This window comes from Burkholderia sp. PvR073 (assembly GCF_054055695.1).
The window spans coordinates 57036-113723 of sequence record NZ_JBSRXO010000002.1; the positions used below are offsets into that span (position 1 = coordinate 57036).

Consider the following 56688-nt stretch of genomic DNA (forward strand, 5'->3'; position numbering starts at 1 on the left):
CTTGACGAGCATGTTCGCGAGATCGGTCGCGCCGGTGAAATCGTCGGCGATGCAGCCGAGCAGGGGACGGGAAGCGGAAGCGGTCATGGCAGGAGCGTCGTTCGAATCAGCGGGCGGGCGGCAGCGTGATGCCGGGGAAAGTCTTGATCACGGCGGAATCGTCCTCGCCGCCGTGGCCGGCACTCGACGCGCTCATGAACATCTGGTGCGCGGTGGCCGACAGCGGCAGCGGGAACTTGCTGCGGCGCGCGGTATCGAGCACGAGGCCGAGATCCTTCACGAAGATGTCGACGGCCGACAGCGGCGTGTAGTCGCCGTTCAGGATGTGCGGCACGCGGTTCTCGAACATCCACGAATTGCCGGCGCTGTGCGTGATCACGTCGTACAGCGCATCGGCGTCGACGCCTTCGCGCAGGCCGAGCGCCATCGCCTCGGCGGCCGCCGCGATATGCACGCCGGCCAGCAGCTGGTTGATGATCTTCACCTTCGAGCCGATGCCGTGCGCGTCGCCGAGGCGATACACCTTGCCGGCCATCGCGGCGAGCACGTCGTCGCAGCCCGCATACGCCGCGGCGGGGCCCGACGTCATCATCGTCATCTCGCCCGACGCCGCGCGCGCGGCGCCGCCGGACACCGGGGCGTCGAGCATCTGCAGGCCCGCGGCCTCGATGCGCGCGCCGAGCGCCACCGCGAAGTCGGGCGCGACGGTCGCGCTCGCGATCACGACGCCGCCCGGCTTCATCGCCGCGACCGCGCCGTGCTCGCCGAACAGCACCGTTTCAGTCTGCGCGGCATTGACGACGAGCGTGACGACCACGTCGCACTGCGCGCCGAGTTGGGCTGGGCTCGCGCAGGCCACGCCGCCTTCGGCTGCGAACGCCTGCAACACGGTGTCGCGCACGTCGCAGGCGTGCACGCGGAACCCCGCGCGCAGCAGCGAGCGGGCGACGCCGAGGCCCATCGCGCCGAGGCCGATGACTCCAATATTTCGTGACATGGTCAACCTTGATCGATTCGGGAAGAGGTTCGGGACGGTGGCGGCGCCCGGTCGGGCACCGCCGCCGGCTTCAGCAGATGCCGGCTTCCGCGAGACGGCGGGCGGCGTTGTACATGTGCGTGCGCGCCGCATTGCGCGCCGCCATCGGGTCGCGCGCGCGGATCGCGTCGGCGATCGCCGCGTGTTCCTCGCGCACCTGCCGCGAGAAATCCTCGCGCGTCGCTTCGTTGCGCCGCGTGACCTTCACGCCAGCCTCGAGGTACTGGTTCAGGAACTGCAGCGTCTTCAGGAAATACGGGTTGCCGGTGACGGCCGCGATCGTGCGGTGGAACGCGACGTCTTCCGCGACGCCGTCGCGCCCTTCGGCCGCCGCATCGTCGATCTTGCGCAGCGCGTCGTCGATGTCGGCCATGTCGTCGGCGGTGTGGTGCAGCGCGGCTTCGGCCGCGACTTCAGCCTCGATCGCGCGGCGCACCGCGAGCAGGTGCGGCAGCGAGCTGGCCTCGACGGCTTCCGCGTAGTCGATCCGCAGCGGCCGGATCGCGCCGTGCTGGTTCACGTACACGCCGCTGCCCTGGCGCGGCTCGACCACGCCTTCGTTCTTCAGCCGCGAAATCGCCTCGCGGATCACAGTGCGGCTCACGCCGAATTCCTGCGCAAGCACGGCTTCCGTCGGCAACTTGCCGGTGGCCGAGAAACTGCCGGCTTCGATCTGCTTGAGCAGCTGCTGCGCGACGTGGTCGCTCATCGCACGGGCGGGAATTTTCTCGAACATGGCGCTCTAGCTTGTAAGGTGATGTGGTCATCATACAAATTTGGAAGAGCGTCAGCATCCGGAATAACCCCAATCAACGCGGCAGAACGTCGGTCAAGTTGATTGGAACCGGTTCCAATTTGGCGGGAACGTGCGGCGATCGTGCGTGGTTCGACGCGCGGTCGGAGGAGGAAAGGGAGCGCGCCGGGGACGGCACGCGATCGTCAGTCGGCGATGTCTTCGACAGGATCGGCCGCGGCCGGCACGGCGACTTCCGCGACCTCTCCGCCGCGCTCGCGATAGGTTGCCGGCGGCACGCCGAACTGCTTGCGGAACTCACGCCCGAGGTGCGACGCGTCGGCGAACCCGCAGCTCGACGCGATATCGGCGACGGTGCGGTCGGAGCTGGTCAGCAGCCACGCGGCCGTGCGCAGCCGCACCTGCTTCGCGAACGCCTGCGGGCTCCTGCCCGTCTCGGCCTTGAACAGCCGCTCGAGCTGGCGCGTCGACATGTCGAGCTTGCACGCGAGTTCCTCGAGCGGCAGCGAGCGCCCGACATGCTGTTCCATCAGAAGAATCGCGCGCTTGACCTTCGGGTGCGTGGCCGGCTCGAGGCCCGGCGGATGCGGCTGCGGCGCATTGCCTTTCTGCATCTCGCCGACGAGCAGGATGCGCAGCGCCTTCTGCACGGTCGCGTGATCGAAATGGCGCAGGAGGATCGCGGCGGCGACGTCGATCGACGCGCGGCCGCCCGAGCAGGTGATGCGGCGCTGGTCGATCACGAACAGGCGGTCGGCGATCAGCAGGTCGGGATCGGCGCTCGGGAAGCGCTCGATGAAATCCCAGTAGTGGAACCAGCTCACGCAGGTGCGATAGCCGTCGAGCACCTTCGCGCGCATCAGCGTAAATACGCCCGTGCAGATCCCGACGACCGTCGCGCCGCCCGCTGCCGAGCGGCGGATGAACTCGAGCGTTTCGGGGCCGGCTTGCGGCCCCGAGTGCAGCAGCCCGCCGACCACGACCACGTAGTCGAATGGTTCGGCCCCATCGAAGGTTTCCCACGGCGTGATCTGGATCCCGCAACTCGCGCGCACCGGCGCCAGCGTTTCGCCGATCACGCTCCACGCGCAGCGCACGGGCTTGCTGTAGTCGCCGTCGTCGGCCGACAGCCGCAGCATGTCGACGAAACCCGAGAAGGCCGTGAGCGTGAAGTTCGGCAGCAGCACGATGCCGAAGCGGATGCGCTGCGGCGCCGGTTCGGCGAAGGGGGAAGCGGGTACGTCGGGTGTCATCGCGGTCAATCTCGTCACGCCGGAAAGGCAGGTCTCACTCGTTTCACTCGGTTTGCGGGGTACGTCTGCCGGGCGGGGCAGGCGCCGGCCGACTTGTGCTTTTGCGTCGCGAACCATCGCCAAAACGCACTTTCCGGCCGTCCTGCGCGGGGCTTGGCGGCGCTATCCCACGCCGATGCCGTTTTTGTTCTATCGGCCAATTTTACGCTTTGATGTACTGATGCCAACGACATTTCACGTACGCCCACCCAGAGGAAGCCAGATGAACGTCAGCGCGTTCGACCTGTTCAAGATCGGCATCGGCCCGTCCAGTTCGCATACGGTCGGCCCGATGATCGCCGCGTGCCGCTTCGCATCGCACATCGAGGACGCGAACCTGCTCGGCTTCGTGCGCCGCGTGCGGGTCGAACTATACGGCTCGCTCGGTGCAACGGGCAAGGGCCACGGCACCGACAAGGCGGTGCTGCTCGGTCTCGAGGGCCATCTGCCTGACACGATCGATCCGGACCTGATCGAGCCGCGGCTCGCCGGGATCCGCGCGGAGAAGTCGCTGACGCTGCTCGGCAAGCAGACGATCCGCTTCGACGAGAAGGAGAACATCGGCTTCTATCGCAAGCTGATGAGCGGCACGAGCATCGTGCACCCGAACGGGATGCGCTTCCAGGCGTTCGACGAGCACGGCCAGTTGCTCGTCGAGAAAGAGTATTACTCGGTCGGCGGCGGCTTCGTCGTCAATCGCGACGGCGATCGCGTGAACGGCGTGCGCGCGGCGGTCGAAGTGCCGTATCCGTTCCGTACCGGCGACGACCTGATGCGCCAGTGCCGCGAACACGGGCTGTCGATCGCCGAGGTGATGCTGCGCAACGAATGCGCGCTGCGCCCCGAGGACGAAGTGCGCGCCGGGCTGCTCGCGATCTGGCGCACGATGGCTGCATGCGTCGAGCGTGGCTGCAAGGTCGAGGGCGAACTGCCGGGCCCGATGCGCGTGAAGCGCCGTGCGGCCGAACTGAACGGGAACCTGCGGGCGCGTTCGGAGGAGTCGCTGCGCGACCCGCTGTCGATGCTCGACTGGGTCAACCTGTATGCGATGGCCGTCAACGAGGAGAACGCGGCGGGCGGCCGAGTCGTCACCGCGCCCACCAACGGCGCGGCCGGTGTGATTCCCGCGGTGCTGCACTACTACGTGAAATTCGTGCCGGGCTCGAACGAAGCCGGCATCGTCGAATTCCTGCTGACGGCCGCGGCGATCGGGATCATCTACAAGGAAACGGCGTCGATTTCCGGCGCGGAAGTCGGTTGCCAGGGCGAAGTGGGCGTCGCGTGCTCGATGGCCGCGGCCGCGCTTGCCGCGGTGATGGGCGGCACGCCCGACCAGGTCGAGAACGCGGCCGAGATCGGCATGGAACACAACCTCGGCATGACCTGCGACCCGGTCGGCGGGCTCGTGCAGATCCCGTGCATCGAACGCAACGCGATGGGCGCGATCAAGGCGCTGAACGCATCGCGGATGGCGCTCAAGGGTAACGGCCAGCACTACGTCTCGCTTGATTCGGTGATCAAGACGATGCGCGAGACGGGTGCCGACATGAAGACGAAATACAAGGAAACGTCGCGCGGCGGTCTTGCCGTGAACGTCATCGAATGCTAACGAAGGATCACTAACATGAGCCGCTACTCGATATTCAGCCTGTTCCGCAACGGCCTCTCGTATCACGAGAACTGGGAAAAGCAGTGGAAGAGCCCGGAACCGAAGAAGGAATACGACGTCGTGATCGTCGGCGGCGGCGGCCACGGCCTCGCGACCGCCTACTACCTCGCGAAGGAGCACGGCATCACGAACGTCGCGATCCTCGAGAAGGGCTGGATCGGCGGCGGCAACACCGCGCGCAACACGACGATCGTGCGCTCGAACTACCTGTGGGACGAATCGGCCGCGCTGTACGAGAAGGCGATGAAGCTGTGGGAAGGGCTGTCGCAGGACCTGAACTACAACGTGATGTTCAGCCAGCGCGGCGTGATGAACCTCGCGCACACGCTGCAGGACGTACGTGACACCGAGCGCCGCGTGAATGCGAACCGGCTGAACGGCGTCGACGCCGAATTCCTGACGCCCGCGCAGATCAAGGAAATCGAGCCGACGATCAACCTGAACAGCCGCTACCCGGTGCTCGGCGCATCGATCCAGCGCCGTGCGGGCGTCGCGCGCCACGACGCGGTGGCCTGGGGCTTCGCGCGCGGCGCGGACCGCGCCGGTGTCGACATCATCCAGAACTGCCAGGTGACGGGCATTCGCCGCGAAGGCGGCGCGGTGGTCGGCGTCGATACGGTGAAGGGCTTCATCAAGGCGAAGAAAGTCGCGGTGGTGGCGGCCGGCAACACGACGACGCTCGCCGACATGGCCGGCGTGCGCCTGCCGATCGAAAGCCACCCGCTGCAGGCGCTGGTGTCCGAACCGATCAAGCCGGTGGTCAACTCGGTGATCATGTCGAACGCGGTGCACGCGTACATCAGCCAGTCCGACAAGGGCGACCTCGTGATCGGCGCGGGTATCGACCAGTACACGGGCTTCGGCCAGCGCGGCAGCTTCCACATCATCGAAAGCACGCTGCAGGCGATCGTCGAGATGTTCCCGGTGTTCTCGCGCGTGCGGATGAACCGCCAGTGGGGCGGCATCGTCGACGTGTCGCCGGACGCGTGCCCGATCATCACCAAGACCGACGTGAAGGGCCTGTATTTCAACTGCGGCTGGGGTACCGGCGGCTTCAAGGCGACGCCGGGCTCGGGCTGGGTGTTCGCGCACACGATCGCCCGCGACGAACCGCATCCGCTGAATGCACCGTTTGCACTCGACCGCTTCTACACGGGTCACCTGATCGACGAGCACGGCGCTGCCGCCGTCGCGCACTAATCCCCGCACTGAAGGAGAAAGAAACATGTTGCTGATCGAATGTCCGTGGTGCGGGCCGCGCGCCGAATCCGAGTTCACGTGCGGCGGTGAAGCCGACATCGTGCGCCCGGTTGCGAACGAGAACATGACCGACCGCGAATGGGGCGAATACGTGTTCATGCGCGAGAACAAGCGCGGGCTGCACCGCGAGCAGTGGCTGCACACGCAGGGCTGCCGCCGCTGGTTCAAGGTCACGCGCGACACGGTGACCTACGATATCAAGGGCTACGAAAAGTTCGGCGGGGCTGCCATCAGTGGCGCGGCTGCCGGCAACGCACACGAAGAGGGCACGAGCAAATGAGCCAGAAAGACCGCCTCGGCACCGGGGGCCGCATCAATCGCGCGATTCCGCTGACGTTCACGTTCAACGGCCGCACGTATCAGGGCTTCCAGGGCGACACGCTCGCGTCCGCGCTGCTCGCGAACGGCGTGCACTTCGTCGCGCGCAGCTTCAAGTACCACCGTCCGCGCGGGATCGTGACGGCGGACGTCGCGGAACCGAATGCCGTCGTGCAGCTCGAGTCCGGCCCGTACACGGTGCCGAACGCGCGCGCGACCGAAATCGAGCTGTACCAGGGCCTCGTCGCGACGAGCGTGAACGCCGAGCCGTCGCTCGAGAACGACAAGTACGCGATCAACCAGAAGTTCTCGCGCTTCATGCCGGCCGGGTTCTACTACAAGACCTTCATGTGGCCGCGCAACATGTGGCCGAAGTACGAAGAGAAGATCCGCGAGGCCGCCGGCCTCGGCAAGGCGCCCGAGGTGCTCGACGCCGATCGCTACGACAAATGCTACGCGCACTGCGACGTGCTCGTGGTCGGCGGTGGCCCGTCGGGCCTCGCCGCCGCGCATGCGGCCGCGACGGCCGGCGCGCGCGTGATCCTCGTCGACGACCAGCGCGAGCTCGGCGGCAGCCTGCTGTCGTGCCGCGCGGAAATCGACGCGAAGCCGGCGCAGCAGTGGGTCGAGAAGATCGAGGCCGAACTGCGCAAGCTGCCCGACGTGACGATCCTGTCGCGCAGCACCGCGTTCGGTTACCAGGACCACAACCTCGTCACGATCACGCAGCGCCTGACCGATCACCAGCCGGTGTCGATGCGCAAGGGCACCCGCGAGTTGCTGTGGAAGGTCCGCGCGAAGCGCGTGATCCTCGCGACCGGCGCGCACGAGCGTCCGATCGTGTTCGGCAACAACGATCTGCCGGGCGTGATGCTCGCCGGCGCGGTGTCCACCTACGTGCATCGCTACGGCGTGATGCCGGGCCGCAACGTGGTCGTGTTCACGAACAACGACCGTGCGTACCAGGCCGCGCTCGACCTGAAGGCGTGCGGTGCGAAGGTGACGGTCGTCGATTCGCGTGCGTCGTCGAACGGCGCGCTGCCTGCCGCCGCGAAGCGGCAGGGCGTGACGGTAATGAGCGGTGCCGTGGTGACGGCCGCTTCGGGCAAGTGGCGCGTATCGTCGGTCGACGTCGCGTCCTACACGAACGGCCAGACCGGCAGCAAGCTGCAGTCGCTGCCGTGCGACCTCGTCGCGATGTCGGGCGGCTTCAGCCCGGTGCTGCACCTGTTCGCGCAGTCCGGCGGCAAGGCGTGCTGGAACGACGAGAAGGCGTGCTTCCTGCCGGGCAAGCCCGTGCAGGCCGAGACGAGCGTCGGTGCGGCCGCGGGCGAGTTCGGTCTCGCACGTGCGCTGCGGCTCGCACTCGACGCGGGCGTCGAAGCGGCGAAGGCCGCGGGCTTCGCGGCCCCGCAGCGCGTGGTCGCGCCGCAGGTCGCCGAAACCGTCGAAGGCGCGCTGCAGCCGTTGTGGCTCGTCGGCAGCCGCGAGGACGCCGCACGCGGGCCGAAGCAGTTCGTCGACTTCCAGAACGACGTGGCGGCCGCCGACATCCTGCTGGCCGCACGCGAAGGCTTCGAGTCGGTCGAGCACGTGAAGCGCTACACCGCGATGGGCTTCGGCACCGACCAGGGCAAGCTCGGCAACATCAACGGGATGGCGATCCTTGCGCAGGCGCTCGGCAAGACGATTCCCGAAACGGGCACGACGACGTTCCGCCCGAACTACACGCCCGTGTCGTTCGGTACGTTCGCGGGCCGCGAGACCGGCGATTTCCTCGACCCGATCCGCAAGACGGCCGTGCATGAATGGCACGTCGAGCACGGCGCGCTGTTCGAGGACGTCGGCAACTGGAAGCGGCCGTGGTATTTCCCGAAGAACGGCGAGGATTTGCATGCGGCCGTGAAGCGCGAATGCCTCGCGGTGCGCAACAGTGTCGGCATCCTCGACGCTTCGACGCTCGGCAAGATCGACATCCAGGGTCCGGACGCGGTGAAGCTGCTGAACTGGATGTACACGAACCCGTGGAACAAGCTCGAAATCGGCAAGTGCCGCTACGGGCTGATGCTCGACGAAAACGGGATGGTGTTCGACGACGGCGTGACGGTGCGCCTCGCCGACCAGCATTTCATGATGACGACGACCACCGGCGGCGCGGCGCGCGTGCTCACGTGGCTCGAGCGCTGGCTGCAGACCGAATGGCCCGACATGAAGGTGCGGCTCGCGTCCGTCACCGATCACTGGGCGACGTTCGCGGTGGTCGGCCCGAAGAGCCGCAAGGTCGTGCAGAAGGTGTGCCAGGACATCGACTTCGGCAACGAGGCGTTCCCGTTCATGAGCTACCGGAACGGCACCGTCGCGGGCGCGAAGGCGCGCGTGATGCGGATCAGCTTCTCCGGCGAACTCGCGTATGAAGTGAACGTGCCGGCCAATGCAGGCCGCGCGGTGTGGGAAGCGCTGATGGCGGCCGGTGCCGAGTTCGACATCACGCCGTACGGCACCGAGACGATGCACGTGCTGCGCGCGGAGAAGGGCTACATCATCGTCGGCCAGGATACCGACGGCTCGGTCACGCCGTACGACCTCGGGATGGGCGGGCTCGTCGCGAAGTCGAAGGACTTCCTCGGCAAGCGTTCGCTGACGCGCTCGGATACGTCGAAGGAAGGCCGCAAGCAGTTCGTCGGCCTGCTGACCGAGGACGAACAGTTCGTGCTGCCGGAAGGCGCGCAGATCATCGCGAAGGACACGCAGGTGTCGGCGGTCGATCCGACGCCGATGATCGGCCACGTGACGTCCAGTTATTACAGCCCGATCCTGAAGCGCTCGATTGCGCTGGCGGTGGTGAAGGGCGGCCTGAACAAGATGGGCGAGAGCGTCGTGATTCCGCTGGCCAACGGCAAGCGCGTCACCGCGAAGATCTCGAGCCCGGTTTTCTACGATACCGAAGGGGTGCGCCAGCATGTGGAATGAAACGAGAAACCAGACGCCGGTGGCAGGCGCGGGCGTGACGCTTGAATCGCCGCTCGTCGGCTCGGCCGATGTGCTGAAGCCGCACCAGGCGCGCGCATCGAAGAAGTTCACGCTGCGCGAGCGGCCGTTCCTCGATCTCGTGAACGTGCGCGGCGAGCTGAGCGACCCGGCATTCGTCAGCGCGTTCGAGCGCGTGGTCGGCTGCCGGCCGCCGTCGGCGCCGAACACGGTGGCGCGCGCCGCGGAGTACGACGTGCTGTGGCTCGGTCCCGACGAGTGGCTCGTGCGCTCGAACGGGCCCGTCCAGGCGGGCGTGCTGGAGGCGCAGCTCGCGGAGGCCGTGCAGGGTTCGCATGCGGCGGCCGTCGACGTCGGCAGCGGCTACACGGTCGTCGAGGTCAGCGGCGAACGCGTGCGCGACGTGATCGCGCGCGGCTGCCCGCTCGATCTGCATCCGCGCGTGCTCAAGCCGGGCCAGTGCGCGCAGTCGCACTACTTCAAGTCGCCGATCACGCTGATCCCGACCGGCGACGATACGTTCGAGATCGTCCTGCGTCGCAGCTTCGCCGACTATTTCGTGCGCATCATGCTCGACGCCGCGGCGCCGCTCGCATCATGAAGCCGTTCGACGAACCGTTCGTGGCGATCGATGCGCCGCGCCTGCGCGGGCGTGGCTGGAGCGTGTTCGTCGACGAACTGAAGGTGCCCGCGCGAATCGGCATCCACGCGCACGAGCACGAGGCGCCGCAACCGATCGTGATCGACGCGCGGCTCGGGTATCGCTGCGAGCCGAGCGAGCAGGGCGAGTGGATCGACTACGACGGCTACTGCGCGCGTGTTGCGTCGTTCCTGTCGCACAAGCCGCATACGCGGCTGCTCGAAACACTCGTCGCCGATCTCGCTGTGCTGTCGTTTCGCGAATGGCCCGCGCTGGAGTCGCTGACGCTGTCGATGTACAAGCCGAAGATCCGGCCGGGCACGAAGCGCGTCGGCGTGTCGCTCGACTGGACGCGTGGGGATTACCTGCGGTGGACGGGGGCGGCGGGGCAGTTGTGAGTGGGTGGTGCCGGGTTGCGGGCGATCCGGTCGACTCGGGCGGCGGCGCGCAAGCGTCGCCGCGCTTGTTTTAATTCCTGAAATATCGGAACAAAGGGCGATGAGCCGCTGCCTTCACCATTGTTCCTGAAATATCGGAATAATTGGTCTGCCGTCTGGGACGATCAGGTGCGCCTGTCGATCGCCGGTCATCAGGACAAGGTCAACGTGGAACTGCTCTGATCTCGCGCGGTTCGCCTGCAATCGCCGCGACACCGATCCTGCGTGTCGCGGCGGTCGCGCAAAAACGACTTCGTTACGCCGCGGCCGCGCCGCTCAACGCCGGATAGTCGACATACCCGCGCGCATCGCCGCCGAAGTACGTCTCGCGCTGCGCGTCGTTCAGCGGCGCGCCGGTCTTCACCCGCGTCACGAAATCCGGATTGGCGAGCACCATCTGGCCGTACGCCTCGAGATCGGCGAGCCCCGATGCCACATCGACACCGATCGCGTCGCGCGTGCGGCCCGGGCGGTTCAGGATCAGCGTGCCGCGCCAGCGCGCACGCAGCTCCGCGAGCAGCGATTCGTCGCCTTGATGCATGACGTGCAGGTACGCGAGGCCGAGCGCGTCGAGCTGCGTCGCGAGGTAGCGATACAGGTCGACACCTTCAGGGCCTTCGTCGATTCCCCACAGCGTGGTGCCGGGCGACAGGCGGATCGCCGTGCGATCCGCGCCGATCTCGTCGGCGATTGCCGCAGCGACTTCGATCGCGAAACGTGCGCGATTCTCGATCGACCCGCCGTATTCGTCGGTGCGCGTATTGGCGTTCGGCGCAAAGAACTGCTGGACCAGATACCCGTTCGCACCGTGGATCTCGACGCCGTCGGCGCCGGCCTCGATCGCGCGTCGTGCGGCGAAGCGGAAGTCGTTCACGGTGTCGCGCACCTCGGCCGTCGTCAGCGCGCGCGGCGCCGGAATCTCCTGCATGCCCGTCGCGGTGAACATCGGCACGCCCGGCGCGATCGCCGACGGCGCGACGCCCTGCCGGTGATGCGGCGTGTTGTCGGGGTGCGACATGCGGCCCACATGCATCAACTGGATGAACAGCCGGCCGCCGCGCGCGTGCACGTCGTCGCTGATCGTTTTCCAGCCGGCGACGTGCGCGTCGGTATAGATGCCCGGCGTCGTCAGGTAGCCTTGGCCGTCGTCCGACGGCTGCGTGCCCTCGGTGACGATCAGCCCGACGCCCGCGCGTTGCGCGTAGTACTCGGCGGCCCATGCGCCGGGCGTGCCGTCGAACGCGGCGCGGCTGCGCGTCATCGGTGCCATCACGAGGCGGTTGGCGAGCGTGTACCGGCCAACGCGGACCGGGGCGAACAGTTGCGGCGTGTCTTCGTCGACACCGGCCGGAACGAACAGTTGTTTCATCGGGTTTTCCTCATCGAAGTTCGGGATGCGCCATCGGGCGATGCCGCATCGGGCAGCAGCCGCGCGCGTCGCGCCGGCCTCGCCTCCACCCCTGCATCATCCATTGCTTCTTTTTCGAGATAAACCGGGTATTCTGGAGAACATTGATCCATTGATGGAGCAGTCGGCATGGAACTGCTGAACGACATGGCGCTGTTCGTGGAGGTCGTGAAGGCGCGCGGCTTTCGCAGTGCCGCCCAGACGCTGGGCATGCCGAATTCGACGCTGTCGCGGCGCATCGGTGCGCTGGAAAAGGCGATCGGCCTGCGGTTGCTGCATCGCACGACGCGCCGGATCGAGCTCACGGAGGCCGGGCAGCTGTACTTCGAGCGCTGCAAGCGCATCGTCGATGAGGCGCGGCTCGCGCACGAGCAACTCGGCGGGCTGCTGGCCGAGCCGGTGGGCGTGCTGCGCGCGTCGTTTCCGGTCGATTTCGCGGTGACGCATCTCGCGCCGCTGATCGTCGAATTCGCGAACCGCTACCCGAAGCTGACCTTCGATTTCGAACTGACATCCCGGCGCGTCGATCTGGTGAGTGAACCGTTCGACGTGGCGATCCGTATCGGGCCGTCCGAGGATTCGCAACTGGTCGCGCGGCGGCTCGCCACGCTCCGGAACTACCTGTATGCGTCGCCCGGCTATCTGGCGCGCGCCGGCGAGCCGCGCGAACCGGAAGATCTCGCGCGGCACGCGTGCCTCGGCCTCCAGAAGAGCGGGTCATGGACATTGCATGACGGCACGCGCTCCGTTGCGGTGGCGGTGAGCAGCCGTTTTGCGGTGAACAGCGTCGGCATGCTGCGGCGCCTGGCCACGCTCGACGCGGGAATCATCGTGCTGTCGGAAGAGATTCTCGCGGACGACGTGGCCGCCGGGCGGTTGCGTCGCGTGATGCCCGAATGGGAAGGTGAGCCGATTCCCGTCTATGCGATGACGGAAACACGCCTGCTGCCCGCGAAGACGCAGCATTTCATCGAGTTTCTGCGCGCGCATTTAGCGCAGGCATGACGGGCGGCATGCACGGGCGTCCGACCGTCGATCACTTCTGCGCCGGTTGCGGCGGGTTCTCCAGCGCTTCCCATTTCTTCAGGATGCGCACGCGTGCCTGGCTGAAGTCGACCCAGCAGTTCATCCACGCGTCGTTCGGGATCATCTGCTGCGGATTGGCGGCTTTCACATAGTTGCAGGTGTCGCCGGCGAAGCGGGTCCAGCTGGCCTGTGACTTCGCGAGTTCGCCGGCGGCGTCGGGGTTGCGCTGTTTGAGCATGTGCTCGAGCGACCGGTACGCGCTGTCGACTTCCTGCTGGTTGCGGTCGACCACGCAGGCCCGCACGTTGTCCATTGTCGGGCCTTGATGCTCGCAATCGACAGCGGCGAAGGCGCAGGCGGGGCCGATCGCCAGCGCGGCGATGGCAAGGAAGCGGATGGCGTGGCGCATGGCAGGCCCGTCGGGCGAAGGGGCGCGGTGCGCTTATTGGCGGTTGCGGGCCGACGCCGGGTTCGACGTCTCGCTGACCGGCACCATGCGGCCCTTCGTATCGTTCGGGGCTGTCGGGTTTTTGTCGGCTTTCGCATCGTCTTCAGGTTCGAGCACGAAGCGGAACGCGTCGACCCGCTGCATCACCTTCGCCGCATACGCATTCGATCCGCCGTAGCTCTTGAGCCCGGCCTGCACATTGCCGCCGGCTGCCCGCACATAGCCCGACAGGATCTTGGAGCCGGCCTCGACGTTCGCATTCGGCTCGGTCAGGTCCTTCACGTTGCGCAGCATGCCGCGGTGGGCGGCCGGCACGACCTGCATCAGCCCGGTCGCGCCATGCTGGCCGCGCGCCTTTTCCTGGAAGCGCGATTCGATCGAGATAATCGCGTAAACGAGTGCGGGAGGCAGCGAATATTTCGTCGCAGTTACGCTCACGATATCGGCGAGCCTCGCGGCGCGCTCCTTCGCGAGACCGAACTTCTTCGTCAGGTACGACGTGATACGGCGGTTTGCTTCGTTCGGCTGATCGTTCGCGAGCGGGCCGGAGGCCTCGGTGGGCGCGGATGCGGCCGCTTCGGGCGCGGAGGCAGGCAGCGCGGGCGCTTGCTGCGCCGAAGCCTGTTGCGCAATGCCGAGCGAAAGCACGATCAGCCAGAAAAACCGTCGTCGCATGGTCGAGTGCGGGGAAATGGGAGGCGCATAGTATATCGGCCAATCGTCTTGTGCGTTCGAGCATGGGCTCGAATGAAAGCACGATGTAGGCTTGTATCGACGCGCGCCGTGCGCAACCGGGATCGTTGCACGAACACGCATCGGAGTCCGGATCAAGCACGGCCCGATTTTTTGTCGCGCCGTCTTTCTCGCAGGTAAAGCCGCGACGCCAGGTGCGTGTTACGGCCGCCGCGCACTCGCCACCCGTGCCAGCGCGCCTATCGCATCGCTGACCAGCACGGCGAGCAGCCCGACGATCACGCCGCCCTGCAGCACGAACGCCGTGTTCGAGGTCTGCAGGCCCGCGATGATGACATCGCCGAGCCCGCGCGCGGCAACCGTCGACCCGATCGTCGCGGTACCGAGATTGATCACGACCGCGAGTCGGATGCCGTTCACGATCACCGGAAACGCGAGCGGCAGCTCGACCGACACCAGTTGTTGCCAGCCGCTCATTCCCATCCCGCGCGCGGCGTCGACGACGTCGCGCGGCACGTCCTCGAGCCCCGCGATCGTGCTCTCGAAAATCGGCAGGAGCCCGTACAGAACGAGCGCGATCAGCACGGGTTTCAACCCGAAGCCGACGGCCGGCACCGCGAGCGCGAGCACGGCGACCGGCGGAAAGGTCTGGCCGATGTCGACGACGCTGCGCGCGACCGGCAGGAAATCCGCGCCGGCGGGCCGCGTGACCGCGATGCCGGCCGCGATCGCGACCAGCATGCCGATCAGGCTCGACAGCGCGACGGTGCCGAGGTGCGCGAGCGTCAGGTCGAGCAGGCTCGCACGATCGTAGATGACCGGCGCGCCGTTGTCCGCGAACGGCGCGAACACGCCCTGCAGCCACGCGGGGCGCAACAGCAGCACGAGCAACAGCACGAGCGCGGCCGCGCGCGCGACGTACGCGGGCAGCCGCCGCGGCACGGGTGAACGCGCGGGCCGCGTCGTCATGCGGGCTTCCTCGCGTGCGCGCGGATCGCGCCGAGCGTGATGCGACGCGCATCGTGCCCGTTGCCGTCGTCGACCGGCAATGCGTCGACGCCGCGCCACAGCAGCTCGGACACCGCGTCGCGCAGCGTGCGCGTCGCGGCGATCGGTTCGCCGTCGGCGTGACCGGATTCGGCCACCGCATCGATCGGCGTCAGCGCGAGCAGGCGCAGCGGCCGGTCGACGCCTGCGACGAGCCGTTCGACCACGCCTGCCGCCGGCTTGCCGAGAATCTCGGCCGGCGACGCGACCTGCAGCAGCCGGCCACCGTCCATCACCGCGATCGTGTCGCCGAGCTTCAGCGCTTCCTCGATATCGTGCGTGACGATCACGACCGTGATGCCGAGGCGGCGCTGCAGCGCGTACAGGTCGTCCTGCGCCTTGTTGCGGATGATCGGATCGAGCGCGCCGAACGGCTCGTCCATCAGCAGCATCGCCGGCTCGGCCGCGAGCGCGCGCGCGACGCCGACACGCTGCTGCTGGCCGCCCGACAGTTCGTGCGGCAGCTTGTCCGCGAATTCGGACGGCGCGAGGTGAAACAGTTCGAGCAGTTCGCGCACGCGTGCGTCGATGCGCGCGGCCGGCCAGCCGAGCAGGCGCGGCACGGTCGCGATATTGCGCGCGACGCTCCAGTGCGGGAACAGGCCGTGCCCCTGGATCACGTAGCCGATGCGCCGCCGCAGTTGCTCGGGCGGAACGCCCGCGGTGTCGACGCCGTCGATGCGGATCGTGCCGCTGGTCGGCGCGATCAGCCGGTTGATCATCCGCAGCAGCGTCGACTTGCCGCTGCCCGATGCGCCGACGAGCGCGGTGATCGTGCCTTGCTTCATCGTCAGCGACACGTCGTCGACGGCGGCGACGTCGCCGAAGCGTTTGCCGATGCGTTCGATCTCGATCATGCAGTACGTCCCTTCGCGAGCGTGGTCGCGGCTTCGAACACGACGGCGGCTGCCAGCGCGAGTGCAATCGTCGGGATCGCGCCGAGCAGCACGAGATCGGCGGCCGATTGCCCGATCCCCTGGAAGATGAAGGTGCCGAATCCGCCGCCGCCGATCAGCGCGGCGACCGCGGTCAGGCCGATGTTCTGCACGAGCACGATGCGCACGCCGCTCAGGATCACGGGCAGCGCGAGCACGAGGTCGACGCCCAGCAGCCGCTGCGCGCGCGTCATGCCCATCGCGCGTGCCGCTTCGGTCACATGCGGCGGCACCTGCTCGAGTCCGACCACGACGCTCGACGCGATCGGCAGCAGCGAGTAGAGAAACAGCGCGAGCACCGCCGGCGCGACGCCGATCCCGCGGATGCCGAGCGCGGCCGCGAGCGGCACGTGCGCGGCGAGCAGGCCGAGCGGCGCCATCATCAGCCCGTACATCGCGATGCTCGGGACCGTCTGCACGATATTGAGCACCGGCATCACGACGGTGCGTACCGGCGCGATCCGCGCGCACGCGATGCCGAGCGGCAGGCCGGCGACGAGCGCGGCCGCGACCGAGCCGCCCGCGAGCGAGACGTGCCGGATGGCCTCGCGCCAGAAGTCGTCGTTGCGCACCGCGTATTCGCGCATCACGGAAAGGCCGTCCCACCAGCCGCTCGCGAGCGGCACCGATATCGCCGCGATCGCGACGGCGAGCGCGACGAGGCGCCGCCACGGGCCGAAAGCGAGCCGCGCGAGCGCGTCCGCGACGAGCACGGCCCACGCGAACAGCAGCAGCCAGACACCTGCCGCGGGCGACACGCGCGCGAGCATGTCGTCGGGCGCGACGACGTGCGCCGCGGCCGCGCCGACCGCATAAGCGAGCGTCGCGAGCCACGTGCAGCCGGCCGCGAGCCGCCAGGCGGGACGGCTCGCCGTCATCGCCCACAGCGCGCCGACGATCCACAGCGCGGCGAGCGCGGCACCTTGCGCGGCCGGCAGTGCGGCGAATACCGACAGCCCCGTGCCGGCCGCGATGCGGTTCGGCCGCAGTACCATGAACGGCATGCCGACCACCGCGACGATCGTCAGGATACCGATCAGGATGCCGACCTTGTCGAGCGTGATGCGCCGCGCGGACGCCACGGCGCGACCCGTCACTTGACGAAGCCCTTCGACTTCAAGTAGCTCTTGGCCACGCCGGCCGCCGGTTCGCCATTGATCTGGATGCGCGCGTTCAGCGTCTGCAGCGTCTTCAGGTCGAGGCTCGCGAACACGGGCTTCAGGTAGTCGGCGATCTGCGGATGCGCCTTCAGCACGGCTTCGCGAATCACCGGCGTCGGCGCATAGACGGGCTGCACGTGCTTGTCGTCGTCGAGCACGGCGAGGCCGCTCGATGCGATGCCGCCGTCGGTGCCGTACACCATTGCAGCGTTCACGCCGTCGGTCTGGTTCGCGGCTGCCTTGATCGTCGCGGCAGTATCGCCGCCGGACAGCACGACGAGCTGGTCGGGTTTCAGCTTGAAGCCGTATGCTTTCTCGAACGACGGCAGCGCGGATGCGCTGTTCACGAATTCGGCCGATGCAGCAAGCTTCACCTTGCCGCCGCCCGCGATCCATTTGCCGAAATCGGAGAAGGTCTTCAGGTGCTGCGATTGCGCGACGGGCGCGAGCACGGCGACGCCCCACGTATTGTTCGCGGGCGCCGGTGTGAGCCAGACGAGATGGTTGGCCGCGTAGTCGAGCTTCTTCGCGGTGTCGTAACCCTGGCTTGCGTTCTTCCACGCGGGATCGTCGGCCTTGTTGAAGAAGAACGCGGCGTTGCCCGTGTATTCGGGGTAGATGTCGATCTCGCCGCTCGTCAGCGCCTTGCGCACGATCGGCGTCGTGCCGAGTGCGATCTTTTCGGTGACGGGAATGCCGTGGGCCTTCAGCACCTGCGCGATGACGTTGCCGAGCAGGTTGCCTTCGGTATCGATCTTCGACGACACCACGACGGGCGTGTCGGCATGTGCAGCGGGCGCGACGACGGCGGCGGCGAGCGTGAGGCCCAGGATCCGGGCGGGCAGGGCGAGTTTCATCGAGGCCAATCTCCAGGACGGGGGCGTACGCCGAAAGTTACTTGACTGAGCCGGCTTTGGCAAACCGCGTGCGGCGGCGTGCCCACAGCCCGTGTGGGGATTACCCGCATCCGTCATGCGGGCTTGTTACACTGAAATCCGTTCCCGCCTGCGGACACTTGCTGACATGAAGCCAGAACTGCTGGTCCTCATCGCATTGCGCGGCGATGCGCATCGCGAGATCGCCGCGTCGTTCGACGTGCGCTATGCCCCGACCGCCGAAGAACGCGAACGCGCGATCGCCGAATACGGCGGCACGATTCGCGCGGTGCTGACCAACGGCAGCACGGGTCTCGCCGCTGCCGAGATCGACCGGCTTCCGCAGCTCACGTTCGTCAGCGCGCTCGGTGCGGGTTACGAGCATATCGACGTCGCGCATGCGAAGGCGCGCGGCATCACGGTCGTCACGGGCGCCGGCACCAACGACGATTGCGTCGCCGACCACGCGTTCGCGCTGTTGCTCGCGGCGGTGCGCGATGTCGTGAGGCTCGATGCGAAAACGCGCGCGGGCGTGTGGCGTGACGGGCTGCCGATGCCGCCGAACGTATCGGGCAAGAAGCTTGGCATCGTCGGGCTCGGCAAGATCGGCGAGAAGTGCGCGCGCCGTGCGGCCGGCTTCGACATCGAGGTCGGCTATCACAGCCGTTCGCCGAAGGACGCTGCGCCATACCGCTATTTCGACCGGCTCGACGCGCTCGCGCAGTGGGCCGATTTCCTGATCGTCGCGACGCCGGGCGGCGCGGGCACCCGGCACCTGGTCGATCGCGCGGTGCTCGACGCGCTCGGCCCGGGCGGCTTTCTCGTCAACGTGTCGCGTGGCAGCGTTGTCGATACCGCTGCTCTGGCGGACGCGCTGCGCGAAAAACGCATCGCGGGCGCGGGGCTCGACGTGTACGAAGGTGAGCCGGAGCCGCCGCGCGCGTTGACCGATCTCGACAACATCGTGCTGACGCCGCATATGGGCGGCTGGTCGCCCGAGGCGCTCGACCGGTCGGTCCAGCAGTTTCTCGACAATGCCGCGCGACATTTTGCCGGGCAGGCGGTGCTGACACCGTTGTGAGCGTGCCGTGCTCCGGTCAGGCCGCAGTCGATCGGAGCTGTGCAGAACGGCGGCAAGCGGCCATGTGAATCTGCTGTCGACGCGCATCGGCGTCGCGTATTCGGACATGCACTACCGGCTCGGGCGCGAGTTTGCGGATCTCGACCACCACGGCAGCATGTTCGTCGCGCAGCCGCTCGTGCGCGGCCGGCATCTCGACCTCACCGCGCGGGTTCAGTACGAAAACAGGAATCATGTTCGCCGGTCTGGAACGGCACGCCGTCGCGGCGGCGGAGCAACAACGCGTTGCTCGGCTGAACCAATGAACCGCGCACCGCCGGGCAACGCGCAAGCGAAGCACGGGGTGCGCGGCCACATTCCAGCGTCAGGACGACACCAGCGGCACCGTGACCGACGTACCTGCCGGATCGAGCGCCAGACCCGTGCCCGGGGTCGGCCGCAGCGTCGCCTCGTTGTCGCTCGACAGCACGACGAGGCCGAGCTTGTGACCCGCTTCGAGCTTGTAGTCGCGCGGCATGAACGTCAGCTTCAGGTCATACGGCATCCCCGGCAGCACGGGCTCCGAGAACCAGTCCGACAAGCGATTGCGCGGATCGGTCCATGCCCGCGTGACGATCGTCGCCGTGCCGTCCGGCGCGCGGTCGACCAGCAACGCCGTCACGTTCGCGACGCCGGTGAAGGTCAGCCGCACGCGGGCGGTCGCGGTGCCGGACACGCGCGTCGCGGCCGTGAACGGCGCCGTCTCGAAGCGGCCGCGATGCTCGCCGGTCGTGGCGTTCGCCAGCGTGAGCGCGGGGATCGACGCATCGTCGGTGAAGCGCGTGAGCGGGCCGCCGCTCGGCATCCGCAGCAGCGTGCCGGTGCCGGTGCCGTCGCCGCCCGCGAAATACGCGACCGGCGTGGCGTGCCGCGCGGCCCAGTCCGCTTCTTTCAGCAGCGTGCCGTCGGCCTGCTCGACCACCGCGCGCGGATCGCGGTCGACACCGTTGTCGACGCCGATCAGGTAGCGCGTGAACCAGCGGTTCACCTCCGCGGTCCACGCTTCGGCCATCGCCGGCACGCGGGTCGGGTCGGTATGCTTCAGCCGATGCAGCCAGAGCTGCGTCGGCACGCCCTGACGCCGCATCGCGAGATACCACGACGTCGACTGGTCGGTACGCACGTTGTCGTCGGTCAGCCCTTGCGCGACGAGTGCCGGTGCGACCGCGTGCGCGGTCGGGATGTCGCGCGCGGCCCAGAACGGCGAGTAGTTGCCGGTCTTGCGGTCTTCCTGCTGCAGCGCCTCGTCGATCAGGTGCGTGCAGCGCTCCGGATGCGCATTCGTCAGCAGCGCCTTGATATAGACGTCGACGTCCTCGCCCTGATAGCCCTCCGGCGCGCGCACGAGGCCGCCCGAGCGGTAGTAGCCGTACATGTTCGACAGCCCGGCGACCGGCACGATCGCATCGAGCCCGCGCGTGCGCAGGCTCGCGACCATCTTCGGCAGCGTGCCGTCGTACGACACGCCGTACATGCCGACGTGGCCTGTCGACCAGTTCGCAACGACCGGCTTGCCGTTCACATCCTTCGCGGTCGCATCGCGGCCGAGCCAGCGGATCACCGACGCCATCGCGACGGATTCGTCGCGCGTGAGGATGGTGGGGCAGCCGTCGGAACCGGCGGTGCCGAGCGAATCCGCATAGACGATCGTGAAGCCGCGCTGCACGAAATAGCCTTCGATCCATGAACGGCCGGCCGCGGCCGCTTCGAGCTGCTGCAGCATCCGGACTTGCGGCGCGGCGGCCATGATCCGCGCGGACGCGCCGCCGGGGGCGGCTGCCGCCGCGGCGGGATGCGGCGTGCCGTCGAGTTCGACGTCGACGTCGTGGTTGGGGCTGTCGGCGAGCCCGGCGTAGTACGGGCTCGCGAGCACGATCACCGGCGTGCGCGCGCCGTTGGCGGTTTCGGACGGACGCACGATGCGCACGTGAATGCGGTCGCGCGTACCGTCGCCGTCGGAATCGACCGGCGTGTCGACCCACGCGTTCTCCTCGATCGTGCCGCCGGACAGCGACGGCTGTACCTGCCCGTTGCTGATCACCGGCCGGTAGCGTCCGCCGCTGGCCGGATTCGCATACGGGACGCCGGAAGGCGACACGCGCCCGGATGCGTTGTCCGCCGATGCGGCGCTGTCGCCCTGTTGATCCTGACCTTGACCCTGCGCGAGTGCGGACACGCCCGCCACGCTGCCGCCGTCGTCACCGCCGCACGCGGCGAGCGTCGCCGCTGCGACGAGCGCGGGGAGCCATGCGCGACGCGATCCTCTGAAATGAAATTGCATTGCCGACCTCGTTCTTGTGATTGTGTGTGGACGACCAGTCCGCGATACACCCCCTGCGGGCCGGGCCGATTACTGCCTGCAACGAAGAGGAAACTGCACCATCGGAAGAGCGGCAGCGCCACGCATGCGCATAACGCAGGACTACGAATCAAATGCACGGTACATGCCGCGCGTCCTTCCAGCTGAAACGGAACGACATCATTCGATGAAACGGGGATGTTGCGAGCTGCGGTGCTGCGCTGCGGAAACACGACGCGACGCGCGTGCGGCGACGGAATGAAACGGATCGGCGGTTTCGGCCGCGCCGCGCATCGTGATGGCTTGCCGGTTCGCGTTTGCTTTCCGGAAGCTTGCGCAAAACTTATCTCAGTGAAATCGTCGTGTCAAACTTTTTTAACCGTGGGTAAATAAAGTTTCGACGCGTTGCCGACGCGGGGCGTGTGGTGCGATGGCGAGGCGCATGTTCGGCGACGTGCGTGCGGTTGTTCCGTGTCGCATCGCTCGATGCAAAACGGGCGATGACGAATCGTATTCGCCATCGCCCGCTCGTTACGTGCTGTCAGCCTTCCTTCCAGTCACGCAGTCATGCCGTCATGAACGCATGCGCGCCGTCACCTGTCGTCGGCTTTCGCCTGCAGATCCTTCAATCCCTGAATCACGACCAACAACGCGCGCCCGTGCTCGTCGGAGCCGTCCCAGGCGTCGACGATCGCGTCGCGCAGCAGATCGTTGTAACGGCGGCGCGCCGGGCCGGTATCGACGCCGTAGAAACTGCATAGCTTGTTGAATGGCGCACTGCGCCGCAGCCGATGTCCGTTCGACAGCCGCAGGCGCGAGACGGTCGGCTGGCTGACCCCGGAAAGTCGCGCGATTTCGCTGGACGAGCGCGTGTCCGCCATCAGACGGCGTAACAGGTCTTGTACAGGAAAATCGTGGTCCGGGGCTTCCATGCGATGCATTATACCTATACAGTTACGGTTGTTGAATGGGCTTGCTGTCACCAGCGAGGCTGTATCCCGAGAAAGTCGATGACACTGAAACATCTCCCTCCCACGTTCTGCTGGACGAAGATCGGTACCGAGTCCGGCGAGGAACTGCCGACCGTCGTGCTCCGCAAGGAATGGGAGCGCCGGCTCGGGGGCGGGCGTTTTCTGTGGGGCATCAACCAGCCGCTCGGCAGCAGCGCGCAAGTCGCCGCGCATCGCACGGGCTCGCTGCTCGCGCTGTTTTCGCCGGTCGCGTCGCGCCCGCGTTCGGGCGAGCGCAGGCGCGAGGACGCGCTGCTGTGGAATGCATGGGTCGACGCGAGCGGCCAGGTGCGGCCGCTGCCGCCGCACACGTTCATCGCGAGCCGCTCGACGCTGCCGTCGGGTCGCCGCCGCGAACAGCACTACGCGCTCGTCTGCGTATCGTCCACCGCGCTGACGGTCGGCACGCAATTGCGCGTGTTCCCCGACCACCTGCGCAGCGTGAGCACCGGCAAGCCGCTCGGCGTCGCGCAGGGCGCGGCCGTGGTCGACTGCATCGGGCGTGCGAAGGAGCAAACCGGCAAGAGCTATCCGCTCGCGCTGTCGGTCGAACTCGAAGCACCGTATTTCGTGCGGCTCGCGCAGCCGTGCGTGCTGAAGGCGCGCGATCTCGCCGACGTGAACAAGGCGACGCGAGCCGGCGATTTCGATCGCTTCGTCGAACTGGTCGCGCGCTTGCGCGGCCGGTCGCCGACGGATGCCGTGCGCGGCGTCACGCGCGACCTGTTCGACGTGCCGCCGATCGAAACGGCGGCCGCCTATGTCGCGCCCACGCATGCCACGCGGCTGCGCAGCCGGCCGGCGGTCGAGCATCCGCGCGAGCTCACTGGTGATCTGTTCGATCTGTCGTCCGGTGAAGCGGCCGCGTTCGGCGGTCTCGCGCATCCGCGCATCGGGCGCGCGTGACGTTCGCGCCGCTCATGGGCGGCGCGTGATGCGGGCAGGAAAACTGATGCACGCGCAACGACACGTGCCGGTGTGGCCGCCATCTCGGCGCGCGCAAGAATTTGTTGCAATCTCGCCGTAGCGGATCGGCGAGCGTCGCGCGACAATCGCCAGGGAAGCACGCCGCACGGCGGGTGTGCGTCGCAGGCTGCCTGCCGTCGTTCACGCCGCCGACATGCGCAACTCGCACACTGAGCGTCGGCTTGCTTCACACAGCAACCCTGAGGGAGAAGTGTCGATGTCGACCCACATCTGTTCGCGGGAAGCACGGGCTGCACAACGCTTCGTCGAAGCGACGCGCAACGTCGATCAGGCGTTTCGCGCCGTGCGCGGCGAAAGCGACGACGACATCTCGTCCGGCGAATATGCACGCGCGATGTCGCGTCTCGATCGTGCGCTGGACGAGCTGGCGCGTGCGCAGGAATTCTTCGATCGCGTGGTGAACGCCGACGCGGCGCACGGCAACTGAAGCCGCGGCTTCTGCTTTCGCCTTTCGCTTCCGCCGCCGTCGTTTTCCGTTTTTCGTTTTCGTTTTTTTTGCCGCGTCGCGCTACGCCCGGCGTGCCGACGCGTCACCGCGTCGGCAGACGAACCTCACACCTTTCGCCCTTCGACCGGATAGCCGGGATCCGTATAACCGTGCGTCGACGCATGTCCCGGCGGCACCAGCGAATCGACGAAGCGTTCGTCGTCGGGGCCGAGCTCGAGCGTCAGCGCATCGATGTAGCTGTCCCAGTGCGCCTCGGTGCGCGGCCCGGCGATCGTCGAGCTGACGATCCGGTTCTTCATTACCCACGCGAGCGCGAACGCGACGGACGTCGTGCCGCGCGCCGCCGCATGCGCGGCCACCTGCTGCGCGATGTGCAGCGACTCGGGCCGCCATTCCGTCTGCTGGATGCGCCGGTCGCCGCGGCCCGCACGCGAATCGGCGGGCGGTTGCGTGTCCGGCGCGTATTTGCCGGTCAGCACGCCGCGCGCGAGCGGGCTGTACGGAACGACGCCGATGCCGTAATGCGCGGCCGCCGGCAACTGTTCGACTTCGGCCGTGCGATCGACCAGGTTGTACAGCGGTTCGCTCGCCACCGGACGATCGATGCCGAGCTGGTCGGCGACGCGCACGATTTCGGCGATGCGCCAGCCCTTGAAGTTCGACAGCCCGACGTAGCGCACCTTGCCTTGCCGGATCAGGTCGGCCACCGCGCGCATCCCTTCCTCGAGCGGCGCATCGGTCAGCGTGCGATGGAAATACAGGATGTCGATGTAATCGGTGCCGAGCCGCTTCAGGCTCGCGTCGACCGATTCGTAGATCCATTTGCGCGACTGGCCCTGACGGTTCGGCCCGGCATCCGGTCCGGCCGGATAGCCGAACTTCGTCGCGACGACCCAGCTGTCGCGATGCCGTGCGATCGCACGGCCGACGATTTCTTCCGAGCGTCCGGCGTGATAGACGTCGGCCGTGTCGATGAAGTTGACGCCCTGGTCGAACGCCTTGTCGATGATGCGCGCCGACGTCGCTTCATCGGTTTCGCCGCCGAACATCATCGCGCCGAGACACAGCGGCGACACCTTCAGCGCGCTGCGCCCGAGATAGCGGTAATCCATGCAAGAGGCTCCATGCGGGCGAGCGCCCGCGTTGGTTCAGGTTGGTTGAATCAGTGCGCGCGTCACGCCGGCACGCCCGCTTCGTCGAACACGCGCTTCGCGATCGGCAACGCCGAGCTGGCGGTCGGCCAGCCCGAATAGAACGCGAGGTGCGTGATCGCTTCGATCAGCTCGTCGCGCGTGATGCCGTTGTCGAGCGCTTTCTTCAGATGGAACGGCAGCTCGTTCACGCGATATAGCGCGACGAGGCTCGCGACCGTGATCAGGCTGCGATCGCGGGGCGACAGGCCGGGGCGTTGCCACACGTCGCCGAACAGCACGTTGTCGGTGTAGTCGGCGAGCGCCGGTGCGATTGCGCCGAAGGCCTGGCGCGCGGGGGAAGTCGGTTCGGACATCGATGGCTCCGGGGGGACGTTGAAGACATCGACGATGGTAGCCACCAACATGCTTATCGATAATCCCCAGGAATGCGCATGTACTTATCGAACCGGTTCATGAATGGCCGGGATGGCGCAGCGCGTCGACGATCAGCGCGAATGCGCGAGACGATTGCCGCCGGCTCGCGTAGTACAGGTGATGGCCTGGAAACGTCGGACACCAGTCGTCGAGCACACTGACGAGCCGGCCGGCCGCGACGTGCGGCGCGGCGAGTTCGGCCGGCACGTAGGCGAGGCCGTAACCGGCGAGCGCCGCGTCGAGCATTTCATAGGTGCCGTTGAACGTGACCTGGCCGTCGACGCGCACCTGCAGCGTGTCGTCGCCGCGCGCGAGTTCCCACGCGTACAGCGCGCCGTGCGTCGGCAGGCGCAGGTTGATGCAGTCGTGCGCGACGAGATCCTGCGGCGTCGCGGGCGGCTCGCGTTCCGCGAAATACGCGGGCGCGCCGACGATCGCCATTTTGAGGTCGGGCGAGATGCGTACCGCGATCATGTCCTTTGCGACCTGGTCGCCGAGCCGCACGCCGATGTCGAAGCGTTGCGCGACGATGTCGGACAGCCCGTAGTCGGTCACGAACTCGACCTTCAGCTCGCGGTAGTCGCGCAGGATCGGCGACAGCCTCGGCCACAGCAGCGTGCGGATCACGTAGTCGGTCGCGTTGATGCGCACGGTGCCGGCCGGCTTGTCGCGCAGCTCGGCGAGCGCCGACAGTTCGGCCTCGATTTCGTCGAAGCGCGGCGCGAGATTCTGCAGCAGGCGCTCGCCGGCTTCGGTCGGCGCCACGCTGCGTGTCGTGCGCGTGAGCAGCCGCACGCCGAGACGCGTCTCGAGCGAGCGGATCGTATGGCTGAGTGCGGATTGCGACACGCCGAGCCCGGCGGCCGCGCGCGTGAAGCTGCGCTCGCGCGCGACGGCGATGAAGGCCAGCAGGTCCGCAAAGTTGTCGCGCGGCATGGAGGAAGTCGGGTGGTCGATGCTTGCGCATCCTACCATCGGGCTTGCCGAGCGATGCGCCGGCGCGCGTCAGCCGGCCTGCATCATGCGCGCCGGATGGCCCGCGAAGCGGGTGTGCGGATCGTACGCATAGCCGCCGTGCTGGAACGACGTCGCGAAGAACCGCATCTGGTAGCCGATCGCGTGCGCCCAGTAGTCCCACGTATGGCCGCCCGGACGCTCCGCATAATCGTGCGGCACGCCGAGCGCGACGAGCCGTTCGTGCAGCGTGCGGTTCGAGCTGACGAACGCGTCGTCGCGGCCGCAGTCGATCGTCAGGTCCAGATGCGCGCGGACGAACGCGCGCGCGCTTTCGACGATCGCGTTGCGGTTCCAGAACGACGCGTGGCGGCCGGGGTCGCCGAATACGTGGTCGATGCCGGGTTCGTCCTCGCAGCAGCGCGGATCGACCGCGCCGCTGATGCTGCCGACCGCGCCGAACGTGTCGGGCCGGTCGAGCGCGATGCGCAGCGCGCCGAAGCCGCCCATGCTGAGCCCGGTGATCGCGCGCGCGCCCTTGGTCGCGATCGTTCGGAAGTGCATGTCGACATAGGACACGACTTCGTCGCCGACGAAGGTTTCGTAGCGGCTGCCCGAGTCGAACGGGCTGTCGATGTACCAGCTTTCGTGGCCGCCGTCGGGCATCACGAGGATCACGCGATAGCGATCGGCCAGCGCGGCGATGCGGGTGTTCGCGGTCCAGTCGGTGTGGTCGCCGCCGGAGCCGTGGAGCAGGTAGACGACCGGAAAGCGTTCGACGCCGCGTTCCGGGCCGTGGCGCAGGCGTGCGTAGTCGTCGGGCAGCACGACGGTCGCCTTCAGCGTTTCGTTCATCGCGGCACTCGGAATCGCGACGACCCGCGCCTGGAAGGCGGTGGCCGGGCCCGCGACGCCGAGCAGCAGCACTAGCCACAACGCGCGTATCAGGTTCATCGTGCCTCGCATCGGGAAAACCCTGTACGGCGACTCTAGCAACCGCGCCTTTCAACCATATTTCGGCGAAACCTACGGGTTGTCAGGTGGGTGGGGGGGCCGGGCGGCGGGGGGCCGGCCCGTCGCGTCAGCGGAAACAGCGCGCGAGCGTCTCCTGCAATGCGGCGGGCCGCTCGGCCGGTATCAGGTGCCCGCAGTTGGCGCACCCGCACCCCTACCGCACCGGCGCCCGGCCCGGCTCACGCGTCGTGCTTGCGGTCCATCTCCGCGCGCAGCCGCGCTTCCTGTTCCTGAAGCTCCGGCGTGAATGCTTCGCCGAAATCCTCGGGCGAGAAAATCTGGCGGATCTCGATGTCCGACTCGGTCGGCATCGGATTCGGGCAGCGCTTGACCCATTCGACGGCTTCTTCCATCGAATTCACCTGCCACAGCCAGTAGCCGGCGATCAGTTCCTTGGTCTCGGCAAACGGGCCGTCGACGACGGTCCGGTCCTTGCCGGAGAAGTGCACGCGCTTGCCGCGCGAACTCGGATGGAGGCCTTCGCCGGCAAGCATCACGCCGGCTTTCACGAGTTCCTCGTTGTACCGGCCCATCGCGGCCAGCAGTTCGGTATTGGGCATCGCGCCCGATTCGGAAGAGGCCGTTGCCTTGACGATCACCATGACGCGCATTGTTGTTGCTCCTTGAACGGGAAAGGGGGGAATCCGTTATCGGCCGGCCGTGGGGCCGGCAAATCGATCGGTTACGACACTACGACGCTCGACGATCGCGCGAATCGACATCGCGCACAAAAAAATTCCGATGACCGGTGAAGCGCTGCGGCGTATTCGACGTCGTCCGTGCGGCAGGGGTGGTGCCGGAAAGATTCGCGGGCTGGACGACCGGCTCCGTGGCCGGCACAGGCGCACGCATGCCCGCACGTCGGCCGCTCACGCCGCCTTTGTGTGCGCGTCGAGCATGTCGCGGATCCGGGTCGCGAGTTCGTCGCGGCGGTACGGCTTGCTGAGCAGCATGACACCGGGGTCGAGCCGCCCGGAGTGGAAGATCTCGTCGCGCGTGTAGCCGGACGTGAACAGCACGGGCAACGGCGGCGTGCGCTGCGCGGCGCGGCGCGCGAGTTCGCCGCCCTTGATGTGGCCCGGCATGATCACGTCGGTAAACAGCAAGTCGATCGCCGTGTCGCAGTCGAGTATCTGCAGCGCGGCTTCGCCGTCGGATGCGGTGAGCACCTTGTAGCCGAGCTGCGTGAGCATGTCGACCACGGTCAGCCGGACCTCCGGGTCATCCTCGACGACCAGGATGGTTTCGCGGCCGCGCGCGGCGTCGTGCTGCGGCGCGCGGGCAGGCTCTTCGGTGCAGTCATCGTGACAGCGCGGAAACGTGAGCCGCACGGTGGTGCCCTGGCCCGGCGTGCTTTCGATCGACGTATGGCCGCCGCTTTGCTTGACGAAACCGAACACCATGCTGAGCCCGAGCCCGGTGCCTTCACCGTCCGGCTTGGTCGTGAAGAACGGTTCGAACACGCGCTCGAGCACGTCAGCCGTCATGCCGGTCCCCGTATCGCTGATCTCGAACGTCACGTATTCGCCGGCCGGCAATGGCGAGCGCCGTGCGCCGCCGGCCGGCGCGGGGTGCGCGTCGTTGTACGCGGCAATCGTCAGCGTGCCGTCGCCGCCCATCGCATCGCGCGCATTGATCGCAAGATTGAGCAGCGCGTTTTCGAGCTGGTGCCGGTCGGCGAGCACGTTGCCGACGTCGGGCGCCAGCGCGGGGACGATCCGCACGGTTTCGCCGAGCGCGCGGCGCAGCATCTCGCTCATCCCGTCGATCAGCTGGTGCGGATTGAGCACCGTCGCCGACAACGGCTGGCGGCGCGCGAAGGCCAGCAGGTGCGACGCCAGTTGCGCGCCGCGCCGCACCGCGTTGTTCGCGCTTTCGATTCGCGGCTGCGCACTCGCGCGCTCGCCGAGTTCGACGGCCAGAATCTGCAGGTTGCCGCTGATCACCTGCAGCACGTTGTTGAAGTCGTGGGCGATGCCGCCGGTCAGGCTGCCGATCGCTTCCATCTTCTGCGAGTGGCGCAACTGCTCCTCGACCGCCGCGCGTTCGGCGATCGCATCGGCCACGCGTTGCTCGAGCGTTTCGGTCAGGCGGCGCAGCGCATCGTTGGATGACTGCAGCGCCGCTTCCGCCTGTTCGCGATGACGCGTGGCGAGCACGCGTTCGGTCGTCTCGATCACGACGGCGAGCACGCCGCCCGGTGCGCCATCGTCGTCGGGCAGCGGGCTGTAATGCAGATCCATCCACACGTCTTCGGGGCGTCCGCTGCGCAGCAGCACGAGCTCCTTGTCGCGATACGACAGCGTGCCGCCCGCGAGGCAGGTGTTCATCACGTTGCGGTTGAACTCGGCGACCTCGGGCCAGCCGAGCTCGACCGGCTGGCCGAGCAGATAGGGGTGGCGTCCGCCGGCGAACCCGGCATACGCGTCGTTGTAGATCATGTAGCCGGGCCGGCCCCACAGCATCACCAGCGGCAGCGGCGACGCGAGCACGGTGCGCACGGCCGCGACGAGGCTCGCCGACCACCTGTCGAGCGGGCCGAGGCCGGTCGACGACCAGTCGAAGGCGGCGACGCGCCGCGCCATTTCACCTTCCCAGCCCGGGCAATCATGATGCTGCGCGAACAATTCGGCATGCATGGAAGTGCTCCGTTAATGACATGGCGGCCGCGGCCTGGCGCGGCGAGTCGCGTAAGCCGATTCATTCTAGTGCAGATCGATCGCGCGGCGGGGCTCCGGAATCGCCTGTCAAAACTGGTATGCTGACCAGCATTACGTTCACGTGGAGGGCGCCATGGCAACGAAGGAAGTCTCGAAGAAAAAGTACCTCAAGATCCTGAACAAACGCCTGCGGGCCGAGCCCGATGCGCCGGCCGGCGCGTCGTTCGTGTTCTTTCCGCTCGGCGCGAAGGCCCGGCATGCGACGGGCGTCGTGTCCGGCGAGCCGCACAGCAAACGTGAACTCGCGGTGATGGCCGCGATCCAGAGCAAGGCGGCCGCCGAATTCGTCGTGACCGGCGTCTGACCGGCCACGGCCGGCCGCACGCCGCAGCGCGTGCGCGCTACGACGCCGCAGCTGCCTCGCAGTGGGCGATGACACCGGCGATCACGCGCGGAATGTCGTGCGTGATCGCCGGGCCGTGCATCGGCAGGATGATGTCGAGATCGAGCGCCTGGATGCGGCGCAGCGCGCTCGCCAGGTGTGCGAGCGACGGCAGGTAGTCGGAGCGCGTGATCGCATCGAGGATCGCGGGCAAGGGATCGTCGGTGTCCTCCCGGCCGAAACGCATCAGGATGTCCGACGACAGCAGCGCCTTGTACGCCGGCAGATACACGACGAGCGCGTCCCACTGATGCACGTGCTTCGTGAAGACCGGCACGACGCCGGTGCCCGACAGTGTCACCGGCTCGCCATCCTTCAGCGGAATCGCGCGTACGCCGAACACGTCGGCGAGCCCCCATGTACACATCGGATGTCCGTACGCGACGAGCGCCGGGTTGGCCGCGAGGAAATCGGGCAGCGCGCCCATTTCGTCGGCCTCGAAGTGTGGGACGATCACGCTGCTGACCAGCGACGGCGCGATGCCGACGGTGTCGAGCGCCGCGCTCAGCTGCGTGAAATTGGACCGGGTGCCCGTTTCGACGCACAGCACGTCGCCGTGTGACGATCGTACGAAGAACTGGCTGAAGCACAGGTTCAGCGTGTCGACGTAGGTCGTGGCGCGAAACAGGCCGTCGCGGACGGCGTCGATTCGGCAGGCGCTCATCGGGGATCCTCGCGCAGGGAATGGGGCGGGCGCTGCGCCGCCCGTGCCCCGCAGGTTGCGGTGCGGCAGGCGGCAGCAGTCGATCTTCCGATTCAGTCTAGCAGCGTCGCTCCGGATGCGCGAACCAGGCGATCGCAGCGGCCGTGCCGGGTACACGGCGCACGCTGCGTCAGTTCTTCAGCTTGTAGCCGGTGCGGAACATCCACGCGACGATCGCGAGCAGGATCGCGAGGAACAGCGTGGTCGCCGCGAGGCTGATCCACACGTGCACGTCGGCCAGCCCGTAGAACGACCAGCGGAAGCCGCTGATCAGGTAGACGATCGGGTTGAACAGCGTGACGATGCGCCACGCGGGCGGCAGCATGTCGACCGAATAGAAGCTGCCGCCGAGGAACGTGAGCGGCGTGATGATCAGGAGCGGCACGAGCTGCAGCTTCTCGAAGCTGTCGGCCCAGATGCCGATCACGAAGCCGAACAGGCTGAAGGTGATCGACGTCAGCACGAGGAACAGCACCATCCAGAACGGATGCAGGATGTGCAGCGGCACGAACAGCCCGGCCGTCGCGAGGATGATCAGCCCGAGCAGCAGCGACTTCGACGCGGCCGCGCCCACATACGCGATCACGATCTCCCAGTACGACACGGGCGCGGACAATATCTCGTAGATCGTGCCCGTGAAGCGCGGGAAGTAGATGCCGAACGACGCGTTCGAGATGCTCTGCGACAGCAGCGACAGCATCACGAGGCCCGGCACGATGAACGACCCGTAGCCGATCCCGTTCACGTCGCTGATGCGCGAGCCGATCGCCGAACCGAACACGACGAAGTACAGAGACGTCGAGATCACCGGCGCGATGATGCTCTGCATCAGCGTGCGGCGCGTGCGGGCCATTTCGGCGCGATAGATCGCGCGGATGCCGTGGAAATTCCAGTTCGCCATGTGCGTTACGCCCCTTGTGCGCCGTTGCGGCGGTTGTCGATCAGGCTGACGAAAATATCCTCGAGCGAGCTCTGCGTCGTATGCAAGTCGCGAAAGCTGATGCCGGCCGAGCCGAGCGCGTTGATCAGCTTCGCGATGCTCGCGTCGTCGCGCTGCGAGTCGTACGTATAGACGAGCGCGGCGCCGTCGTCCGCGCGTTCGAGCCCGAACGTGGCGAGTTCGGCCGGCACGGCCGCGAGCGGGTGTTCGAGCTGTACGGTCAGTTGCTTCTTCCCGAGCTTGCGCATCAGCTCGCGTTTCTCTTCGACGAGCACGAGTTCGCCGCCGAGGATGATGCCGATCCGGTCGGCCATTTCCTCGGCTTCCTCGATGTAGTGCGTGGTCAGCAGGATCGTCACGCCGCTTTCGCGCAGCGAATCGACGAGCTTCCACATGTCGCGGCGCAGCTCGACGTCGACGCCGGCCGTCGGCTCGTCGAGGAACAGGATGCGCGGCTCGTGCGCGAGCGCCTTCGCGATCATCACGCGGCGCTTCATGCCGCCCGACAGCGTCATCAGCTTGTTGTCGCGCTTGTCCCACAGCGACAGCGCCTTCAGCGTCTTCTCGATGTGCGCGGGATCGGGTGCCTTGCCGAACAGGCCGCGGCTGAATGACACGGTCGCCCACACGGATTCGAACGCGTCGGTGGTCAGCTCCTGTGGCACGAGGCCGATCATTTCGCGCGCCGCGCGATACGCGTCGCGGATGTCGTGGCCGCCGACCGTCACGCGGCCCTGGGTGGGCGTGACGATGCCGCAGATCGAGCCGATCAGCGTGGTCTTGCCCGCGCCGTTCGGCCCGAGCAGCGCGAAGATCTCGCCCGGGCGGATGTCGAGGGTCACGTGCTTCAACGCCTGGAAGCCGGACGCGTAGGTCTTGGAAAGATCGGAGACGGAAAGGATCGGTTGCATGCTCACGGATGGCACGGCCGGTCGGTCCGACGCCGCGCGCCGCGCGTGCCCGGCGCCGCCGCCGCGAAGCGGGCGGTGGCGGGGGCGGCATGGCGAACGGGCGTCATGTCGAACGGCGTTGTGGTGCGGGATCGCAGGACCGCCATATTAGCAATCGGAAGATGGAAATGCATTTCCACGGAAACGACATGCGATGCCGGTGCGGGATTTGCGGGAAATGCACGTGGGTCATTCAATAAAACGATGCTTTATTTGAATCGAGCGAACAATGCGCGTCGTTTTCGCTCGACCGGTGCGGGTCGACCACCGTCGTTCCCATGCGCGTTGCACCGGGCGGGTATTTGTCTGAGCAAATAAATTGAAGGCTGTTTGAAAAACTGTCAAGCACCCCGCACACACTGGGATTGCGCGGTTCGGGCACGTTTGGAACTCTGCATCCATTTACTTGTGCGGATCGTCCCCTCATAGTCTCGACCAACGACGCATCACGATAACGAATCAAGCGTACGTACGGAGACCAATACATGAGACGCCTATCCGAGGGCCCGGCCGGACTGTCATGTCCGCGCTTTTCGCTGGATGCGGGCACGACGCGAGTCGCGTGCCCGCGTCATCGCATCGCGTTGTCGCTGTAGCGACGCACCCCATTCCGTATCGATTGTCCCGCTGGCGCCGTGCCGCATGACGGCGCCGCCGGATAGCGCTTGCCTGCCGCGGCGGTCCCGATCGCATCTGCCGATCCGGCCGCGCGGCGCGCATTGCGCGCATCGTCATGCGCCGCGCACGCTCGCGGCGCAATACCAACCGGCGGGCCACGCAGCCCGTCCGCACGAGACCTGTCGTATCTGAAAAGGAGGGGTTGATGCTTTGCATTCCTGAATGGCGGAAGGCGATCCTGTCATGCGCCGTGCTGGCGCTGCCGTTCGTCGCCGGTTGCGGCGGCGGCGACGATCCGGGCCCGATCAACGTGCCGCAGTGCTCGGGCAGCGCATGCGGGCCGAGCGGCGCCGAAACGACGCCGCCCGTCGTGACGAAGCTGTGTCCGGATTCGCTCGACTACACGACGACCTACACGGGCGGCGCCGGCAGCGGCGAATACGTGAAGGTGAAGTTCGACACGACCAAGCTCACCTATCAGATGCAGTTCCTCGAATCGTCGGTGCCGACGTCGGCGGGGCAGGTCAACGACACGCGCGCGGGCCTGACGATCAACGGCGCCTTCCATCATCCGACCAACCTGCCGACGGCCGAGCAGAACCGCTGCGCGTTCGTGCTCGACAGCGGCGCGACGAGCGATGGCGCGTATTCGGTGACGATCAAGCGCACCGATCCGCCGATGCTGTTCGTCGGGAACGGGGTGGTCGGCGGCGGGATTCCGGGCGCGACGATTCAATTCGACGGCATTCCGCTCGCGCCGGGTCTCTATATCGGCACCGTGCCGTCGCGCACGTTCGATTTCTATCCGTTCATCGGCTTTACCGACACCGAGACGGATTTCACCAAGGTGGCCGGCGTATACAACGAAGTCGGCATTCATCTGTCGCCGACCGGCAGCAGCTATCAGACCGCCACCCCGCAGGGCTGGCAGCCGGATGTCGTGAACTGGAGCCAGACACTCGGCGCGGACGGCACGTGCACGATCACGCCGGGCAGCGACTACTCGTGCCAGACGACCGGTACGCCGTGGACGCTGCGCAAGAACGCGGACGGCAGTGCCGACAACGTGTTCGTCAGCAGCGCGAAACCGGGCTTGCCGTATCCGTCGGCCGGCCAGGAGCAGCCGCTCGTGCTGCTGTCGCCGACCGAGGCGCATGGTGTGATGATCGTCGGCAAGCTGAACGGCGCGCTGATACCGATCGTGATTCGCGTCGGCTACTCGCACGCCGATGCGAGCAACCTGCTGGCGTCGGTCGCCGACGCGGAAGTCGGCATCTCGATGCTGTCTCCCGCGCGGTCCGTCGCGGCCAATGTGCTGAAGGGCGGCTTCATCGGTGCGACGAGCGCGTCCGCGTGCGGCGTCGTGACGTCCAACGGCGTGTATGGCGCACCGGGGATTTCGGGGCCGAGCTTCGACAGCCTCGTGCCGCATCCGGACCTGCCCGGCACGTTCAACGGCACGTTCTTCATGCCCGAGGCCGGAAACTGCACGGACGGCAGCGCCGTGTCGACGATCGCCGCCAACTACACGTCCACGCTGTTCCAGGGCAATACCGCGGCATTCATCGACCCGCAGACGTCGTCCGTGAGTTCGCAGTTCGCGCTCGACTACACGCAGGCCACGCCCGGCAAGATCAAGGTCACGGCCTCGCAGGACTTCAACGCGAAGGGTGCGAACGGCAACGTGGCGATCTTCAGCAAGGGCGACACGGGTTGGCTGGTGACGGCCGGGAACGTCTACGCGATGGTCGTCAACAACAACAAGATCAACCCGTTCTTCACGGTCGGCGCGTTCGTCCAGTAACGGCGGACTGAACACGGCACACCGGCGGCGCATGCGTCGCCGCCGGCGAATCGAAATTCAAGAGGATTCCTATGAATGTGAAGAATTGGATGGCCGCGGCGTCGCTCGCGCCCGTGCTGGCCGCCTGCGGCGGCGACGGCGACCCGCCGCCCGCGCCGGTGGTGCGGTTGTGCCCGCAGTCCATCGACTACAACACGGTGTTCATCGGCGGGTCCGGTTCGGGCGAACTCGTGAAGGTGCAGCTCGACACCACGAAGATGACGTACCGGATGACCTACCTCGCGTCGCCCGTGCCGACCACCACCGGCACCGTGCAGCCGACGCGCGACACGGCGCCGGCCAACGTCGTCGACGGCACGCTGGCCGACGAGACCGGCCTGCCGACCGTGAAGCTGAACCAGTGCACGTTCCGGATGCAGAACGCGAGCCTCGACCCGAGCCGGCCGGCCCGCCTGTTCCTCGGCGAGGGCGTGCTGGGCGGCGCGATTCCCGGCGCGACGATCCAGTTCGACGGCGTGATCGGCGTCGGCAAGATTCCGAAAACGACGTTCCCGTACTACCCGTTCATCAGCTTCTCGTCGCTCGAAACCGATCTGTCGAAGATCGCCGGTACGTACAACCAGCTCGGCTATCACCAGGTGCCGTCGCAGAACTTCCAGCCGGTGGCGCTCGACCAGCAGGTGACGATCAACGCGGACGGCAGCTACGTCGAAACCGACAACTTCGGCAAGAAGAACGGCGGCCAGCCGCTCGCGTCGAGCGCGACCGTGAACCAGCCGTTCACGCGGCGCCCCGATGCGCCGGCATTCCAGTCGCTGAACTACCAGCCGCAGGTTCCGGCGACGCTCGCCGCGCTCGATCCGGCGAAGGCCGGCAAGGGGATCCTGATCGTCGGCAAGCTGCGCAACCAGCTCGTGCCGGTCTTCATCCGTACCGGCGCCGCGAACGCGGACCTCACGCAGGGCCCGCCGAGCGCGGACGACGAATCGGGCATCTCGTTCCTGAGCCCGCAGGCGGCGGTCGCGCCGGGCTCGCAGAACGGCGAGTACACGGGTGTCGACAGTGCGTTCAACTACCGCGCGACCGCGCTCGTCGGCGCGCAGGCGACGCTGCTCGATCCGTTCAACGCGTCGCAGGCGGCGCTCACGCGCGCGCTGAACCTCGACTACACGCAGAAGGTGCCGGGCGTCGTGACGACGGTGCATGCGGACGCGGCGTCGGGGCCGGCGACCGGCAAGTTCGTGTTCACCGGCGGCGTGTTCGGGTTCCTCGACATGGCCGATACGAACAACCCGTACTTCACGGTCGGCGCGTTCGTCCAGTGACCAAGCGCGGATGGAGACACGGCGGCGTCGCGCGCGGATGCGCGGCGCCCGGACAGAACGAGGGGAGAGGTTTCATGAAGAAGCTGATTGTCGCGGGTGTCGTCGCAGGCGTGTCGACGCTCGCATCGGCCCAGCAGGCGGGCGACAACGTCGCGACGCTGGGCTGGCTGCACATCATGCCGCAGGATTCGACCAACGGGCTGACGACGAATCTCGCGAACATGCCGATCAACGGGCCGCTGCGGCTGCCCGGTTCGTTCACGTCGCCGGGCACGAGCCTGACGGTCAACAACGCCGATACGGTCGGCCTCACGCTCACGCACTTCTTCACCGATCACATCGCGGTGACGTCGGTGCTCGGCGTGCCGCCCGAGTTCACGCTGACCGGGCACGGCGTGATCCGGCCGCCGGGCCCGGCCGGCTCGCTCGGCACCGTCGACATGGACAAGGCCGCGAACCAGCCGGCCGTGAAGAATGCGCGGCAGTGGAGCCCGACGATCATTCTGCAGTACTACTTCAATGCACCGACCGCGAAGTTCCGTCCGTTCGTCGGGATCGGCGTGGCCTACAGCTGGTTCAGCAACATCGAACTGAACGGCAACTTCGCGAAGGACATCAACGAGAACCTCGGCAGCGTGCTCGCGGCCGGCGCCGGCAAGCCGGGGCCGACGTCGGTGGAGGGCAAGGCGTCGTCGTCGTTCACGCCGGTCTACAACGTCGGCGCGAGCTATGCGATCGACAAGCACTGGGGGCTCACGGCCACGCTGACCTACATGCCGCTAAAGACCTACTCGTCGCTCGTGATCAAGGCGGCCGACGGATCGACGCTCGCGACCACGCGCACGCGGCTGAAGGCCGATCCGCTGATCACCTTCGTCGGCATTTCCTACAAGTTCTGAGCCGTGCGGCACGCGTCACGCGTGCCGGCGGCTTCCTGCGACCGAGCGGCCGGAGCGATCCGGCCGGGACGTCGCGTTCCTGGCGGCATGCCGCCATTTGTGAAGAGAGAGGGGGCAGTTCAAATGAGCATTCGCAAAATCGTATCGCTTGTTGCTGCAGTGGCATTCACCGCGGTTTCGGCCGCGCCTGCTTTCGCCGTGACCGTTTCGCGCGCCGACGGGCAGGCGATGAACCCCAATGGAGAGCCGTTCTCCGCGACGGGCCTCACGGCCCTGGCCAAGGGGGCGATCAACGCGACTTGCAACGCGACGTTCAACGGCACGATCTCGTCGACGGGCATCGTCAACATCACGTCGACGACGTTCACGGGCGGCGCGACGTGCGGCCTGATCAGCGGCAGCGCGACCAGCGCGTCGCCGTGGACCGGGCAGGCCGACAGTACGACGCAGCTGTCGATCAACAACGTGAAGGTGAACGTCACGCTGCTCGGCACGTGCGGGCCGAGCAAGGTCGTGACGACGTGGAACGATCCGAACTCGTCACTCACGTTCAATAATGCCGTGCTGACACCGGACTGTACGGTCGGCGGCACGGTCGTCACGTCGCCGAAGTTCCACGTGCAGTAAGCGTCGCGTGATCGAGGCCGGGCGCCCGCCATCGACGAGGGCCGTGCAAGGATGCGCGGCGGGCGCTCCGGTTTCGAGCTGCGTTCGCGTCCTCGCGCGTATCGGCGCGGCGACCGGCTGGCCGCCTGCCTCGCGATCCGAGGTGGGTGGCCATACCAGGGGCCGGTGCGACGCACCGTGCCGCCTGCTTCGACCGAACCCGAAACGAGACAACCATTCCGATTCGCCACATGCTCACCGACCCAGCGAAGTATGGCGCTGCCCGCGGTGCGACGCCTGACCGGCTGCGCACGGCCGCGTGGCTGCAGTACCTGATCGAACATCTGTACGACGCGGCTTGCGTGGCGGCGGCCGACGACGGCGACGACGCAACGGACGTTCCGCCATCGTCGCGCGCGGCACGCGTGCGAGCGGGCTTGAACCTGTCGCACGAAGCGATCGCCGTCCTGCATGAACTCGCGCCGTGGATTGCAACGGACGGCGGCGGTTGCGCATGCGAGGCGAGCGATCCGCCCGGCGCATGCACGCACGTGCCCGACGCGCGGCAGCTTGCGCACGCGGAGCGATGCTGCCCGGGATCGCGCGCGGTATTCGAAGCCGCGCATGGCTTCGTCGATGCGTGGACCTTCGACGATCCCGACGACGGCTGGGCCGCGCTCGAGCGGATTGCCCGTGGCGTCGAGCGAGGCAGCGACGATGCCGACGAGCATGACGCACCGCTCGCGAAGAACCTGAGAGAACGACGCGCGGCCATCGCGGCGGCGTGCGTGGAGCCGTCGGCACGGCCGGGGGACGTCATCGATGCGATCGTGCTGCGCGTCTGCGGGCCGCGCGACGATGCCGCCCGCATCGACGAGATGGCTGCGCTCGCGATGTTCTGCGCGGAGCTGGCCGCCGGCAAAGGGATTTCCTTTGCCGCGTACGGCGGTCAGCATAATCTCGTCGCGCGCGCGATTCGCGAACGCCGCACCGATCTTGCGTCGGTGGACGGTCTGCTCGCGGCGGTGTCCGCGTGCCGGCTCGACCGGCTCGTCGGCGCGGGCAGCTTCTGGGCGTATTACCTGTTGGCGGGCATCGTGATCGCGGCGCCGGACACGGTGCGCGAATTCGCGCGCCGCTTCCACGGCGACGCGTGGCAGGCGTGGCTCGATGAAACGCTGGCGTGGCCGGCGCTCGGCCGCTTCGGGCGGAAGGAGGAGGTCGCGTTCGAGCATCTGCGCGGCGCGATGAGCCTGACGTCGCGCGCGAATCCGATCGTGCGCGCGAAACGCGTGCGGCCGAGGCGGGCGGCCATCACGCGGTTCAGTACGGGCGCCGGGCGCGCCCAATGAAAAACGGCTCGCGGCGAAAACGCCGCGAGCCGTGCATGTTGCCGCCGCCACCGCTGTGCGCGGGGCGGGGGTGCGATTACACCGTCTCCGGCTGCCGCACCGCCTTCGCGACATTGCGCGCCATCGCCCCGTTCGCGACGAAGTAAGGCACGTCGACACGCGCGAGCGGCTGGCGGCCGCGGATCTTGTCGGCGATCTTCTCCGCGATCATGATCGTCGGCGCGTTCAGGTTGCCGGTTGTGATGATCGGCATGATCGACGCATCGACGACGCGCAGCCCTTCCAGCCCGTGCACGCGACCTTCTTCGTCGACCACGGCCATGTCGTCGTAGCCCATCTTGCACGAGCACGACGGATGGAACGCGGTTTCCGCGCGGGACCGCACGAACGTGTCGAGCTCCTTGTCGGACTTGCAGTCGGCGCCCGGGTTCAGCTCGCGGCCGCGATAGCGGTCGAGCGCGGGCTGCCGCATGATCTCGCGCGTCGCGCGGATCGCATCGCGGAACTCGCGCCAGTCGAGCGCTTCGGCCATGTAGTTGAACAGGATGCTCGGGTGCGCGTTCGGATCGCGCGAGCGCAGCTTCACGCGGCCGCGGCTCGGCGAACGCATCGATCCGACGTGCGCCTGGAAGCCGTGCATCTCGATCGCGTTCGAGCCGTTGTAGTTGATCGCAACGGGCAGGAAGTGATACTGGATGTTCGGCCACGGATCGTCGTCGCGCGTGCGGATGAAGCCGCCCGCCTCGAAGTGGTTGCTCGCGCCGAGGCCCGTGCCGTTGAGCATCCATTCGAGGCCGATCTTCGGCTGGTTCCACCACTTGAGCGCCGGATACAGCGACACCGGCTCCTTGCACTCGTACTGGATGTACATCTCCAGGTGATCCTGCAGGTTCTGGCCGACGCCGGGCAGGTCGAGCACGATCGGGATGTCGAGTTCCTTCAGCCACGCGCCGGGGCCGACGCCCGAGCGCTGCAGCAGCTGCGGCGAGGCGATCGCGCCGCTGCACACGAGTACCTCGCGGCGCGCGTGCGCACTCGCGCGCTCGCTGCCGCGCAGGTACGTGACGCCCGACGCGCGCTTGCCGTCGAACAGGATGCGGTCGGCGAGCGCGTGCGTGACGATCTCGAGGTTCGGCCGCCCCTTGGCCTGGTCGAGGTAGCCGCGCGCGGTGCTGGCGCGGCGGCCCTTCGGCGTGACGGTGCGGTCCATCGGACCGAAGCCTTCCTGCTGATAGCCGTTCAGGTCGTCGGTGCGCGGATAGCCGGCCTGCACGCCCGCATCGACCATCGCCTCGAACAGCGGGTTCACGCCCGGCTTGCTGGTCGTGACCGACACGGGGCCGTCGCCGCCGTGATAGTCGTTCGGGCCGACGTCGCGCGTCTCGGCCTTCTTGAAGTACGGCAGGCAGTCGAGATACGTCCAGTTCTCGAGCCCCTTGTGCGTCGACCAGTTGTCGTAGTCGAGCGCGTTGCCGCGGATGTAGCACATCCCGTTGATCAGCGACGAGCCGCCGAGCCCCTTGCCACGGCCGCATTCCATCCGGCGGTTGTCCATGTGCGGCTCGGGGTCGGTCTCGTAGGCCCAGTTGTAGCGACGGCCCTGCAGCGGATAGGCGAGCGCCGCCGGCATCTGCGTGCGGAAGTCGAAGCGGTAGTCGGGGCCGCCCGCTTCGAGCAGCAGCACCGTGACGTTCGGATCTTCCGTCAGGCGCGTCGCGAGCACGTTGCCCGCGGAACCGGCGCCGCAGATGATGTAGTCGTATTCGCGTGTCGTCATGACGGGGTATCTCCTATCGTTCTCAAAACACCGGGTTGTAGCGGCCGAGCTCGACCTGTACGGACTTGATTCGAGTGTAGTGTTCGAGCGTCGTGATGCCGTTCTCGCGTCCGACACCGGATTGCTTGTATCCGCCAACCGGCATCTCGGCCGGCGATTCGCCCCACGTGTTGATCCAGCAGATGCCGGCTTCGAGGCGATGGATCGTGCGGTGCGCGCGCGACAGGTTCTCGGTCACGACGCCGGCCGCGAGGCCGTAGTGCGTGTCGTTCGCGCGGGCGATCACTTCGTCCTCCGATTCGAAATCCAGGATGCTCATCACCGGCCCGAAAATCTCTTCGCGCACGATCTTCATGTCGTCGCGGCAGTCGCCGAACACGGTCGGCGCGACGTACTGGCCGCTGCCGAAGTGGCCGTCAGTCAGGCGCGTGCCGCCCGCGAGCAGCTTCGCGCCTTCGGCCTTGCCGCTGTCGATGAAGCCGAGCACCTTGTCGAGCTGGGCGGCCGACACGAGCGGGCCGAAGTTGGTATCTGCATCGGTCGGCTTGCCGACGCGAATCCGCTTCACGCGTTCGAGCACGCGCTGCGTGAACGCGTCCTTGACCGAGCGGTGCACGAACACGCGCGTGCCGTTGGTGCAGACCTGGCCCGAGCTGAAGAAGTTGGCGGTCACCGCGATGTCGGCCGCGCGGTCGAGATCGGCATCCTCGAACACGATCAGCGGCGACTTGCCGCCGAGCTCCATCGTCACTTCCTTCAGCGACGACGCGCCGGCCAGCGACATCACCTTCTTGCCGGTCTCGACGCCGCCGGTGAACGACACCTTCGCGATGTCCGGGTGACCGGTGAGCAGCGCGCCGACCGAGCCGTCGCCCTGCACGACGTTGAACACGCCGGCCGGCACGCCGGCTTCCGTATAGATTTCCGCGAGCTTCAGCGCGGTGAGCGGCGTGACCTCGCTCGGCTTGAACACCATCGCGTTGCCGGCCGCGAGCGCGGGCGCCGTCTTCCAGCATGCGATCTGGATCGGGTAGTTCCATGCGCCGATGCCCGCGCACACGCCGAGCGGCTCGCGGCGCGTATAGACGAACGACTCGGCGCGCAGCGGCACCTGCAGCCCTTCGATCGCGGTCGCGAGGCCCGCGTAGTACTCGATCACGTCCGCGCCGGTGACGATGTCGACCGCGAGCGTCTCGCCGATCGGCTTGCCGGTGTCGCGCGTCTCGATGGCTGCGAGCTCGTCATTGCGTTCGCGCAGCAGATCGACCGCGCGGCGCAGGATCCGCGAGCGCTGCATCGCGGTCATCGCGGCCCATTCGCGCTGGCCTTCCCGGGCCGACGCGACCGCGCGGTCGACGTCGGCGGCGCTCGCCTGCTGCACCTGCGCGAGCAGTTCGCCGGTGGCGGGATCGAAGGTATCGAAAGTCTTGCCGCTGGTGGCGTCGACGTAACCGCCGCCGATGTAGAGGCGCTGCAAACCGTATACGGACATGAGGATCTCCTTGAGGGCGACTGCCTGCGCGTCAGTCGGACGCGAGCAGCAGGTCGATGTAATCGTGGGCGAGCTTCAATGCAGCCCGGGTGTCGATCGGGCCGCCGGCGAGGGCGCCGCGCAGCCACAGGCCGTCGATCAGCGCGGCGAGGCCGCTGGCGGCTTCCCGTGCTTTCGCGCGCGGCAGCGCCTTCGCGAATTCCGCGCACAGGTTCGAATGGAGGCGCCGCGTGTTGACGTGCTGCAGGCGCTTGAGCATCGCGTCGTGCATGCTCTGCGACCAGAACGCGAGCCAGGTCTTCATCACGGGCGCGCTGACCTGCGTGTCGTCGAAGTTCGCGGCGACGATCGCGCGCAGCCGCGAACGCGGGTCCTTGCGTGCGGCGACGCGACGTTGCGTGGTGGCCGCCCACAGATCGCGCAGCACATGCCGCATCGTGGCTTCGAGCAGGCCGTCCTTGTCGCCGAAGTAGTGGCTGACGATGCCCGTCGAGATGTTCGCGCGCTGCGCGACCGATGCGAGCGTCGTGCCGGGCAGGCCGGCTTCGTCGATCGAGCGCAGCGTGGCGTCGATCAACTGTGCGCGGCGAATCTCCCGCATTCCGACTTTCGGCATCGCGCACTCCTTTCGCCCGGACGGGCCCGTTCCTGGAAGTCGAGAGCTTAGCGGTTTTTTATTGATCGTTCAATCAATAAAAAACCGGGGTCTGACGGTGGATCGGGATGTCGGCGGACGGAAACCGATGGCGCCGCCGCGATTGTGCGGATGCGGAAAAACGAATTGAAAGGAGGTTAAATAATTTTAAGTTTGTTTAAAACAGATCGGGAAAAGCCGGTGCAATAGTCACGACAGTTTCCGGATTCGATTTATTACATGTCGAAAGAATGTCGAGCTATGTGAGAAATGCTTGAATCCGGAAATCCGAATTGCCGATGACGAGGCCGATAATTTCTGGAAATTCGTTTCAATCAAGCGATTGAATTGGTTTAGATGATTGAATATAAAGGGTATTTTTCGCCATGCGGCCTATTTCGTGATGCACTCGCAAACGATTGCGATCTACTTTAGTCAGATTCCTCCTACCATAAAAAATGCTGAAAAAATTTGAATCGTATGTATTCCCGGGTGGAGTAGAGGGAATCGTTGAAGTGACTTGAGTAAGTAATATTGCCCGTATTAGTATGGCGCCGCACCACAAGGAATGAATCGGCGCCGCGGGTATTTTCCGCGGTGCGTCGGCAATGGGCGCGGTCAACGACCGGAACACGGTCGGCGCCCGCCATTGCGCACCTGCAGCATGCCGCGACGCCGAGACGCCGCATCCACCGGAGAACGACGATGCCGACCGAAAAACACGTGGTCCCGCTACCGAATGGTCTGAAGGTCTACGTCGAACGGAACGTGTTCGATCCGTCATTCGACACGGCGATGCTCGTCAACGGCGCGCTCGCGACGACCGCGTCGTTCGGCCAGACCGTCCAGTATCTCGGCGAGCGGATGAACACGATCTGCTTCGACCTGCCGTATGCCGGGCAGTCGCGCCAGCACAACCCCGGCTGCTTCATCCTGACGAAGGACGACGAGGCCGCGATCCTCCAGCATCTGGTCGAGCGCTTCGCGCCCGCGTTCCTCGTGTCGGTGTCGTGGGGCGGCGTCGCGTCGCTGTTCGCGCTCGCGCGCGGCTGCCCGAGCGTGCGGCGCGCGGCGATCTGTTCGTTCTCGCCGTTCCTGAACGACGCGATGGTCGACTACGTGACGCGCGCCCGCGACCACATCGCGGCCGGCGAGAACCTGAAGGCCGCGCAGTTGCTGAACGACACGGTCGGCCGCTACCTGCCGCGCATCATGAAGCTGTACAACTACCGCTACCTGACGCGCCTGCCGCGCGACGAGCAGGATCAGGTCGCGTTCCACGTCGACCAGATCCTGTCGCTGCAGCCGGAGCGCTACCTGAGCGAGTTCTCGAACATCGGCGCCGAGCTGCTGTTCGTGAACGGCGAGCGCGATGAATACACGACGCCGGCCGACGTCCGCCAGCTCGCCGCGCACGTGCCGCGTGCGCGCTTCGGGACGATTCCCGACGCCGGCCATTTTCTCGACATCGAAGGCCGCGCGCAGCGCGAGGCCACGCGTGCCGCGCTGCTCGGCTTCTTCTGCGACGCGCCGCCCGTTGCCGCGGGCATCGGGCTCGGCGCCGCACACGCGTGCGTGTCCGCGCCGATGCCGGCCATGTCGTCGTGACGCGGCACGTCGCGCACCGCGCACGCCGCGCGCATCCGAATTCTCATCCACACGAGGCAGGCCAGCCGTGAATATCGTTCAGACCATCGCCATCGTCGTTCCGTGGGCCGCGTGGCTCGCCTACTGGATCATGACGTCGCAGGCCGTGAAGACGACCGTGCGCAAGGAGGCGTCGCGCTCGCGCACGCTGCAGTCGATTCCGCTGATCGTCGGCGGCGCGCTGATCATCCTGCCCGACCTGACCCTGCGCGCGTGGGTGCCGGACTGGCAGCGCTTCGGCCTGCAGGCCCAGTGCGGGCTCGCGGTGCTGGTCGCGGGCCTGCTGTTCTCGGTGTGGGCGCGGCTGCATCTCGGCACGAACTGGAGCGTGTCCGTCACGCTGAAGGAGAACCACGAACTCGTCCGCACCGGCCCGTATGGCCTCGTGCGTCATCCGATCTACACCGGCTGCCTGATCGCGCTGGTGGGCGCCGCGCTGATCGGCGGCGAGTGGCGCGGCGCGTTTGGCGTCGCGCTCGTGTTCGCGTCGCTCGCGTACAAGGTGCGCGTCGAGGAGAGCTGGCTGACCGGCCATTTCGGGCCGGCGTACGCGCAGTACCGTCGCGAAGTCGCGGCGCTGATCCCCGGTTTCTACTGATCTTTCCGCGAGGCGCGCGATGGCGAAGATGATCGTGACCGCGATCGGCTCGGCGGGCGACGTGCATCCGCTGCTCGGCGTCGCGCGCGCGCTCGCGATGCGCGGCCACGATGTCGTGTTCTGCACGCATCCGCCGTTCGAGGCGACCGTGCGCCGCTGCGGTTTCGCATTCGTGCCGGTCGGCACCGCGGCCGAGTACGAGGCCGCGATGGCGAACCCGGCGCTGTGGGATCCGCGCACGTCGTTTCGCACGCTGTGGCAGGTGATCGCCCCCGTGCTGCGCCCGCATTACGACGCGCTGTGCGCACTGACCGATCGCGACACCGTGCTGGTCGGCACGCTGTGGGCGTTTTCCGCGCGCTTCATGCAGGAACGGCACGGCACGCCGTACGTGTCGGTGCAGGTGTCGCCGTCGACGCTGCTGTCCGCGCACGTGCCGCCGACGCATCCGCGCCTGACGATTCCCGCGCGCTGGCCGCTGCCGGTGAAGGCGGCGCTGATGACGCTGATCGAGCGGCAGGTGCTCGACCGCGTGTGCGGGCCGGCGCTCAATGCGGTGCGCCGCGACCTCGGGCTCGCGCCCGCGCGGCGTGTGCTGGGCCGCTGGCTGCATTCGACCGATGGCGTGCTGTGCCTGTTTCCCGACTGGTTCGCGCCGGCGCAGCGCGACTGGCCGGCCCGTCTTCTGCAAAGTGGCTTTCCGTTGTTCAACGACGTCGCGGCGCCCGACGACGATCCCGCGCTCGATGCGTTTCTCGCGGCCGGCGAGCCGCCCGTGGTGTTCACGGCCGGGTCGACGCGCGTCGATCACGCCGCGTATGCGCGTGCGGTCGCCGACGCGATGCGCGCGACCGGCACGCGCGGCATCCTGCTGAGCCCGCACGATGCGGCACCGGACGGCGACCGGCTGCTGGTGCGCCGCTTCGTGCCGATGCGCACGCTGCTGCCGCGTTGCCGCGCACTCGTGCATCACGGCGGGATCGGCACCGCGGCGCTCGCGTTCGAAGCCGGCATCCCGCAGGTCGTGACACCGTTCGCGCACGACCAGTTCGACAATGCGCAGCGTGTCGCGACGAGCGGTGCCGGCGTACGCCTCGACGCGCCGGTCGACGGCGCGCGGCTCGGTGCGGCGCTCATGCGCGTACTGAACGAGCCCGAATTCGCCGTGTATGCGGAGCGCGCGCGGGCGCTGATCAACGCCGCGCCGGACGGCTGCGCGACGGCCGCCGATTTCATCGAGCGCCTTGCACCGAAACGCGGCCGCGCGATCTCGCCGGCCGCGGTCGCGATGGCGGGCGCATGAGCACGGCATCGCCGCTTCAGGACGCACCGGCGGCCGTCGCTTTCGACGCGGCGCCTGCCGCGGCACCGGTGCGCGGCGCCCGGCTCGCGCTCCTGACGTTCGCGCTGTCGCTCGCGACCTTCATCGAAGTGCTCGACTCGACCGTGACGAACGTCGCCGTGCCGGCGATCTCCGGCAGTCTCGGCGTGTCGAACAGCCAGGGCACGTGGGTGATCAGCTCGTATTCGGTCGCGGCCGCGATCGCGGTGCCGCTGACCGGCTGGCTCGCGCGCCGCGTCGGCGAGCGGCGGCTGTTCGTCGGCGCGGTGCTGCTGTTCACGCTGACGTCGCTGCTGTGCGGGCTCGCACGCGACCTGCACGTGCTGGTGGTCTGCCGCGCATTGCAGGGGCTGTGCTCGGGGCCGATGGTGCCGCTGTCGCAGACGATCCTGCTGCGCACGTTCCCGCCGGACAAGCGCACCGTCGCGCTCGCGCTGTGGGCGATGACGGTGCTGCTCGCGCCGATCTTCGGGCCGGTGGTCGGCGGCTGGATCGTCGACAGCTTCTCGTGGCCGTGGATCTTCCTGATCAATCTGCCGATCGGGCTGTTCGCGTTCGCCGTGTGCACCGCGATGCTGCGCCCCGATACGCAGCGCGGCGCGGCCGGACCGATCGACGTGCCGGGCATCGTGCTGCTCGTGATCGGCGTCGGCTCGCTGCAGGCGATGCTCGATCTCGGTCACGACAAGGGCTGGTTCGATTCGCCGCTGATCGTCACGCTCGCGGTGGTCGCCGGGCTCGCGATCGTGTCGCTGCTGATCTGGGAGGCGGGCGAAGCGCATCCGGTCGTCGACCTGAGCCTGTTTCGCGACCGCACGTTTTCGTTCTGCGTGCTGATCATCTCGCTCGGGATGATGAGCTTCTCGGTGGTGGGCGTCGTGTTTCCGCTGTGGATGCAGGCGGTGATGGGCTACAACGCGTTTCATGCGGGCCTCGCTACCGCCTCGCTCGGCGTGCTCGCGCTCGTGTTCTCGATTCTCGTCGGCCTGCATGCGCACCGCTTCGATGCACGCGTGCTCGCGACGTTCGGCTTCCTCGTGTTCGCGGCCGTGCTCGCCTGGGACGCGCATTTCACGCTGAAGATGACGTTCGCGCAGATCGCCGCGCCCGGGCTGATCCAGGGGATCGGACTGCCGTGCTTCTTCATTCCGCTGACGGCCGCGACGCTGTCGCGCATTCCGGACGACCGGCTCGCGGCCGCGTCGAGCCTGTCGAACTTCCTGCGCACGCTGTCCGCCGCGTTCGGCACCGCGATGAGCGTGACGCTGTGGGACAACCGCGCGACCTATCACTACGACGTCGTGTCGCAATCGGTCACGCACGCATCGACGAACACGCAGCGCTTCGTGCACGCGCTGAACGCGATGGGCGTGGATGGCGTGCGCGAGCTGTCGACGCTGCACCAGGTCGTGATGCAGCATGCGTACATGATGGCGACCGGCGACATGTTCTGGATGGCGAGCGTGACCTGCGTCGTGCTCGCCGCGATGATGTGGCTGACGCGGCCGAAGCGCGGCGCCGCGGTTTCGCTCGGACATTGAGGAGAGGGGCATGACGACACTCGGCGCACTCGTGATCCTGTATCACCCGACCGACGCGCAGCTCGCGGCGCTCGGCGCGTGGCGGCACGCGTGCGACGCGCTGCTCGTCGTCGACAACACGCCGCAGCCCGATGCACGTGCCCGCGCGCTGTGTGCGCGCGACGGCATCGCGCTGCTGCATCACGGCAACCACGGCGGGATCGCCGGCGCGTACAACGCCGGGCTCGCGGCGCTGTTTCAGCGGAACATCGATGCCGTTGCGTTGTTCGATCAGGATTCGTCGGTGCCGGCCGGTTACTTCGCGACGATGCGCGACGCGTGCGCGCGGCTCGCGGGGCGTGCATTCCTCGCCGGCCCGCGCATCTTCGACGAGAACGCACGCAGCTTCCTGCCCGAACTCGCGACGAACGGGATCTCGCTGCGCCGGCTACGCCTCGCGCCGGACGCCCCGCTGCAGCGCTGCGCGTTCCTGATCTCGTCGGGCTGCGTCGTGTCGCACGCCGCGTTCGACCTGCTCGGCCGCTTCGACGAGACGCTGTTCATCGATCACGTCGATACCGAGTACAGCTTCCGCGCGCTCGCGCGCAACGTGCCGCTCTATGTCGTGCCGTCGCTGGTGCTGCCGCACCGGATCGGCGCGAAGCAGCGGCATGCATTCGGCCCTTTTGAAATGACGTCGATGAATCACTCGTGGCAACGGCGCTACTACAGCGCGCGCAATGCGGTGCAGCTCGGGATGCAGTACGGGCTGCGCTTTCCGGTGGCGATCGTGCCGAACCTGCTGACCGTGTGGCAGGTCGTGCAGATCGCGCTCGTCGAGCGCGACAAGCGCGACAAGCTCGCCGGCATCCTGTACGGCATCGCGGACGGCCTGCTCGGCCGGCTCGGTCCGCTCGAGCGCGCGCGGCCGCGTCTGGCCGCACGCGCGCAGCGCGTCCAGCAGGGGTGAGGGAAGCGATGGAACGCATCACGAAAGCGGCGCGACCGGCGCGCGGCGGGCAGGGCGGCTGGGCGATACTCGCGGCGGCCGCGCTGCTGGCGCTGGGCGGTTGCGTGCCGTCGGGATTCCTGCCGTCGCAGTCGCTGCGCGCACCGGCCGGCGACGCGCTCGCGCACACCGCGGGCCCCGGCGTGGACGGCGCGTGGCCCGCACCCGACTGGGTGAAGCAACTGCAGGATCCGCAGCTCGACGAACTGGTGACGGAGGCGTCGCGGAACAATCCCGACCTGCAGGTCGCGCAGGCGCGGCTGCGGATCGCGCAGGCGCAGCTTCGGCAATTCGATTCGCTGACCGGGCTGACCGGCACGGCCGGCGCGACGGTCAGCCGCGCGCGGATGCCGAAGCCGGGCGACGTCGCCGACGTGTCCGTCGGCGGCTATCGCGTGCCGGTCGAGATCTTCGGCGATCCGGTCGTGTCGCCGTCGTCGATATTCGTCGGGCTGAACTACCAGCTCGACCTGTGGGGCAAGAACCGCGCGGCGACGAAGAGCCTGATGTCGCTGCGCGACGCGACCGGCGTCGAGGCCGAGCAGGTTCGGCTCACGCTCGCGGTCGCGATCGTCACCGTGTATTGCCAGCTCGACCAGGCGTACGCGGTGCGCGACCTGCTGCAGCAGAAGCTGAAGATCAGCCAGCGCGTGACGGCCGTGCTGCGCGAGCGCACCGCGCGCGGCCTCGACAACGCGTACGACGCGAGCGACGCGTCGATCAAGCGCAGCCGCCTGCTCGAACAGATGGCGCTGAACGACGAGCAGATCAAGCTCGCGCAATTGCAGCTCGGCGTGCTGTCCGGTCGCGGGCCCGAGCGTGGGCTCTCGCTGCAGCGGCCGCGCGTCGGCGCCTTCCCCGGCGGCGCGCTGCCCGCGCGGCTGCCGGCCGACCTGCTCGGCCGCCGGCCCGACATCGTCGCCGCGCGCCTGAGGGTCGAAGCCGCGTTCGCGAATGCCGATTCCACGCGCGCGCAGTTCTATCCGGACGTGAACCTCGTCGCGCTCGGCGGCGTGTTCGCGCTGACGCCCGCGTCGCTGTTCTCGCGCGACGCGATCGCCGGCTCCGTCGGTCCGGCGATCTCGCTGCCGGTGTTCGATCGCGGCCGGCTGAAGGCGAAGCTCGGCGCGGACGTCGCGCAGGCGGACGTCGCGATCGGGCTGTACAACAAGACCGTCGACGACGCGCTCGGGCAGGTCGCGCAGATCGTCACGTCGCTGCAGACCGCGCAGACGCTCGTCGCGCAGCAGCAGGACGCCGTCGCCGCCGCGCAGAAGATCGTGCAGATCGCGGCCGACCGCCATCGCCGCGGCGTGCTGATGCAGAAGGACGTCGATGTCGCGGACCTCACGCTGATCGACGAGCGCGCGCAGCTGATCGCATTGCTCGGGCGGCAGCGGACGCTGCGCGTCGGGCTGGTCGGCGCGCTCGGCGGCGGGTTCGATGCGAACGCGGCGATGGCGTCGGCATCGACGTCGCCGGTCGCGACACGTACCGCGCAAGGCGCGCGGCCGAAGCGCGGCGCGATGGCGAACGCGGCGGCGCGCAACGCGACGAACGCCGGCACGGAAGCACGTCGCGCGGCCACGTCCGTCAATGGCGCCGCGCCAATCGACCCGCCGGCGGCGATCGTGACGCCGCGCGGTGCGACGGCCGATAGCGCCAGCGTGAGCACCGGCACGCGCAGCGCCGTACCCATCGTCTCGGCCGACCCGCGCGTAAGCGCGATCCCGCTGTTCCAGCATGACCGCCTGATCGTTACGCAAAGCGACTGATGCACCACGACAACCTACATACCGCCGCACAGCCGGCCGCACTGAACGATCCGGCACTCGACGCGCGCCGGGCGACCCGCCGCAAGCGCTTCACGCTGTTCTTCGCGGTCGTGCTGCTGGCCGCGATCGTGTGGATCGCGTTCTGGCTGCTGCACGACCGCTATGACGAGGACACCGACGACGCGTACGTCGCGGGCAGCATCGTGCAGGTCGCCGCGCAGATCCCGGGCGCCGTGACCGACGTGCTGGTCGCCGATACGCAGGCCGTGCGCGCCGGGCAGACGCTCGTGCGGCTCGACGACACCGAAGCGTCCGTCGCATTCGCGCAGGCGAAGGCGCAGCTCGTGCAGGCCGTGCGGCAGGTCGCGAACGCGAAGATCTCGAACACGATGTATGTGGAAGCCGTGAACGCGCGCCAGGCCGACCTGTCGCTCGCGCAGCGCGCGCTCGCCGCGCGTTCGGGCGCATCGGTCGAGATCGTCGCGCCGGAGGAACTGGCGCGCGCCCGCGCAGCGGTCGCCGGCGCGCAGGCGAACCTCGCGGCCGCGCAGGCGCAGCTCGAAGCGGCGCGGGCGCTCGGCAGCAAGCTGCCGGTCGACGAAAGCCCGGCCGTCGTGCAGGCGGCCGCGCAGTTCAGGCTCGCGTACCGGAACCTGAAGCGCACGACGATCGTCGCGCCGGTCGATGGCACGGTCGGCCAGCGTTCGGTGCAGGTCGGCCAGCAGGTCGGGCCGGGCGTGCCGCTGATGTCGATCGTGCAGCTGAACCGGCTGTGGATCGAAGCGAACTTCAAGGAAGGGCAGATCCGCCACATGCGCATCGGCCAGCCGGTCGACGTGGTGTCGGACCTGTACGGCTCGCGGGTCGTCTATCGCGGCCGCGTGCAGGGCTTCTCGGCCGGCACCGGCAGTGCGTTCTCGATGCTGCCGTCGCAGAACGCGGCCGGCAACTGGATCAAGGTCGTGCAGCGGGTGCCGGTCGTGATCGCGATCGATCCCCGCGACCTGGCCGCGCATCCGCTCAGGGTCGGGTTGTCGATGCGCGCGACCGTCGATACGCGCAATCGCGACGGCCATGCGCTCGACAGCGAGCCGCCGACGCCGGCCGTCAGCACGCGCATGCACGACGGCGTCGCGAGCGACGCGCAAGCGGCTGCCGCCGCGATCATCCGCGAGAATCAGGGCGGATAACGCGCGCCCGGCCGGCGGGGCGGGCCGCCCCGATTACTTGAACCGGCCGACCTTTGCGGCCCGCGCGCTCCGCGTCTTCCATGGCACTGCCTTCCGGCCCGACTTTCGCGTTTGCGCCGTCGATGTCGGCACCGATCAAACGCATGTCGGGTTTGAGACATCGGCGCCCCCGCCTCCGGGACTACTCTCGAACAGCACGTTGCGTAAGCGCCGCACCCGCCGGCGCACCGCGGCGCCATCCAACGAGACATGGAGACAATACGATGAGCAGCAATCGAGGTGTCGTCTATCTTGGGCCGGGCAAGGTCGAAGTACAGAAGATCGATTATCCGAAAATGGTCGATCCGACCGGCCGCGCGATCGGCCACGGTGTGATCCTGAAAGTGGTGAGCACGAACATCTGCGGTTCCGACCAGCACATGGTGCGCGGCCGCACGACCGCCCCGGTCGGCCTCGTGCTCGGTCACGAGATCACCGGCGAAGTGGTCGAGGTGGGCCGCGACGTCGAGACGCTGAAGCTCGGCGATCTCGTGTCGGTGCCGTTCAACGTCGCGTGCGGACGCTGCGCGATGTGCAAGGACACGCATACGGGCGTGTGCCTGAACGTGAACCCGTCGCGTGCCGGCGGCGCATACGGCTACGTCGACATGGGCGGCTGGATCGGCGGCCAGGCCGAGTACGTGCTCGTGCCGTACGCGGACTTCAACCTGCTGAAATTCCCGGACCGCGATCAGGCGATGGCGAAGATTCGCGACCTGACCTGCCTGTCCGACATTCTGCCGACCGGTTATCACGGCGCGGTGAGCGCGGGCGTGAAACCGGGCTCGACGGTCTATATCGCGGGCGCGGGCCCGGTCGGGATGGCGGCGGCCGCCTCGGCGCGCCTGCTGGGCGCGGCGGTGACCATCGTCGGCGACATGAACGAGGAACGCCTCGCGCACGCGCGGGCGATGGGCTTCGAGACGGTCGACCTGTCGAAGGACGCGTCGCTCGGCGAGCAGATCGAGCAGATCCTCGGCGTGCCGGAAATCGACTGCGCGGTCGACTGCGTCGGCTTCGAGGCGCACGGCCACGGTTCGTCGGGCCATTCCGAGGAAGCGCCCGCGACGGTGCTGAACTCGCTGATGGAAATCACGCGTCCGGCCGGCGCGATCGGTATCCCCGGCCTGTACGTGACGGACGATCCGGGTGCGAAGGACAAGGCCGCGCAGCACGGCAGCCTGAGCATCCGCTTCGGCCTCGGCTGGGCGAAGTCGCACTCGTTCTTCACGGGCCAGACGCCGGTGCTGAAGTACAACCGCAACCTGATGCAGGCAATCCTGTTCGACCGTCTGCCGATCGCGAAGATCGTCAACGTCGAGGTGATCTCGCTCGACCAGGCGCCGGAAGGCTACAAGAAGTTCGACGGCGGCGCGCCGCGCAAATTCGTGATCGATCCGCACGGTTTGCTGGCGGCCTGACGCACGAACCAGGAACAGCATGAAGCGGGCGGCACCGGAGACGGTGCCGCCCGTTGTCGCTGTGGGCGTGCGGCGCGCTCAGTGTCCGCGATAGACCCCGGCCAATTGGATTTCGGTCGCCGCGGCGCGGCGCCCGTGGCGTGTATGCACACTCACGCGATGGATCGCATGCGTGCGTCGGGCCGGGACGCCTTTCCAGTCGGCGACGCGGACGCCGTTGCGCGCGTGTTGTGGCTCGCGAACCGGTGGCGTGTGCCGCGCGAGTGTCGTGGTCGCGCGTGCGGTGGAGCGCGCGGCCGCGCGCGGCGGGTCGGCCGCGATCTGCGTGTCGTCGGCCGCGACCAGCGTCTCGTTGGCCGCAACCCGCGTCTCGGCCGCGGCCGGCGTATCGTCTGGCCGATGAAACGCATAGACGGGCGCGGGCAGGACCGGCAACGTCGGGGCATCGGCCCCATGCGCGCTGGCGTCGATCGTTGCCGCATCCGGCGTACTCGGGCCGCGACAGACGGGATCCGCCCGGCACGTCCGGTCGAACGTCACATAGCCGCCGACCATCAGCACGACGGTCAGGATGCTCATCAGCGGCGCGCTCGACGCGCGCGGCCGCCGGATCGCGGCGCTGCGCACCGCGGCCGCGACGCGCGACGACCACGCGGGGACAGGCGGCGGCGTGTCGTGCGGAGGCGTGGCCTGCCCGGCCTGCGCATCGCCGCGCCGGTCGCGCAGCGGCGTGAACGGCCAGTCCCCTACACCGCAGACGGGGCACTGCTCGCTGGCGCGAAACGCCAGGAAGCCGCATTCCCGGCAGCGCTGGCTGACGGCACCGTGCGGCTCGGCACGCAGGTTCAGTGCGCCGCGCAGCGTGTCGCGAGTACGCACTTTCCGGTTGGGCAGGACTTGCATGGTGTTGCTACCTCGTCTGTCGTTGCCGTCCGGCGAGCGTCCCGATGGTTCGCATCGCGTCCTCGACGGCAGGGGTCCAAGGCCGGCCATAGTTCAGCCGGACATAACGGTGAAATGCGCCCGTCACGGAAAAGATCGGCCCGGGCGCGAGGCTGACGCCGTTCTCCATCGCTTCGTCGAACAACTGCATCGCGTCCACGTGAGGCGGCAATTCGATCCACAGGAAATACCCGCCGCGCGGTGCGTACACCTCCGTGTCGGGCGGAAAGTACGCGCGAACGGCGGCCAGCATCTGCGCCTGGTGCGCGGCCAGGTTGCGCCGGAGCCGGCGCAGGAAGCGGTCGTACGCGCCGTTGCGCAGGTAGCTCGATACGGCCATCTGCGCGGGCACGTCGGCGGCCGGCGCGCTCGCGTTCTTCACGTGCCTGATCTGTTCCACATAGCGTCCGGCCGCGACCCAGCCGACCCGGAACCCGGGGGCGAGGCACTTCGAGAACGACCCGCAATGCAGCACCAGCCCGCTATCGTCGTACAGCTTCGCCGGGCGCGTGGGCGCCGGGCCGAAATGCAGTTCGCCGAACACGTCGTCCTCGATCAGCGGCACCTGGTGCGACGCGAGCAGGTCGATCAGTGCGCGCTTGCGCTCGTCCGACAGCGTCGCGCCGGTCGGGTTGTGGAACGAGGTCATGAACCAGCACGCGCGCACCGGATGCGTGTCCAGCGCATCGGCGAGTGCGTCGAGATCGAGGCCGGTGCGCGGGTCGACCGGGATTTCGATGGCCTTCAGATGCAGCCGCTGCACGGCCTGCAGCGCCGCGGGGAAGGCCGGGCGTTCGATCGCGACGAGGTCGCCGGGGCGCGTGAGCGCCTGCAGGCTCAGCGTCAGCGCTTCGGCTGCGCCGGTCGTGATGACGATCTCTTCCATCGGCAATGACGCGCCCGCGTTCAGGTAGCGCATGGCGATCTGGCGGCGCAGCGCTTCGTGGCCGGGCGGCAGTCCCGCCAGCAGTTTCGCGCGGTCCATGTTGCGGGCCGCCGTCGCCGCGTAGCGCCACAGGCTGCTCATCGGAAACAGCGAATAGCTGGCGAATGCCGAGCCCAGCGGCACGATGTCGTCGCGCTTGAGCGAGTCCATCAAGCGGAACAGCGTGTCGCCGCCGGTCGGCGACGCGCCCGGCTTGCGTGGCGTGTCCTGGCCGGTGCGCACCCGCTTGTCGTCGAGATTCGCCACGAAATACCCGGAACGCGCGCGCGCGACGATCAGGCCCTCGCTTTCGAGCGTGTAGTACGCGCGAAACACGGTGGAAGGACTTACACGATAGGCGCGGCACGCCGAGCGCACGGTCGGGATACGGGCGCCGGCCGCGAGGTCGCCACGCCTGATCGAGTCCGCAATCGTCTGCGCGAGCGCCGCATATCGCTTCATGCCCGGCCTCCGGCCGACCGCGGCCGTCGATGAAAAAAGAGTAGCACGCCATCCGCCGCGTTCAATCCCGCCCCAATCGCTGATCCGCATATTGCTGATCCGCATGTTTTCGGCCGACTCTGATCCTTTTCTTCAGACCAGTGAACAGGCATTCTCCGCAAGCTTTATTCCCGAAGCCTGGTCAATACGGAGTTCAAGCTGCCCGAAGGGCGGATCCGTGACCCCCCGCG

52 protein-coding genes (1 of these 52 cut by a window edge) are annotated in these 56688 nt (G+C 67.8%); 24 read left to right on the top strand and 28 right to left on the bottom strand.

Features of this window, described 5'->3' with window-relative positions:
• The 4 genes from otnK to ACVK00_RS07410 form a co-directional block, all read right to left on the bottom strand.
• Positions 1-87, bottom strand: the 5' end (the start) of a protein-coding gene (otnK, locus tag ACVK00_RS07395) for a 3-oxo-tetronate kinase (RefSeq protein ID WP_354123256.1). Its footprint begins 1212 nt before the window's first position; 87 of the gene's 1299 nt are visible here — the first part of the coding sequence; its start codon is at positions 85-87; its stop codon lies beyond the left edge, outside the window.
• 19 nt (positions 88-106) lie between these two features.
• Positions 107-997: an L-threonate dehydrogenase gene (gene ltnD, locus ACVK00_RS07400; RefSeq protein WP_284895784.1), complete on the bottom strand. Its 891-nt coding sequence runs from the start codon at positions 995-997 to the stop codon at positions 107-109.
• A gap of 70 nt (positions 998-1067) precedes the next feature.
• Complete coding sequence (locus tag ACVK00_RS07405; RefSeq protein ID WP_284895782.1) at positions 1068-1772, bottom strand: FadR/GntR family transcriptional regulator; 705 nt, start codon at positions 1770-1772, stop codon at positions 1068-1070.
• A gap of 203 nt (positions 1773-1975) precedes the next feature.
• The gene (locus ACVK00_RS07410) at positions 1976-3043 is read right to left on the bottom strand and encodes a GlxA family transcriptional regulator (protein ID WP_284895780.1); all 1068 of its coding nucleotides are present in this window, start codon (positions 3041-3043) and stop codon (positions 1976-1978) included.
• 262 nt (positions 3044-3305) lie between these two features.
• Here ACVK00_RS07410 and ACVK00_RS07415 point away from each other — a divergent pair, with 262 nt between their 5' ends.
• Genes ACVK00_RS07415 through ACVK00_RS07440 form a run of 6 tightly spaced genes read left to right on the top strand, consistent with a single transcriptional unit; the run spans position 3306 to position 10355 of the window.
• Entirely contained in the window at positions 3306-4691 is a 1386-nt protein-coding gene (locus ACVK00_RS07415) for an L-serine ammonia-lyase (RefSeq protein ID WP_228908342.1), read from the top strand.
• 15 nt (positions 4692-4706) lie between these two features.
• Positions 4707-5951 (top strand): sarcosine oxidase subunit beta family protein, encoded by a 1245-nt coding sequence (locus tag ACVK00_RS07420; protein WP_006480591.1) that lies wholly within the window; start codon positions 4707-4709, stop codon positions 5949-5951.
• Between the two features lie 25 nt (positions 5952-5976).
• Positions 5977-6291 (top strand): sarcosine oxidase subunit delta, encoded by a 315-nt coding sequence (locus ACVK00_RS07425; protein WP_175702921.1) that lies wholly within the window; start codon positions 5977-5979, stop codon positions 6289-6291.
• Positions 6288-9299, top strand: a complete 3012-nt coding sequence (locus ACVK00_RS07430; RefSeq protein WP_284895706.1) for a sarcosine oxidase subunit alpha family protein — start codon at positions 6288-6290, stop codon at positions 9297-9299. Before ACVK00_RS07425 ends, ACVK00_RS07430 begins: the two co-directional genes overlap by 4 nt.
• A complete protein-coding gene (locus ACVK00_RS07435; RefSeq protein WP_228908340.1) occupies positions 9289-9918 on the top strand; it encodes a sarcosine oxidase subunit gamma in 630 nt (209 codons plus the stop codon). The genes ACVK00_RS07430 and ACVK00_RS07435 overlap by 11 nt, the downstream gene beginning before the upstream one ends.
• A complete protein-coding gene (locus ACVK00_RS07440) occupies positions 9915-10355 on the top strand; it encodes a dihydroneopterin aldolase (protein ID WP_006749884.1) in 441 nt (146 codons plus the stop codon). The genes ACVK00_RS07435 and ACVK00_RS07440 overlap by 4 nt, the downstream gene beginning before the upstream one ends.
• Before the next feature lie 295 nt (positions 10356-10650).
• On the opposite strand, the gene ACVK00_RS07445 is transcribed toward ACVK00_RS07440, so the two are convergent.
• On the bottom strand, positions 10651-11763 hold the full coding sequence (locus tag ACVK00_RS07445; RefSeq protein WP_284895696.1) for an alkene reductase: 1113 nt from the start codon (positions 11761-11763) through the stop codon (positions 10651-10653).
• Positions 11764-11931: 168 nt separating this feature from the next.
• Between ACVK00_RS07445 and ACVK00_RS07450 the strand changes: the two genes are divergently transcribed.
• On the top strand, positions 11932-12807 hold the full coding sequence (locus tag ACVK00_RS07450) for a LysR family transcriptional regulator (protein WP_284895694.1): 876 nt from the start codon (positions 11932-11934) through the stop codon (positions 12805-12807).
• Between the two features lie 31 nt (positions 12808-12838).
• On the opposite strand, the gene ACVK00_RS07455 is transcribed toward ACVK00_RS07450, so the two are convergent.
• The 6 genes from ACVK00_RS07455 to osmF form a co-directional block, all read right to left on the bottom strand.
• Positions 12839-13237: a lysozyme inhibitor LprI family protein gene (locus ACVK00_RS07455; protein ID WP_284895692.1), complete on the bottom strand. Its 399-nt coding sequence runs from the start codon at positions 13235-13237 to the stop codon at positions 12839-12841.
• Positions 13238-13270: 33 nt separating this feature from the next.
• Positions 13271-13951, bottom strand: a complete 681-nt coding sequence (locus ACVK00_RS07460; RefSeq protein WP_284895690.1) for a lytic transglycosylase domain-containing protein — start codon at positions 13949-13951, stop codon at positions 13271-13273.
• 219 nt (positions 13952-14170) lie between these two features.
• Positions 14171-14938: an ABC transporter permease gene (locus tag ACVK00_RS07465; protein WP_284895688.1), complete on the bottom strand. Its 768-nt coding sequence runs from the start codon at positions 14936-14938 to the stop codon at positions 14171-14173.
• Positions 14935-15873 (bottom strand): ABC transporter ATP-binding protein, encoded by a 939-nt coding sequence (locus ACVK00_RS07470; protein ID WP_284895686.1) that lies wholly within the window; start codon positions 15871-15873, stop codon positions 14935-14937. Before ACVK00_RS07470 ends, ACVK00_RS07465 begins: the two co-directional genes overlap by 4 nt.
• A complete protein-coding gene (locus tag ACVK00_RS07475) occupies positions 15870-17048 on the bottom strand; it encodes an ABC transporter permease (protein WP_284895685.1) in 1179 nt (392 codons plus the stop codon). Before ACVK00_RS07475 ends, ACVK00_RS07470 begins: the two co-directional genes overlap by 4 nt.
• The gene (gene osmF / locus ACVK00_RS07480) at positions 17045-17968 is read right to left on the bottom strand and encodes a glycine betaine ABC transporter substrate-binding protein OsmF (protein WP_284895683.1); all 924 of its coding nucleotides are present in this window, start codon (positions 17966-17968) and stop codon (positions 17045-17047) included. The genes ACVK00_RS07475 and osmF overlap by 4 nt, the downstream gene beginning before the upstream one ends.
• 166 nt (positions 17969-18134) lie before the next feature.
• On the opposite strand from osmF, the gene ACVK00_RS07485 reads away from it, so the two are divergent.
• Positions 18135-19067: a 2-hydroxyacid dehydrogenase gene (locus ACVK00_RS07485; RefSeq protein ID WP_284895681.1), complete on the top strand. Its 933-nt coding sequence runs from the start codon at positions 18135-18137 to the stop codon at positions 19065-19067.
• 16 nt (positions 19068-19083) lie between these two features.
• On the opposite strand, the gene ACVK00_RS07490 is transcribed toward ACVK00_RS07485, so the two are convergent.
• The 3 genes from ACVK00_RS07490 to ACVK00_RS07500 form a co-directional block, all read right to left on the bottom strand.
• Complete coding sequence (locus tag ACVK00_RS07490) at positions 19084-19302, bottom strand: hypothetical protein (RefSeq protein ID WP_284895679.1); 219 nt, start codon at positions 19300-19302, stop codon at positions 19084-19086.
• A 129-nt stretch (positions 19303-19431) separates the two neighbouring features.
• Positions 19432-21387, bottom strand: coding sequence for a Xaa-Pro dipeptidyl-peptidase (locus tag ACVK00_RS07495; protein ID WP_284895677.1), 1956 nt, complete (start codon positions 21385-21387; stop codon positions 19432-19434).
• A 611-nt stretch (positions 21388-21998) separates the two neighbouring features.
• Entirely contained in the window at positions 21999-22337 is a 339-nt protein-coding gene (locus ACVK00_RS07500; RefSeq protein WP_034176340.1) for a helix-turn-helix domain-containing protein, read from the bottom strand.
• Between the two features lie 78 nt (positions 22338-22415).
• Between ACVK00_RS07500 and ACVK00_RS07505 the strand changes: the two genes are divergently transcribed.
• Positions 22416-23321, top strand: a complete 906-nt coding sequence (locus ACVK00_RS07505) for a hypothetical protein (protein WP_166722550.1) — start codon at positions 22416-22418, stop codon at positions 23319-23321.
• Between the two features lie 277 nt (positions 23322-23598).
• The gene (locus ACVK00_RS07510) at positions 23599-23829 is read left to right on the top strand and encodes a hypothetical protein (protein WP_006749871.1); all 231 of its coding nucleotides are present in this window, start codon (positions 23599-23601) and stop codon (positions 23827-23829) included.
• Positions 23830-23954: 125 nt separating this feature from the next.
• Here ACVK00_RS07510 and ACVK00_RS07515 read toward each other — a convergent pair whose 3' ends face one another.
• From ACVK00_RS07515 to ACVK00_RS07540, 6 genes are all read right to left on the bottom strand, one after another.
• The gene (locus tag ACVK00_RS07515) at positions 23955-24962 is read right to left on the bottom strand and encodes an aldo/keto reductase (protein ID WP_284895673.1); all 1008 of its coding nucleotides are present in this window, start codon (positions 24960-24962) and stop codon (positions 23955-23957) included.
• 62 nt (positions 24963-25024) lie between these two features.
• On the bottom strand, positions 25025-25357 hold the full coding sequence (locus ACVK00_RS07520; protein WP_284895671.1) for a carboxymuconolactone decarboxylase family protein: 333 nt from the start codon (positions 25355-25357) through the stop codon (positions 25025-25027).
• A gap of 97 nt (positions 25358-25454) precedes the next feature.
• A complete protein-coding gene (locus ACVK00_RS07525; protein WP_228908326.1) occupies positions 25455-26354 on the bottom strand; it encodes a LysR family transcriptional regulator in 900 nt (299 codons plus the stop codon).
• Positions 26355-26423: 69 nt separating this feature from the next.
• Positions 26424-27338: an alpha/beta hydrolase-fold protein gene (locus ACVK00_RS07530; protein ID WP_435521269.1), complete on the bottom strand. Its 915-nt coding sequence runs from the start codon at positions 27336-27338 to the stop codon at positions 26424-26426.
• A gap of 227 nt (positions 27339-27565) precedes the next feature.
• Positions 27566-27997, bottom strand: coding sequence for a YciI family protein (locus ACVK00_RS07535; protein ID WP_284895667.1), 432 nt, complete (start codon positions 27995-27997; stop codon positions 27566-27568).
• A gap of 258 nt (positions 27998-28255) precedes the next feature.
• The gene (locus ACVK00_RS07540; RefSeq protein ID WP_284895665.1) at positions 28256-30025 is read right to left on the bottom strand and encodes an ATP-binding protein; all 1770 of its coding nucleotides are present in this window, start codon (positions 30023-30025) and stop codon (positions 28256-28258) included.
• A 154-nt stretch (positions 30026-30179) separates the two neighbouring features.
• Here ACVK00_RS07540 and ACVK00_RS07545 point away from each other — a divergent pair, with 154 nt between their 5' ends.
• Entirely contained in the window at positions 30180-30410 is a 231-nt protein-coding gene (locus ACVK00_RS07545) for a hypothetical protein (RefSeq protein ID WP_284895662.1), read from the top strand.
• A 37-nt stretch (positions 30411-30447) separates the two neighbouring features.
• On the opposite strand, the gene ACVK00_RS07550 is transcribed toward ACVK00_RS07545, so the two are convergent.
• From ACVK00_RS07550 to ACVK00_RS07560, 3 genes are all read right to left on the bottom strand, one after another.
• Complete coding sequence (locus ACVK00_RS07550) at positions 30448-31152, bottom strand: oxygen-binding di-iron domain-containing protein (RefSeq protein ID WP_284895660.1); 705 nt, start codon at positions 31150-31152, stop codon at positions 30448-30450.
• A 169-nt stretch (positions 31153-31321) separates the two neighbouring features.
• Positions 31322-32092 (bottom strand): ABC transporter permease, encoded by a 771-nt coding sequence (locus ACVK00_RS07555; protein WP_166722539.1) that lies wholly within the window; start codon positions 32090-32092, stop codon positions 31322-31324.
• Positions 32093-32097: 5 nt separating this feature from the next.
• Positions 32098-33042: an ABC transporter ATP-binding protein gene (locus ACVK00_RS07560; RefSeq protein WP_284895658.1), complete on the bottom strand. Its 945-nt coding sequence runs from the start codon at positions 33040-33042 to the stop codon at positions 32098-32100.
• An 862-nt stretch (positions 33043-33904) separates the two neighbouring features.
• Between ACVK00_RS07560 and ACVK00_RS07565 the strand changes: the two genes are divergently transcribed.
• The 5 genes from ACVK00_RS07565 to ACVK00_RS07585 all read left to right on the top strand — a co-directional run bounded on the left by ACVK00_RS07565 (position 33905) and on the right by ACVK00_RS07585 (position 39685).
• The gene (locus tag ACVK00_RS07565; protein ID WP_284895656.1) at positions 33905-35503 is read left to right on the top strand and encodes a DUF2957 domain-containing protein; all 1599 of its coding nucleotides are present in this window, start codon (positions 33905-33907) and stop codon (positions 35501-35503) included.
• Positions 35504-35574: 71 nt separating this feature from the next.
• Positions 35575-36828, top strand: a complete 1254-nt coding sequence (locus tag ACVK00_RS07570) for a DUF2957 domain-containing protein (RefSeq protein ID WP_284895655.1) — start codon at positions 35575-35577, stop codon at positions 36826-36828.
• A gap of 74 nt (positions 36829-36902) precedes the next feature.
• Positions 36903-37727: an OmpW/AlkL family protein gene (locus ACVK00_RS07575; protein WP_284895653.1), complete on the top strand. Its 825-nt coding sequence runs from the start codon at positions 36903-36905 to the stop codon at positions 37725-37727.
• Positions 37728-37850: 123 nt separating this feature from the next.
• On the top strand, positions 37851-38354 hold the full coding sequence (locus tag ACVK00_RS07580; protein ID WP_228908314.1) for an activator protein: 504 nt from the start codon (positions 37851-37853) through the stop codon (positions 38352-38354).
• A 230-nt stretch (positions 38355-38584) separates the two neighbouring features.
• The gene (locus tag ACVK00_RS07585; RefSeq protein ID WP_284895650.1) at positions 38585-39685 is read left to right on the top strand and encodes a hypothetical protein; all 1101 of its coding nucleotides are present in this window, start codon (positions 38585-38587) and stop codon (positions 39683-39685) included.
• 76 nt (positions 39686-39761) lie between these two features.
• Here the strand turns inward: ACVK00_RS07585 and betA are convergent, their stop codons facing one another.
• From betA to betI, 3 genes are read right to left on the bottom strand one after another with little or no spacing between them, the layout of a single operon-like run.
• Positions 39762-41462 carry a choline dehydrogenase gene (betA, locus tag ACVK00_RS07590; protein ID WP_166722532.1) on the bottom strand — a complete coding sequence of 567 codons (1701 nt, stop codon included), beginning with the start codon at positions 41460-41462 and terminating at the stop codon, positions 39762-39764.
• A gap of 22 nt (positions 41463-41484) precedes the next feature.
• Positions 41485-42954, bottom strand: coding sequence for a betaine-aldehyde dehydrogenase (gene betB, locus ACVK00_RS07595; RefSeq protein ID WP_006752712.1), 1470 nt, complete (start codon positions 42952-42954; stop codon positions 41485-41487).
• A 31-nt stretch (positions 42955-42985) separates the two neighbouring features.
• Positions 42986-43570, bottom strand: coding sequence for a transcriptional regulator BetI (gene betI, locus ACVK00_RS07600; protein ID WP_166722530.1), 585 nt, complete (start codon positions 43568-43570; stop codon positions 42986-42988).
• A 723-nt stretch (positions 43571-44293) separates the two neighbouring features.
• Between betI and ACVK00_RS07605 the strand changes: the two genes are divergently transcribed.
• From ACVK00_RS07605 to fdhA, 8 genes are all read left to right on the top strand, one after another.
• On the top strand, positions 44294-45196 hold the full coding sequence (locus ACVK00_RS07605) for an alpha/beta fold hydrolase (RefSeq protein WP_166722529.1): 903 nt from the start codon (positions 44294-44296) through the stop codon (positions 45194-45196).
• 67 nt (positions 45197-45263) lie between these two features.
• Complete coding sequence (locus tag ACVK00_RS07610; RefSeq protein ID WP_212084828.1) at positions 45264-45833, top strand: methyltransferase family protein; 570 nt, start codon at positions 45264-45266, stop codon at positions 45831-45833.
• A gap of 19 nt (positions 45834-45852) precedes the next feature.
• The gene (locus tag ACVK00_RS07615) at positions 45853-47136 is read left to right on the top strand and encodes a glycosyltransferase (RefSeq protein ID WP_284895643.1); all 1284 of its coding nucleotides are present in this window, start codon (positions 45853-45855) and stop codon (positions 47134-47136) included.
• Positions 47133-48716 carry a DHA2 family efflux MFS transporter permease subunit gene (locus ACVK00_RS07620; RefSeq protein WP_284895641.1) on the top strand — a complete coding sequence of 528 codons (1584 nt, stop codon included), beginning with the start codon at positions 47133-47135 and terminating at the stop codon, positions 48714-48716. Before ACVK00_RS07615 ends, ACVK00_RS07620 begins: the two co-directional genes overlap by 4 nt.
• Before the next feature lie 10 nt (positions 48717-48726).
• Entirely contained in the window at positions 48727-49665 is a 939-nt protein-coding gene (locus ACVK00_RS07625; RefSeq protein ID WP_354123257.1) for a glycosyltransferase family 2 protein, read from the top strand.
• Positions 49666-49673: 8 nt separating this feature from the next.
• Positions 49674-51479 (top strand): efflux transporter outer membrane subunit, encoded by a 1806-nt coding sequence (locus ACVK00_RS07630; protein ID WP_284895637.1) that lies wholly within the window; start codon positions 49674-49676, stop codon positions 51477-51479.
• On the top strand, positions 51479-52669 hold the full coding sequence (locus ACVK00_RS07635; protein WP_284895635.1) for an HlyD family secretion protein: 1191 nt from the start codon (positions 51479-51481) through the stop codon (positions 52667-52669). Before ACVK00_RS07630 ends, ACVK00_RS07635 begins: the two co-directional genes overlap by 1 nt.
• Positions 52670-52932: 263 nt before the next feature.
• Positions 52933-54129 (top strand): formaldehyde dehydrogenase, glutathione-independent, encoded by a 1197-nt coding sequence (gene fdhA, locus ACVK00_RS07640; RefSeq protein WP_006755768.1) that lies wholly within the window; start codon positions 52933-52935, stop codon positions 54127-54129.
• Positions 54130-54207: 78 nt separating this feature from the next.
• Here the strand turns inward: fdhA and ACVK00_RS07645 are convergent, their stop codons facing one another.
• The gene (locus ACVK00_RS07645) at positions 54208-55032 is read right to left on the bottom strand and encodes an ATP-dependent serine protease (protein WP_284895632.1); all 825 of its coding nucleotides are present in this window, start codon (positions 55030-55032) and stop codon (positions 54208-54210) included.
• A gap of 7 nt (positions 55033-55039) precedes the next feature.
• Positions 55040-56458 carry an aminotransferase-like domain-containing protein gene (locus tag ACVK00_RS07650; protein ID WP_284895630.1) on the bottom strand — a complete coding sequence of 473 codons (1419 nt, stop codon included), beginning with the start codon at positions 56456-56458 and terminating at the stop codon, positions 55040-55042.
• Between the last annotated feature and the right edge of the window lie 230 nt (positions 56459-56688).

Coding starts and splice junctions, on each gene's coding strand:
- ACVK00_RS07560 (WP_284895658.1), bottom strand. CDS start 33,042: ATGCAACCGATCCTTTCCGTCTCCGATCTTTCCAAGACCTACGCGTCC.
- ACVK00_RS07580 (WP_228908314.1), top strand. CDS start 37,851: ATGAGCATTCGCAAAATCGTATCGCTTGTTGCTGCAGTGGCATTCACC.
- ACVK00_RS07405 (WP_284895782.1), bottom strand. CDS start 1,772: ATGTTCGAGAAAATTCCCGCCCGTGCGATGAGCGACCACGTCGCGCAG.
- osmF (WP_284895683.1), bottom strand. CDS start 17,968: ATGAAACTCGCCCTGCCCGCCCGGATCCTGGGCCTCACGCTCGCCGCC.
- ACVK00_RS07495 (WP_284895677.1), bottom strand. CDS start 21,387: ATGCAATTTCATTTCAGAGGATCGCGTCGCGCATGGCTCCCCGCGCTC.
- betI (WP_166722530.1), bottom strand. CDS start 43,570: ATGCCGAAAGTCGGAATGCGGGAGATTCGCCGCGCACAGTTGATCGAC.
- ACVK00_RS07425 (WP_175702921.1), top strand. CDS start 5,977: ATGTTGCTGATCGAATGTCCGTGGTGCGGGCCGCGCGCCGAATCCGAG.
- ACVK00_RS07570 (WP_284895655.1), top strand. CDS start 35,575: ATGAATGTGAAGAATTGGATGGCCGCGGCGTCGCTCGCGCCCGTGCTG.
- ACVK00_RS07490 (WP_284895679.1), bottom strand. CDS start 19,302: ATGATTCCTGTTTTCGTACTGAACCCGCGCGGTGAGGTCGAGATGCCG.
- ACVK00_RS07410 (WP_284895780.1), bottom strand. CDS start 3,043: ATGACACCCGACGTACCCGCTTCCCCCTTCGCCGAACCGGCGCCGCAG.
- ACVK00_RS07585 (WP_284895650.1), top strand. CDS start 38,585: ATGCTCACCGACCCAGCGAAGTATGGCGCTGCCCGCGGTGCGACGCCT.
- ACVK00_RS07535 (WP_284895667.1), bottom strand. CDS start 27,997: ATGCGCGTCATGGTGATCGTCAAGGCAACGGCCTCTTCCGAATCGGGC.
- ACVK00_RS07420 (WP_006480591.1), top strand. CDS start 4,707: ATGAGCCGCTACTCGATATTCAGCCTGTTCCGCAACGGCCTCTCGTAT.
- ACVK00_RS07605 (WP_166722529.1), top strand. CDS start 44,294: ATGCCGACCGAAAAACACGTGGTCCCGCTACCGAATGGTCTGAAGGTC.
- ACVK00_RS07465 (WP_284895688.1), bottom strand. CDS start 14,938: ATGACGACGCGGCCCGCGCGTTCACCCGTGCCGCGGCGGCTGCCCGCG.
- ACVK00_RS07415 (WP_228908342.1), top strand. CDS start 3,306: ATGAACGTCAGCGCGTTCGACCTGTTCAAGATCGGCATCGGCCCGTCC.
- ACVK00_RS07515 (WP_284895673.1), bottom strand. CDS start 24,962: ATGGATTACCGCTATCTCGGGCGCAGCGCGCTGAAGGTGTCGCCGCTG.
- ACVK00_RS07530 (WP_435521269.1), bottom strand. CDS start 27,338: ATGCGAGGCACGATGAACCTGATACGCGCGTTGTGGCTAGTGCTGCTG.
- ACVK00_RS07450 (WP_284895694.1), top strand. CDS start 11,932: ATGGAACTGCTGAACGACATGGCGCTGTTCGTGGAGGTCGTGAAGGCG.
- ACVK00_RS07430 (WP_284895706.1), top strand. CDS start 6,288: ATGAGCCAGAAAGACCGCCTCGGCACCGGGGGCCGCATCAATCGCGCG.
- ACVK00_RS07440 (WP_006749884.1), top strand. CDS start 9,915: ATGAAGCCGTTCGACGAACCGTTCGTGGCGATCGATGCGCCGCGCCTG.
- ACVK00_RS07485 (WP_284895681.1), top strand. CDS start 18,135: ATGAAGCCAGAACTGCTGGTCCTCATCGCATTGCGCGGCGATGCGCAT.
- ACVK00_RS07645 (WP_284895632.1), bottom strand. CDS start 55,032: ATGCAAGTCCTGCCCAACCGGAAAGTGCGTACTCGCGACACGCTGCGC.
- ACVK00_RS07455 (WP_284895692.1), bottom strand. CDS start 13,237: ATGCGCCACGCCATCCGCTTCCTTGCCATCGCCGCGCTGGCGATCGGC.
- ACVK00_RS07615 (WP_284895643.1), top strand. CDS start 45,853: ATGGCGAAGATGATCGTGACCGCGATCGGCTCGGCGGGCGACGTGCAT.
- ACVK00_RS07540 (WP_284895665.1), bottom strand. CDS start 30,025: ATGCATGCCGAATTGTTCGCGCAGCATCATGATTGCCCGGGCTGGGAA.
- ACVK00_RS07635 (WP_284895635.1), top strand. CDS start 51,479: ATGCACCACGACAACCTACATACCGCCGCACAGCCGGCCGCACTGAAC.
- ACVK00_RS07555 (WP_166722539.1), bottom strand. CDS start 32,092: ATGGCGAACTGGAATTTCCACGGCATCCGCGCGATCTATCGCGCCGAA.
- betB (WP_006752712.1), bottom strand. CDS start 42,954: ATGTCCGTATACGGTTTGCAGCGCCTCTACATCGGCGGCGGTTACGTC.
- fdhA (WP_006755768.1), top strand. CDS start 52,933: ATGAGCAGCAATCGAGGTGTCGTCTATCTTGGGCCGGGCAAGGTCGAA.
- ACVK00_RS07620 (WP_284895641.1), top strand. CDS start 47,133: ATGAGCACGGCATCGCCGCTTCAGGACGCACCGGCGGCCGTCGCTTTC.
- ACVK00_RS07650 (WP_284895630.1), bottom strand. CDS start 56,458: ATGAAGCGATATGCGGCGCTCGCGCAGACGATTGCGGACTCGATCAGG.
- ltnD (WP_284895784.1), bottom strand. CDS start 997: ATGTCACGAAATATTGGAGTCATCGGCCTCGGCGCGATGGGCCTCGGC.
- ACVK00_RS07460 (WP_284895690.1), bottom strand. CDS start 13,951: ATGCGACGACGGTTTTTCTGGCTGATCGTGCTTTCGCTCGGCATTGCG.
- ACVK00_RS07525 (WP_228908326.1), bottom strand. CDS start 26,354: ATGCCGCGCGACAACTTTGCGGACCTGCTGGCCTTCATCGCCGTCGCG.
- ACVK00_RS07520 (WP_284895671.1), bottom strand. CDS start 25,357: ATGTCCGAACCGACTTCCCCCGCGCGCCAGGCCTTCGGCGCAATCGCA.
- ACVK00_RS07630 (WP_284895637.1), top strand. CDS start 49,674: ATGGAACGCATCACGAAAGCGGCGCGACCGGCGCGCGGCGGGCAGGGC.
- ACVK00_RS07565 (WP_284895656.1), top strand. CDS start 33,905: ATGCTTTGCATTCCTGAATGGCGGAAGGCGATCCTGTCATGCGCCGTG.
- ACVK00_RS07505 (WP_166722550.1), top strand. CDS start 22,416: ATGACACTGAAACATCTCCCTCCCACGTTCTGCTGGACGAAGATCGGT.
- ACVK00_RS07625 (WP_354123257.1), top strand. CDS start 48,727: ATGACGACACTCGGCGCACTCGTGATCCTGTATCACCCGACCGACGCG.
- ACVK00_RS07470 (WP_284895686.1), bottom strand. CDS start 15,873: ATGATCGAGATCGAACGCATCGGCAAACGCTTCGGCGACGTCGCCGCC.
- ACVK00_RS07545 (WP_284895662.1), top strand. CDS start 30,180: ATGGCAACGAAGGAAGTCTCGAAGAAAAAGTACCTCAAGATCCTGAAC.
- ACVK00_RS07445 (WP_284895696.1), bottom strand. CDS start 11,763: ATGAAACAACTGTTCGTTCCGGCCGGTGTCGACGAAGACACGCCGCAA.
- ACVK00_RS07510 (WP_006749871.1), top strand. CDS start 23,599: ATGTCGACCCACATCTGTTCGCGGGAAGCACGGGCTGCACAACGCTTC.
- ACVK00_RS07550 (WP_284895660.1), bottom strand. CDS start 31,152: ATGAGCGCCTGCCGAATCGACGCCGTCCGCGACGGCCTGTTTCGCGCC.
- ACVK00_RS07435 (WP_228908340.1), top strand. CDS start 9,289: ATGTGGAATGAAACGAGAAACCAGACGCCGGTGGCAGGCGCGGGCGTG.
- ACVK00_RS07575 (WP_284895653.1), top strand. CDS start 36,903: ATGAAGAAGCTGATTGTCGCGGGTGTCGTCGCAGGCGTGTCGACGCTC.
- ACVK00_RS07500 (WP_034176340.1), bottom strand. CDS start 22,337: ATGGAAGCCCCGGACCACGATTTTCCTGTACAAGACCTGTTACGCCGT.
- betA (WP_166722532.1), bottom strand. CDS start 41,462: ATGACGACACGCGAATACGACTACATCATCTGCGGCGCCGGTTCCGCG.